This is a genomic window from Ignavibacteria bacterium, assembly GCA_041649015.1.
Taxonomy (GTDB): Bacteria; Bacteroidota; Ignavibacteria; order Tepidaquicellales; family Tepidaquicellaceae; genus CAIKZJ01.
The window spans coordinates 115,344-173,014 of sequence record JBAZNU010000004.1 but is presented as its reverse complement, the minus strand read 5'-3'; the positions used below and the strand labels follow the sequence as shown (position 1 = coordinate 173,014).

Here is a 57,671-nt window from a genome sequence, read left to right as displayed (position 1 = left end):
TACCCTCAAAACCAAACGGCTTTGTTACTATTGCAACCACAAGAATATCAAGACTCTTCGCAAGTTTTGCAATCAACGGAGATGCTCCTGTTCCTGTACCGCCGCCCATTCCGGCAGTTAAAAAAACCATATCACTGCCCGCTAATGCTCTGCCTATTTCTTCCCGGCTTTCTTCTGCTGCCTTGTCACCAAGCGCTGTGTTGGCACCTGTACCAAGTCCTTTTGTTATAGTCTTGCCAATTTGTATCTTCACATCTGCCTTGCTAATGTCCAGTGCCTGTGAATCAGTATTTATTGCAATGAATTCTACTCCCTCAATTCCTCTGTCCACCATCGAGTTTAATATGTTGCCGCCGCCACCCCCTATGCCGACTACTTTTATCCTTGCGCCATTTAGCTCGTGTGGTAATAATTGAATGCTCATTAATTTACCCTTTCATTTATTTTGTATTATTAAAATTCTTTAATTTCTTGTTTTAAAGTTCATCAAACCAGTTCCTCACTGTATTGAATATTGATTTTGCAGTTAATTTCGGTCTCCCTGTTGTTCTGCTCTTTTTTAATATTTTATCGTACGTGTTCAATTGTTTTGCCCTGTGTAATATCAGTCCAACTCCTGTTGCATATATCGGGCTTTCAACTTCTTTTGATAGTCCGCTTGATAATCCTCTCGGTGACCCAAGATTGACCTCAAGTCCTAATATTTGCTCAGCAAGTTCTTTGGTGCCTTTAATTAATGAACCACCACCGGTTATTATTACACCCGCAGGTAATTCATCATATATTTGTGAGTTTTTCAGTTCAATTGCCGCAAGTTCAAATATATCCTGCATCCTTGCCTGAATTATTCTGGCTAAAATGCTCTTTCTTGTTTTCTTAGGGATCTTTCTGCTTATTGATTCTATCATTATCTCATCATCGTTTAATATTTCCGATACAGAAGCGAACCCGTACTCTCTTTTTATTCTTTCTGCTTCATCTTCGGATATTCCCAGCGTTTCATATATATCCTTCGTGACAAGGCTGCCTGCTATTCCAATACCGGCAGTATATTTCAATGCTCCTCTTTTAAATACTGCAATGTCCGTCGTGCCGCCTCCTATATCTATCATTGCAACACCTACTTTTTTCTCACCCTCTTCAAGAACTGCATGTGATGATGCTATCGGCTCTAATACAATATCATCTATACCAACACCGCAGTTATTAACACAACTTGATAAATCATCTATAGACGAAACTAAACATGTTATTATGTTCATTTTTGCCTCAAGTCTTACGCCATACATTCCAATAGGTGACTCAAAAATGCCGTCTTTACCATCTATATTATATTCCTGCGGTATCACAGAAATTATCTGTGTATCACTGGGGATTTTCAATAAACTCGCCTGTTCAACAAGTCTTTGTATATCGCTTTCCTGTATTACTCTATCTGGATTCTGTATCCCAATAATTGTATTTGTCTGTATGCATCTTATATGATGTCCTGCAATACCAACAGAAACTGACTTTATTGGAATACCAGAATTGAGCTCTGCTTCATCCAGTGCCATCTTAATTGAATCTATGGTCTTCTGCGGACTTACAACTATCCCTCTGTTTAAACCGTTAGACGGTGCTTTCCCAATTCCAATAATATCTACAGCTCCGTTAGGTTTTTTATGTGCTACAATGACACATATCTTTGTCGTACCTACATCGAGCCCAACAATAATCTCGTCATCCGATTTTTTACTTCTTTTTGATACCATATTTGTTTAGTTTATTTTTGCAATTATCTGATTAGAAAATCTCATATCAACATATTCACAATTCAAGTTTCTTAAAGTTATTTCCGAATCCATAAATCTTTTAAAAAGCTCCAGCTTAGGTTTGTAATATTCGTTCGTGTTCTTATCAACTCTTTTAAAATAAAATGATGTTAATTTATCGTTTGTTTTTACGACTATCTTAGAACTGTCCTTCATATTCACTTCAGATATAAGATTCTGTATGTATTTTCCCTTTTCATAAGCCGCTTTAAGAAAATTCATTGCTGCATTTATATCGGTTTTATTTTTCCTGTCATCAGTCCCAAGTCCGTTTATTATTGGCAAATCAAATGCTTTATCGTAATTCTTTATTGGAAATATTTCTTGTTCTTCATCTATTAAATATATTTCATTGCTTTTAATAACAATAGCAATTGGTTTTTTCTCAATTACCTCAATAATAAGTTCAGAAGGAGGCTCCTTGCTCACAACTACTTTCTTTATCTCCGGATGTTTTGCAACTCTGTCTCGTATGAACATTTCATTTAATTCATCAAGGTTTATTGTTGAATCCACCTTCAATCCTGCTGCCGTCAGTATTTCACTCTCGCTGATGGTTATGTTTCCTTTTATCGTAATCTTGCTTATATAAATTTTATTTCTCCAGTTATTAGCAAGAATGATGATTAATAATGTAATTGCTGATAAAGCAGCAATAAATAATATTATTCTGCCTTTACTCATTTGACCGTAATCTTTTTTATGAATTCATCACAGTAATTCGATATTGTTCCTGCTCCCTGAAATACAACCCTGTCGTTTCTCTTTAAAGATTTTTTCAGATGTCTGAAAAGAGCAATCTTATTCTCAAACAGATAACTTTCACATCCTTTTATTTCTAATATTCTTAAAATCAGTCTCGAGTTCACGCCCTTTATTGTTTTTTCTCTCGCTGGATATATCGGTAAAAGATAAACCACATCGGCAATATTCAATGATTCAGCAAATTCCTTGTAGAACATATTTGTTCGTGTAAATGTATGCGGTTGAAACACTACTAATATTCTTCCCCCATCATTATCCTTTAAAGCTTGTAATGTTGCTTTTATTTCTGAAGGATGATGTGCATAGTCATCAAAGATCTTGTACTGTCTGCTGCTCTTCAATTCAAGCCTTCTTTTTACACCTTTAAAATTGCTTATGCTTTTAAAAATACCTTTTGTATCATCGCATACAACGCTGGATACTTTTATTGCTGCTAATGCATTATAAACATTGTGCTCTCCAAGCACCTTTAGATTAATCTTCTTGTTTTTATAAGTGAATTCTGTTTTAAAATTGTTGTTCCTTACCTTCGTAACTAATCCCGTAGATTTTATTCCAAATTTCAAAACGTTCTTCTTCTTGCTCGATTTGAATAGACTTCTTATATTTCTGTCATCCCAGTTAATTACAAATGTGCCATTAGATTTTATTTTAAGTACAAAATTAGCAAATGATTTTAATAATGCATCTTCATTCCTGTATATGTCAACATGATCCAATTCAATATTATTAATAATTATCACATTAGGATTTAAAGTTAAAAAACTTCTATCATACTCATCTGCTTCTACTATTGCAAATCCACTTTCACCTTTCCTGTATGAAGCACCACCCAAAACATCTAAATTCCCGCCCACAAATACAGTCGGATCAAATCCGGTATCTATAAGTATTTTTGCAATCATTGATGTCGTTGTTGTCTTTCCGTGAGTCCCGGATACAGCTATAAGGTACTTGCTGTTTACTATATCGCCCAGTAATGCCGCTCTTTTTATAGTCTTTATTTCATTAATTTTTGCCTTCCTATATTCTGGATTATCTTTTTTTAAAGCAGATGTATAAACAACTAAATCAGTCTTATTATTTATATTACCCGCTTTATGAACATAATAAATCTTTGCTCCTTTTTTTACTAATCTGTCCGTAATAAATGTCTTAGCTATGTCACTTCCTGTCACTTTATATCCCTTTTCTATTAGATATTCAGCCAGCCCGCACATACCTATTCCACCAATACCAATGAAGTGTATTTGTTTTACTTTCTTTTTCAAATATTTATACTTATAGGGCATTATGAATGCTTAATAAGTTTATAAAACTCTTCATAAAGTTTCTTTTCATCGTTGAACTCACTTAATCTTATTCTTAATAATTTCTTTCTATTCACTAATTTTATTCTGACTCTTTTTACACTGCTTTTTCCTGCTTTGTATTTTCTTCTTTCTCTTGAGAATTTTACATAGACAATATCTTTATAAAATATTTCCCTCTTTCCGAACCTGTTTTTTATTTCAAATCTAATGTCATAAAAGTGTAATTCCTTAGATTTTATTACACTTATCAGATATGCAAGAAATGTATAAACAACAAAAAATGCAGTAATGTATAGTATTGGATCATGCAGAACTATTGTAAACTCTTTTGCAATAATAGTACCTCTTAACATCGCATAAGCAATCAGGAAAGAAAAGTATATTACTAGAAGCTTATAATAATAATCTAATCTTGCTTTAAATATTTTTACTTGCTCTGTCATTTTAGTATACTTTTAATTTCTTTGTAAATTTTTGAAGGTGATTCAGTATCGTATATTTTTGATATGTTATTACTCAGCATTCTCAGCTTATCCTCATCAAACAACAAAGATTTGATTTTCTCAATCAATGTTTCCCTTATTTCATCCTCTCTTATCATTACCGCCGAACTCCTTTCAACTAATGACTTTGCGTTTAGTTCTTGATGATTTTCCGCAGCGTATGGATATGGTATAAGTATTGCCGGTTTAGAAGTAAGACTAAGCTCCATTATACTGCTTATTCCGGCCCTGCAAATCACTAAATCTGATGCTGCATAGGCTTTATCCATATCATTTATAAATCCATATATTTTAATCCTATCACTTATATTTTTAAACTTATTTGAAATTCTTTCATAATTGGCTTTTCCGGTCTGCCATATAATATTTATACTTTCGTTAGATAACTTTTCTATTTTCGATTCCAACACTTCATTAATGGCTTTTGCACCCTGACTACCTCCAAAAACAAAAATTGTTTTATACCTATTTGTTATTTCGAAGAATTTCAATGCATCTTCTTTATTTATTGATTTTATTTTATTCCTAACGGGATAGGATATTTGTACAACATTGTCTTTCCTTTTTAGATAATCCCTTGTTTCTTCAAAATTCACTATAACTTTATTTACTTTTGGTGCAAGATATTTTATTACTTTACCTGGATACGAGTTACCTTCTTGAATAATACTGGGAACACCAAGATTTACGGCTGACGACACAACCGGACCTGTTACGTATCCGCCCGTTCCAATAACTACATCAGGTTTAAAGTCTTTAATTATTTTCTTGCACTTTCTTAATGAAGTATAATATCTCAGTATAAAATTAATATTCTTAAGCATATTCTTTCTATTAAGCCCGACTACTTCAATTAGTGCTATCTCATAATTATTCTCCGGTACTATTACTTCCTCCATCTTACCTTTTGCACCGATAAACTTGATACATGAATCTGATTCTCTATTCTTTAACTCGTCTGCAATCGCCAATGCCGGGAATATATGTCCACCTGTTCCCCCTCCTGTCATTATAACTCTCATATTCTTACCTCATTCATCTGAACTGAGTTAATATTTCTATCACGAAATGAAGATATATTCACTAAGACACCCGCCGCTATCGAATTAAATATCAAAGCAGTACCGCCAAAACTGACAAACGGTATAGGGACTCCTGTTGTAGGAAATATTCCGCTTGCAACTGACATGTTTACAACCGCATAAAGTAATATTATTGTAGTAATTCCAAATGCAAGATACTTTCCAAATGGATCTGTTACTTCTTTTGAGGTCTTGTATCCTCTTATAAGAAATAACATGAAAAGTAACACAACAAATAATGTACCGATGAAACCATATTCTTCACCCATAATGGCAAAAATAAAATCTCCGTATGACTCTGGAAGAAAAAACTCTTTCTGAACAGAGTTGCCCATACCTACTCCAAGCAATCCCCCATTTCCAAGTCCTATTATTGCCTGATTTAACTGATGTTGGGCTGTCCCTTTTGAACTGAATTCTGCGAAGTTCTCAATACGGGCAAGCATGTAAGATTTTGATAGCACAAACAATATAGCAAACGGTATTAACGATACTATTGTAACTGCTATATGTTTGAACTTTATTTTTGATGTAAGCATTAGCAGAATGGATGACATGAAAACAATTACCGAAGTAGAAAAATTTGGCTGGATTGCAATTAGACCGCATATCAACAAAACATAAAAAACTATTGGTAAATAACCTCTGTACAAATTACCTAAATATGTCTCCTTCTTTACTAGCAATGATGAGATGTGTAATATCAATGCATATTTGGCTATATCTGATGGTTGAATACTTAACGGACCTATGTACAACCATCTGTTAACATTATTTACTGATGAAGTAGTAAAAAGAACAATAATCAATAATATAATTGCACCAATAACCACAAACTTACTAGTATCTTGATATATCCTGTAATCTATTTTGACTGCAAAGAAGAATAAAACAAGCGATATTAAAACTTTGAACAAATGTGATTTTAATAAATAACTCGAGTCTGCGAATTTCGTAGAAGCATAATCAGAACTTGCACTATAAACAAGTGCTATACTGAAAAAAATCAGTAATAAAACCGGTATCAGGATGTATATATCTATTTTATAATTAACCTTTTTCATTTCAATGTACTCACTATACTTTTAAAAACTTCGCCTCTGTGTTCAAAATTATTGAACATATCAAAACTCTTATAACCAGGGGAGAAAAGTACATAATCCCCTCTCACAGAATTATTCTTTGCAAATTTGACCGCCTCTTCTAAAGTATCAAAATTATTTACGGTTTTAATATCCTTGTAGTGGTCGCTAATAGAAGAACAACTTTGACCTATTGCACAAATAAACTTAACCCTGTCTTTTATCAAGGCATCTACTGTCTCAAAATTTTCAGCTCCTTTTTTGCCTCCCATTATTAGTATAATATTTTTATCAAAACTCTCGAGTGCTACATAAAGTGAATCATAATTCGTTGCTTTCGAATCATTGTAATATCGTACTCCGTCAATTTCCCTCACGAATTCGATTCTGTGCTCCACTCCCTTAAAATTCCTAAGTACTTTCTTAATCACATCATTATTCACATTAAATTTCTTAACAGCAAGTATCGCTGCCATCGAGTTCATAATATTATGAGTCCCTCTTAATAAAATTTCATCCTTTCTTATTATGTTATTTATTGATTCCTCCATATATTTTATTTCACTATCCTCCAGAAAACATTTCACCGCAATTTTATCATTAATAATTTTATCCTTACTAAAAGCACCCATAGTAGATTTTAAATTCTTTATCTCGTTTTTCAGAATACTATCGTCATAATTAATAATTGTAAGGTCATCAGCACTTTGATTTCTACAAATTTTAAATTTAGCATTAACATAATTTTCAAAACTAAGATGCCAGTCTATATGATCCGGAGTTATGTTAAGTATCATCGCAACTCTTGGTTTAAAGTCTACCGTATATTCGAGTTGGAAACTACTCACTTCTATCACAACTACTGAATCGGAGCTAAGTTTCGGTATAATTTCTGAAAATGCCAGCCCTACATTACCGCAAATATATACATCATATCCCGCTTCTCTGAGTATTGCTCCGGTTAATTCTGTGGTTGTGGTTTTTCCGTTTGTACCTGTTATAGCAATTGTCGGTACTTCACAAAAATAGGACGAAACTTCAACCTCACTTAATATTTTAATATTCTTTTTTACAGCTTTCTTTAATACATCTGAATTTGGTGAAATTCCAGGGCTTACTACAAAAATTTCTGAATCATAGATTTTATCACTATTTCGACCTATTTCGTAATCTATAGAATAATTTTGGAAAACCTTTTCATCAAAGTACATAAGTTTTTCTTTTGGAGAAGAATCGCTCACAAAAACCGCAGCTTTATTTCTCGTAAGTAGTTTTGCTATACCAATACCACTTCGGCCTGCTCCTAAAACCGTAATCTTCTTATTTATTATATCATTTTTAATATTCATTACCTGATTTTAAATGTTGCTAAAGTCATCACTGCTAAAAGCACAGCAATTATATAGAACCTCAATACTATCTTTGGCTCGGGTATCCCCTTCATTTCGTAATGATGATGTAATGGTGCCATAAGAAATATTCGTTTTCCCTCGCCATATTTTTTCCTTGTATATTTAAAATAATATCTTTGCATTAGAACCGATACTGTCTCGGCAAAAAAAATTCCCCCAAGAAGTGGTAAAAGAAATTCTTTCTTAACAAGAATGCTCAGCATCCCTATTGCTCCTCCTAATGCTAACGATCCAGTGTCACCCATAAATATCTGTGCAGGGTAAGAATTGTACCACAAAAATCCTATTGCTGCCCCTGCAAACGCTGTACAAAAAACAACAAGCTCTCCGTTTCCTCTTAAGTATATGATGTTCAGGTATTTTGATAATTCTATATTTCCGGATATATACGCAATTATACCTAATGTAAAAAACACGATTCCGACTGTGCCTGTTGCAAGTCCATCTAATCCGTCAGTAAGATTTACCGCATTAGAGGTCGCTGTTATTATGAATATTATTATGGGGACGTATAAATATGCAAAATCAAATTCGTAATTCTTTAAAAATGGAATTGTAGTGATTGTGTTTATTCCTTCAAACTGAGGTGCAAAATATATTACTAAACCAACAATTAATCCGACAAATACCTGCCCTGCAAGCTTGTATTTTGCTACAAGTCCTTTTTTATACTTCTTCACTACTTTCAAATAATCATCTAAAAATCCAACCATCCCGAGGATTATGGTAGTAAACAGCACGAGTAAAATGTAGATATTCCGTAAGTCTCCCCATAACAAAACAGGTATCAAACCGGACATAAGTATTATCAATCCGCCCATTGTAGGGGTACCGGCTTTTGACCAGTGAAATTTCGGTCCGTCTTCCTTCTTTGCTTCTCCAATCTGCTTTTTCTTCAGTAACTTTAATACTTTGGGACCTACATAGAACGTTAGAAGTAATGCGGTAATGGCAGCTAATGCAGACCTGAATGTCAGATATTTAAAAATATTGAAACCTGGTGGACTAAAATGCGATTCTAAATATTCTGCTAATAGATATAACATTATTTGTTTATGATTTTAGTTTTAAATACCTTGCTAACAACTTCTTCCATGTTCATTCCCCTTGAGCCCTTAAAATATACAATATCATCCTTTGCTGTATTGAGTTTTACAAATTCAATTAAATCCTCCTTAGTCTCAAAATAAAAATTGTTTCTCATTCCTTTGCAGCCCTTAAATGTATGATATGACATTTTTCCGTATGTATACACAAAATCAAATTTATATCGATTGATTAATTTCCCTATTTCATAATGTTCATTTATCGAATTGCTTCCCATTTCAAGCATATCTGAAATCACAATATGTTTCTTTCCTTTTGTAAAAAATTCTTTAACCGTCTCCAGCCCCAGTTTTACTGAACATGGATTGCTGTTATACGTATCATTAATTACTTTTATTCCGGAACACTCAAAATACTCCATTCTTTTCTGGCTTATACTTTCTAAATTGTTGAGTGTAATCGAAATATGTTTTGGGTCAACTCCAAAGTATAGTCCCACCGCTATTGCAGCTAAACCATTAAAAAATGAGTGTTTACCGAATGTATTTACTCGAACATTATATTTTTTCCCTTTGTATTCATATTTAATTAGCGGACTAAATTTTTTGTCATAACCTAAATTATTTCCTTTTACATCCGAAGAGTATTTGTAAGAATATGTAAACGCATTGTAATTGTGTGTCTCCTTATAATTTTTTATTAGTGCATCATCTAAATTATAGAAGCATACAGAACCGTTATTACCGACATAATCGAATAGAGTAAATTCTTCCTTGGCGACTCCCTTTATATTCTTAAAAAATTCAAGATGTTCTTTACCAATGTTTGTTATTAATCCAAAATCTGGTTCAGCAATCTTACATAAATAATTAAGCTCCTTAAAATGATTGCTGCCAAGTTCTACAACACAAAAGTTATGTGTATCCTGTATCCTTAATAAGGTCAATGGTAAACCGATATGGTTATTAAAATTTCCCTCGGTTTTCAGTACTTCAAATTTACTCGATAAGACACTGCTTATAATATCTTTTGTCGTTGTTTTACCGTTGCTTCCCGCTACACCAAGTATTGGGATACCCATCCTGCTCTTGTGATAATGAGCTAACTCTCCTAAGGCAATTGTAGTATCTTTAACTACATAGAATACACTATTTGTGTATTCCTTCTTGTTTTTGCTATACCACTTATTGTTTACAAAAATTAATCCTGCTTTTCTTTTTATTACATCATCTATATATTTGTGTCCGTCATTCTTCTCACCTTTTATCGCAAAAAATATCTCACCCTTTTTAACGTCTAAAGAATTAATACTTACTCTTTTATACTTCTTGTTATAAGTATTCTTATAGTTCTTTAAACTGCCTTTTACTTTCAATATGTCATCTATTAATATCATATTTCCGCTGCACCTATATTTTGAATTATTATTTCCTGATCATCAAAATGACTTTTTACTCCGTTTATCTCTTGATAAGTTTCGTGTCCTTTCCCGCATACAAGGATGATATCACCTTTTTTTGACATACCGAGACCTTTTTTTATTGCTTTTTCTCTGTTTACTTCTACCAGAAAATTGTTTTTTCCTGTGATTCCGGTTAATATATCTTTTACAATATCTTCGGGATTTTCCGTACGTGGATTGTCAGAGGTAACTATAATTAAATCCGATAAATCCGCTGCTATCTTACCCATAATAGGTCTTTTTGTTTTATCTCTGTCTCCTCCGCACCCAAAAATTGTAATAATTCTTCCTTTCGAAAATCCTGCATTCCTTATCTCAACAGCTGCTTCAATAGCATTCTTTAATGAATCCGAAGTGTGGGAATAATCTACTATTGCACAGGCACCATTTGGAAGCATTGTACGGTTAAATCTGCCTTTTGCAGCTTGAAAAGTTTTTACAGAACTAAGAATTGTCTCAATTGGTATTTGTTTTTCCAAACCAAACAGTATTCCTGCCAGTAGATTATAGATGTTGAATCTGCCGGTAAGAGTCGATTCAACTAAATAGGTTTTTCCGTTATGTTTTATGCTGAATTCAAGCCCATCTAAATTGATTTTAAGATTGTGGGCTTGCAAATCAGAATCTTCGTTAATTGAATATAGTCTCTTCAATCCTTGACAATCTTCCAGTATCCTTATACCATATTTATCATCTGAGTTTGATATTGCCGGATTTCCATTCTTAAGATTATCAAAAAGTATCTTTTTAGCTTCAAAATAATTTTGCATGTTAATGTGTAAATCCATATGTTCACTCGTAAGATTAGTGAATATTGCAGTATCGAATTCAATATTATGTACTCTGTAATTCGTTAAAGCAATTGAAGATACCTCCATAATGCAATAATCCATTTTGTTTTCAGCCATTTCAGCGAGCATTTTATTCAATTCAATAGAATCTGGAGTTGTTAACCTTGCTGTTTCCGTTTTCGTATCCCCTGTTATATAACTTATAGTACCAAGCAGCCCGCATTTATAACCTGCTTTTTCTAAAATACTTTTTATAATGTATGATATAGTAGTCTTTCCGTTAGTACCTGTAATTCCTATTACTTTAACTTTCTTCGATGGATTACCATAGTATGCACTGCTCATCTCTGCCATTGCTATTCTTATCTTATCGACAAATATAATATTTTCAATCCCATCATATTCTTTTCTGTAATCTGATTCTGCTATAATAAATTCAGCTCCATTACTCACCGCCTGTTCAACAAATTGCCTGCCATTTGCTTTGCTTCCCTTAATCGAAAAGAAGATATACCCTTTTTGTACATTTCTTGAATCAAGACTTAGACCCTGAACTTCAAAATCTTTTATTGATTCAGATTTTCTTAAACCATTAATATTTAATAACTCACTTAATAACATCAGTTTTTCTCTTTGCAAAATAAAATTACTTTATTATTTGAAGCAACTTTCGTTCCTGTTTTTGGATATACATCAACAACTTCTCCACTTCCATCTACATCAATGATAAATCCTGCAGATACAAGTTTATTAATTGCTTTTCTAAGACTCATGTTCTTCACATCTGGTATAATAAAACTTGCTTCATTTAAATTATTCTTTTCTGATATAAATAACTTCACTACGGTTCCATCATGATATACACTGCCGTATGAAGGCTCTTGATTATAGACAACTTGCTCGTCAGACACACTTTTGCTTAATTCCTTATTCACAATAAATTCAATATTTCTTTCTTTAAGTATTTCTTGGGCATCTTTGATTCTCATATTCACGAGATTAGGTATTATCTTTGTATTTCCTGCAGCTTCTATGTTATTGTTTTGCATATTATTACTGACCATGTATTCATCTTTATATCCGTTTGATTTTCCAACATAATCAATCAATCTTGATGCAATTCTTTGAAATACCGGCGCTGCTACTTTTCCGCCATAATACCCATTCTTTGGTTCATCTATTATTACTGTTATAATAATTTCCGGGTTATCAGCCGGAAAATAACCTACAAAAGATGAAATGTGTGAACTGCTTGAATATTCACCATCAACCAATTTTTGTGTTGTGCCTGTCTTGCCCGCAATCGAGATTCTTTCTATCTTTGCATCAACTCCAGTTCCTCTTTCGACTACTCCTTTTAGTAGTCGGGTTAATTCCTTCGCTGTTTCAACGGATACTACTTGCCTTACTGGAGACGGCATGCCTTCCTGTAAAATCCTGCCGTCTGGACTAACAATCTTTTTTAAGATATATGGTTTCATCAGCATGCCGTTATTTGCTATAGCTGAATAAGCCATCGTTAACTGAAGTGCGTTTATCGCTACCTGATAACCTATTGACATGTATTCAAGAGAACCGTTTGTAAAATCTATTGGTCTCTTTAAATATCCTCTATTCTCACCGTTTAATTCGATACCGGTATATATACCAAATCCAAAATCTCTTGCATACTTAAAGAATCTTTCTGCACCGAGTTTCTGTGACATTTTAACAAATCCTATATTACTTGATTTTTCCACCGCCTCCTGAAAAGTCAGAGATGATGCTGAGTAAGAATCAACTATCTCCATACCGTAGACATTATAACGCCCACTTTCTGTATTTATAACACTGTTTGCATTACTCAACTTCTCTTCTATCGTTGCTGCCGCTGTTATTAATTTGAAAGTTGAACCCGGTTCATATATGTCTGAGATTACTGAATTTTTCATCCCTGCAGTATCTTCCCTCTTTATATTATTTGGATCAAAAGTTGGATATGTACACATACCCAATATTTCACCTGTTTTTATCGATACTATAACTGCTTTTCCTTTCGCCGCATTATATGAACTTATTCCACTTGCAAGTTCCTCTTCTGCAATTTGTTGAATGTTTTTATCAATCGTTAAAACAACGTTTGCACCCGATTCCGGTTCTTTTTGAATATAATTAATATCCTGTCTCTTATTCCCTCTTCCGTCTTTTCTTGATATCATATATCCATCTTTTCCGGTCATGTCTTTATTGAATGAAAGTTCTATTCCGCTCACTCCCTTGTTGTCTAAATCATTATATCCTATTATTTGTGATGCGGTTTGCCCCATATTGTAGTACCTTGAAGGATCTTTAAACACTTCGAAACCTTCTATTCTTACAGTATCGAGTCCCTTTAAATCATTCACCGCAGCTTTTCTCTCAATATAAAATGATGATTCGTTCTTGTTTAATAATTTTTCTAAATATTCTTGCTTTGTTTTTCCAAATACTCCTGAAAGTAATGTTGCAACAGTGTCAGGATTTTTCAACTTGTAAGGATCTACAATAACCGATACTTTATAAATATTTGAGACAAATGGATTCATATTCCTGTCAAATATTATACCTCTTAAAGGAGATATGATTTCCCTCGTCTGTGACTGTTTCTTTGCTATTATTGAGTATTTTTCAGAATCAACAATTTGCAGCGTAATAAGCCTTCCAATAACAATAAATAACATTAATAAAATTACTGCTAAAGTAAAATTAATTCTTTTTCTGAATCTGGCTGCGTCCTTATTTAAGTTTAAATATTTCAATCCTCTTTGCTCTGATTTCTAAAGTATCTGTCATTAACAAACGATTGTTCATTTACTTTAAGCCCAATTCTGTCTTCCGCTAATTTTCGTATTCTGTCAAAAGAACTCAACTTCTCAATTTCTATTTTTAGTGTGTTATTTATTTCTGTAGCTAAACTCAGCTCTTCTTTAACCGAACTAACATCTTGTATTAAATTATTTACTGAAATAATAGTATTAATCAGAATTACCGAGAGTGAAGATATAATCAGAAATGAGATTATTAGCATAAATATTGATATTTTCTTTTCTTTGTTTTGTCTCATTTCAAGACTACCTCAGCTGCTCTTAATTTTGCGCTTCGCGCACGACTATTATTTTTTACTTCGTTATATTCTGGCTTAATTACCTTTTTAGTTAGAATTTTAATCTCTCTGTCATCTCGCTTTTGATTCCTGAAAAAATTTTTAACGATTCTGTCCTCTAAAGAATGATATGAAACAACAACTATCCTGCCGCCGTCTTGCATCATATCTAATGCATCTTCAAGCACTTTTGATAAATCACTCAGTTCATTATTTACTTCGATTCTCAATGCTTGAAAAATCTTTGAGAAAAATTTAACAGGTATATCCTTTTTCATTTCATATTCTCTCTGCACTATCTTGACAAATTCTGTTGTAGCTGTTATACGATTTTTCCTTCTGCCTTCAACGATTGCCTTCGAAAGTCTTTTTGCATTCTTTATTTCTCCGTACGTTTCGAATATATTAGTCAGTTCTCTCTCGCTGTATTCGTTGACTATTTCTGAAGCAGTTTTCTCGGACTCTTTGTCGGCTCGCATATCCAGAGGGGTGTCTTTTAAAAAACTGAATCCATCCTCGCTGTTAAGTTGATATGTTGATAATCCTAAATCTAAAACCAATCCGGTTATTGAATTAAGATTAAGTTCAGTCGCAATACCTCGTACATTTGCAAAATTATCATTCAGTATATACAAATTTTTGTTTGTGTTCTTGAATCTTGCCTTTGAGTATTCAAGTGCATTTAAATCTTTGTCTATACTTATTACTTTCCCTTTGTCTGAAATTATATTCAGAATGGATTCAGTATAACCGCCGCCTCCTAAAGTCCCGTCTACAATAATTTCTTCTTTGATAAGAGGATTTATCAAATAATATATTGCTGTGTCCATAAGGACCGGTGTATGGTAAACCGAAATCAAAGAAATATGTAATTTAAATATTAATTATTGCTTTTATTTAAAAACTTCTCAGCTACCTTTTGAGCAACACTTTCAAATGTTTCCGGACTTCTATTATCAAGTTCTAACTTCAGTTCCGGATTCCATATTTCAATGTTCTGTAACATTCCAAGGAGAAGCACATCTTTTTTGATATGAGCAAACTCGATTAGTTGGGAGGGCAGTAAAAATCTGTTGTGAGAGTCCAAATCACATTCATGTACATACATCATGAATTGTCGCATAAAACTTCTCTCTTCTTCATCGAAGACGTTATATTTCATTAGACCTATTTTTACCCTTTCCCATTCATCAAGTGGATATAACATAAGACAGCCGTTTAGTCCTCTGGTAAGAACAATTTTATTATTCGATTCTGGAGACATTTTACTTCTGAACTTCGTAGGAAGTACAATCCTCGATTTCGAATCTAATACGACTATTGAATGTCCTTGAAACAATATTATGACTTTATTTTAAATTAAATTGGGAATTAAAGCCACTTTATCCCACTTTATCCCACTACAAAAATACATAAATTATATTTAAAGTCAAACAGATTTCTTTGAAATTTATAGAATTATTTTTTAATAAGAAGATTATTGATGATAAGCAGTTATATTTTTCTCCTAATATACAAAGGTACCCCTTTTTGATTCGCTATCAAAATTCCTTCCTGATAAACAATATTTATTGAGAATTTTGGAAATAGCGCATAATTAAAGAAAACTTCAAAATTTTGTTCCCTGCATTCTCAAAAAGTCGCTTTTTTATGTATGCCTGCGATATGTCTGCGATATGCCTGCGATATGCCTGCGATATAGATATATCCTATTCGAATACCCAAAATATACTACTTTCTCTTTCGGATTATCCTTAAGTATATAATATATCATATAATTAAAGTGGTAAGGTGTATATTCGCAAAGGAATGTGTCGATAAACCAAATCAATTCGAACTTTCAATAATTTATATAGCTATACCATTTATGTCTTTAATAAAATTGGTGTTTGAAACGAAAAGGAAGGATATTTATTTTTAAGATAAACATTGAAAGGGAAACGGTACTCTTAATTCTAATAGTTTTATTGAAAAACAAAAAGGGCTGTTCCCAGCCCCTTTTTATTCATATTCAAAATACTTTTATATCTCGTATTCTTTTTTGACTTTTTCTTTTTCTTCAACAACATCACTAAATTCTTCCATTGAGTGCTTATCAATATGCGAAACAATTAATTCTTTATATTTCCTTAAACCTGTACCGGCTGGAATTATCTGACCGATAATAACGTTTTCTTTTAGTCCAAGTAAATAATCGACCTTGCCTTTAATTGCTGCATCAGTCAGAACTCTTGTAGTCTCCTGGAATGAAGCTGCTGAAATGAAGCTGTCAGTAGATAACGATGTCTGTGTTATTCCCAACAATACCGCATCAGCCGTCGCAGGAACTGCATCTCTCGTTTTAATACCTGTTTTATTCTTTTTCTTTAACAATGAATTTAGTTCTTTAACAGCTTTTTTCGGCAAAAGCTCACCTATGGAAACCGCATCACTGTCACCCTTATCGGTTACAACCACCATTCCACGAATTCTTTCATTTCCTTCAGCAAAAGTATTCTTATGTATAACGTCGCCTTCAAGGAATGTTGTATCACCGGAGCTTGTAACTTTAACCTTTTGAAGCATTTGCCTTACAATAACCTCAATGTGTTTATCATTTATTTTTACGCCCTGTATTCTGTAAACCTCCTGAATTTCGTTAACAAGATATTCCTGAACTTCAGAAACACCTTTAATCTTCAAAATATCAACTGGGTCAAAAGCACCGCCGGTTAACGGTTCACCTGCAGATACATAATCACCACTTCTTACAAGAATATGCTTTGAAACAGGTATTCTGTAATCAATTTTCTTTGATCCATCCTGGCTTGATAACAGGACTTCTCTGCTTCCTCTTGATATCTTACCGATTTCAACTTTACCGTCAATCTCTGCAATCTTTGCAGGGTCGGCAGGACTTCTTGCTTCAAACAATTCTGTAACTCTGGGTAAACCGCCTGTAATATCTCGAGTCTTACCTGAATCTCTTGGAATTTTAGCAATTATAGTTCCTGCTTTTATTTCCTCACCATCAGCAAATGAAAGGTTTGCTTTTGCAGGAATAAGATACGAACTCAAAACTTTACCCTTATTACTCACAATCTGTAATGTAGGACTCTTTGTTTTGTCTTTACTTTCTATAACTGTTTTTTGAAGATTGCCTAAATCGTCAACTACCAACTCATACTGCTTGCCTTCTTCAAGGTCTTGATACTTAAGTGTTCCGTTATGTTCAGCAACAATTACAGAATTATAAGGATCCCACTCATAAAGTTTCTGATCTTTAGTTACTTTTTCGTTATGTTTTACTTTTAATTTTGAACCGTAAGGAACCTGATATTTAGTTAAAATATTCTTCTTGTCGTCTACAATATTTATAACACCATTCCTACTTAATGAAATATGCTGAACATCAGCAGGTGTTATGTATTCGACAATCTTGAAATTTTCAAATACTACCTTTCCTTCAAACTTTGAAGTAATTTCTGATTGTGTTACAATTTTACTTGCTGTACCGCCAATGTGGAATGTTCTAAGTGTTAGCTGAGTTCCCGGTTCGCCGATAGACTGTGCAGCAATAATACCGACAGCTTCACCTACATTCACCATTTTGCTTGTTGATAAATCCCTGCCGTAACATTTAGTGCAGACACCCCGTTTTGATTCACAGGTTAAAACTGAACGAATTTCAACACCCGTGATAGGTAACTCAGAAATAATTTTCACTTTATCTTCATCGATCTCATCACCCGTTTTTACTATTATTTCCTTTGTCAAAGGATTTATAACATCATGAGTTGTAACTCTTCCAAGAATTCTTTCAGTAAGTGGTTCCTTTATATCTTCACCCTCTTTAAGTGCTTCAGTATATACTCCTCTTATAGTACCACAATCTTTCTCAGTGATTATTACGTCTTGAGCAACATCGACAAGTCTTCTTGTAAGATAACCTGCGTCAGCAGTTTTTAATGCTGTATCCGCAAGACCTTTTCTGGCACCATGCGTTGAAATAAAATATTCAAGTATTGACAAACCTTCTTTAAAATTCGCAATAATCGGATTTTCAATAATTTCTCCAGCCTGTCCTGTTAAAGATTTTTGCGGTTTCTGCATAAGACCTCTCATACCCGCAAGCTGGCTCACCTGCTCAGCTGAACCTCTTGCACCGGAATCAATCATCATGTGCAAAGAATTAAATCCTTTCTTAGATTTGCGAAGATTATCCATAAGGTCGTTCTTAACCTGGTCACGAACGTGAGTCCAGTTATCAATAACCTTATTATACCTCTCATTTTCGGAGATTATACCTTTATTCTTTTGTCTTTCAATTGAATCTACTTTAGCTAATGCTTCTTCAATTATTCTTTTCTTCGTACTCGGAACTTCAATATCATCAATATTTACGGATAAACCGCCTTCTGTAGCATACTTAAATCCAAGTTCTTTAAGTTTGTCTAAGAATATAGCAGTTTTTTGATTTCCTACTTTTCTATATATCATTCCGATTATCGAAATGATTTTCTTCTTTCTCAGAAGTTCATTAATAAAAGGAATTTCTTCAGGTACTATTTCATTAAAGATTACACGTCCTGCAGTAGTTTCTATTAATTCACCCTTAATTCTTATCTTTATCCTTGCATGTAAACCAACTACTTTATTGTTTACTGCAACCAATAATTCCTTTGGCGAAGAAAATAATTTTCCTTCTCCTTTATCTCCCTTAAGGTCTTTTGTCAGATAATAGCATCCAAGAACCAATTCCTGATTAGGAACAATAATCGGATTACCATTCTGAGGCGACAGAATATTATGAGTTGATAACATCAAGATTGTTGCCTCAAGCTGTGCATCATAAGATAAAGGAACGTGAACTGCCATCTGGTCACCGTCAAAATCAGCGTTAAATGCTGTACAGACGAAAGGATGAAGTGTAATTGCTTTTCCTTCGATAAGTACCGGTTGAAATGCTTGTATACTTAGCCTGTGTAACGTTGGTGCACGGTTTAGCAATACAGGATGTCCGTCTATTACGTTCTCAAGAATATCCCATACTTCAGGAGTTCTTTTATCTATCAGTTTTTTAGCACTTTTTACTGTTTTTACGTAATCCCTGTCAATAAGCCTTCTTATTACAAAAGGCTTAAATAATTCAAGAGCCATATCCTTTGGAATACCACACTGATGCAGCTTTAAATCCGGACCGACAACAATAACTGAACGACCTGAATAGTCAACTCTTTTACCTAACAAATTCTGACGGAATCTTCCTTGCTTGCCTTTCAGAATATCCGATAAAGATTTCAAAGCTCTGTTTTCTGCCCTTACCGCTGTGACTCTTCTCGAATTGTCGAGTAACGCATCAACAGCCTCTTGAAGCATTCTCTTTTCATTTCTCAGAATTACTTCCGGTGCTTTTATATCTATTAATCTTTTTAATCTGTTGTTTCTGATAATTACTCTTCTGTACAAATCATTCAAATCACTTGTTGCAAACCTGCCGCCTTCTAAAGGTACTAAAGGTCTCAATTCCGGAGGTATTACAGGAATAACATCAAATACCATCCACTCAGGTTTATTTGGTTTACCATCCGGTTTCAGCTTAAAAGATTCAAGTACTCTTAGCCTCTTTATATTTTCAGCTTTCTTCACAGCTGAAGGTTCATCCTGTAATTCAGCTCGGAGTCTTGATATTTCTTCATTGATAATAACTCTTCTTAACATCTCTTTAACAGCTTTGCCACCCTGGTCAACCAAAAACTTGTTTTTATCATCGTCATCCAGAAACTGATTATCCTCTGGCATCTTCGCTAATTCTTCTAAATAATCCTCTTCCGATATCAATTCATTCTTTTTGAACCTTGACTTACCAGGATTAATTACAACGTATGACTCATAATATATAATCTTCTCCAGATCTTTTGATGTAATACCTAACACGTATCCAATCTTGGATGGTAATGACCTGAAATACCAAATATGTACAACGGGTACACATAAAGAAATATGCCCCATCCTTTCTCGTCTGACATTTTTCATGTTAATCTCAACACCACATCTGTCACACACAATACCTTTGTATCTTATGCCTCTGTATTTACCGCAGTGACATTCCCAGTCTTTTACAGGACCGAAAATCTTTTCACAGAATAAACCGTCTTTGTCTGGTTTAAAAGTTCTGTAATTTATAGTCTCAGGCTTAGTAACTTCACCATAAGAATTTGATATTATTGTATCCGTAGAGGCAACGTTTATCGTTATTTTTGAAAAGCGTTTCCTCTTTTGTTCGGGTTTAATTGGCATATATTTAAATAAATTTAATTTCTTTTACTGTTTGAATTAATCAATATTAATATCTAGACCAAGTCCTTGTAATTCCTTCATTATGACGTTGAAAGCTTCTGGTATATTAGGTTCAGGAAGATTTTCACCCTTAATAATTGCTTCATACACCTTGCTTCTACCGATCACATCATCACTCTTAACTGTCAGCATTTCCCTCAAGATATGAGAAGCTCCGTATCCTTGCAATGCCCAGCACTCCATCTCTCCGAATCTTTGTCCACCAAACTGAGCTTTACCACCAAGAGGCTGCTGAGTAATCAGTGAATAAGGTCCGATCGAACGAGCATGAATCTTATCATCAACAAGGTGAGATAACTTTAACATATAAATATATCCTATAGTAACCTGCTGATCAAACTTAATGCCGGTCATTCCATCGTATAAATCAGAACGAGAATTATTGGGTAAACCTGATTGTTCTAACGACTTAATTATTTCTTCAACAGAAGCACCATCAAATATGGGTGTTGCAAATTTAACCCCATTTAGTTTTCCTACCCAGCCCAATGCAGTTTCGTACAACTGACCGAGGTTCATACGTGAAGGAACACCGAGAGGATTGAGAACTATATCTACAGGTCTGCCATCAGGCATAAATGGCATATCTTCGGGAGATACAATTTTGGCAACCACTCCTTTGTTTCCGTGTCTGCCAGCCATTTTATCACCAACCGATAATTTTCTTTTCTTTGCGACGTAAACTTTTGCAAGTTTAACAACACCATTAGGTAGTTCATCTCCCAAAGTTACTTTAACTTTAAGTCTTTTGTATTTTTCTTCTATCTCAACATACTTGTACTGATAATTCTTGAAAATATCTATTATCATTGAATTGGCTCTCTTGCTATTAGACCAATCACTTTCTGTGTCAAGATCTCTTAAATCAATGTTATCATTAATTAAAAGGTTTGTGAATGTTTCCCTCTTAAATGTATAGTTTCTTCTGATTATAATATTTCCTTTTGTATCTCTTATCCCTTCAGAATCTTTACCATCGAGTAATATACCAAGTTTTTCTGCAAGTTTTAAGTTAAGCTCTTTAATCTCTTTCTTTCTCTCAGATTCAAATTTATCAATTCTTTTCTTTTCTTCTCTTTTGCCTTCTGAATCCTTGGTTTTTCTGGAGAATAATTTTCTATTAATAACAATTCCCTTCAATCCCGGAGGAGCTTTTAAAGAAGCATCCTTAACATCACCTGCTTTATCTCCGAATATAGCCCTAAGAAGTTTTTCCTCGGGTGTAGGTTCAGTCTCACCTTTAGGAGTTACTTTACCTATAAGTATATCACCTTCTTTAACTTCTGCGCCAATTCTGACAATTCCGTTCTCATCAAGATCTTTTGTTGCTTCTTCACTAACGTTTGGAATTTCTTTTGTTAATTCTTCTTCACCTCTCTTTGTATCTCTTACTTCGAGACTGAATTCTTCAATATGAACCGAAGTGAATATATCTTTTGATACTACTTTTTCACTAATAACTATAGCGTCCTCAAAATTAAATCCTCTCCACGGCATGAATGCTACAAGAATATTCCTGCCAAGCGCTAATTCACCATTCTCGGTTGAGGAACCGTCAGCAAGAATATCACCTTTTTTAACTCTTTGACCTTCTCTAACAATAGGTCTCTGATTAATTGAAGTATCCTGATTAGTTCTCAAAAACTTAACAAGTTTATATTCTACTGTTCTCTTATCTTCAAAACTTAATAAACTTTCTTCCGAATCTTCTCTTATGTTATATTTAACAATAATCTTATCTGAGGAAATGTATTCGATTACACCATCTGCTTCAGCAACTATCATTGAGCGTGAATCACGTGCAACAATTTCCTCAAATCCTGTTCCTACTATAGGAGACTGAGGTCTTAATAAAGGTACTGCCTGACGCTGCATATTGCTTCCCATCAGTGCTCTGTTAGCATCGTCATGTTCCAAAAACGGTATTAACGCCGCAGCAGCACTTACAATCTGGTTTGTTGCAACATCCATATAGTCAACGTGCTTTCCTTCTTCTAACGGAAAATCACCTTTAAATCTTGATTTAACTTTCTTATTCAAGAAATTTCCTTTTGCGTCCAGAGGTTCATTAGCCTGTGCAATTTTGTAATCATCTTCTATATCCGCAGAAATAAATTCGATATCGGTAGATACTTTTCCGTCTTCAACTTTCCTGTAAGGTGTTTCAATGAAACCGAGTTCATTAACCCTCGAGTGAATACACAAAGAAGATATAAGACCAATATTTGGACCTTCAGGAGTTTCGATTGGACATAATCTTCCGTAATGTGTATAATGTACGTCTCTTACTTCGAAGCCGGCTCTTTCTCTTGAAAGACCACCCGGACCAAGAGCAGAGATTCTTCTCTTGTGAGTCATCTCTGATAATGGATTGGTCTGATCCATAAACTGTGAAAGCTGGCTTGTTCCGAAGAAGGAAGATAAAGCACTGGTAATAGGTCTTGAACTGACAAGCCTTAAAGGAGTTAAATTTTCTTCGTCATGAATACTCATTTTTTCTCTAATAGTTCTAATCATTCTCGAAAGACCGAGTCCGAACTGCTGAGATAACTGTTCATTAACGGTACGAACTCTACGATTTCCTAAATGGTCAATATCATCAACTTCTTTCCTCCCGTCAACAAGGTCCCTTATATATTCAATGATTTTCTTAATATCTTCTAATGTGAGAATGGTTGTATTCTCATCAATATTAAGTTCCAGTTTTCTGTTTATTTTATAACGTCCAACTTCGCCTAAATCATATTTTTTAGGATTAAAGAATTGCTTTTCGATATAACTTCTAGCACTTTCGCCTTCTGCTTCAGCAATGAGCTGAGCAGCTTTCTTTTCTTTTGCCGTCATCGGCTCAGCTGGTTTCTCTGCTAATTCTTCTTCTTCGTCTTCAATAATCGTATTAAATATTACCCTTTCACCGTCAGTACAATCAGCTTTAAGTAAATTAAGTGATTTCAGTTTCCCGTTTAAAATGGAGATTAAATGTTCCTCGGTTAGAATAGTACCGGTATCAATACCAAATTCTTCACCGGTTTCTTTATCAATTACAGGCTCAACAGTTATCCGGCCAACAAAGTCAAGATACGATCTGTCGTTAATCGTTACCTCTTCTATAAGATTGAACAATTCCATCATCTTAACCTTGTCGTTAATAGATAATGCTCTTAACAAAGTAGAGAAATAGAATTTTTTCTTTCTATCTACATACGCATAAAGAAGGTCATTTATATCTGTTGTAAATTCCACCCAAGAACCTTTATAAGGAATTACACGAGCTGAAAATAATTCTGTTCCGTTAGCGTGAGTAGATTCATTGAATACAACGCCCGGTGACCTGTGAAGCTGACTTACAATAACTCGTTCGGCACCGTTTATGATAAAACTGCCTCTCGGGGTCATGTAAGGTAACTGACCTAAGTACACATCCTGTTCGAGAACATAGTTGTATTCTTTTGCAGCTGAGTTAGGTTTTGTAGATAATCTTAATTTAACCTTAACAGGTACCGAATAAGTAAGTCCCTGTTCCTGACACTCTATTATAGTGTAAGGTGGTTTTTCAATAAAATATTCTACAAATTCTAATAATGCAGTTTCCCTTGAATCCGTTATTGGGAAATTGTCCTCAAATACTTTTTGAAGTCCAATAGCTTTTCTCTTGCTGATAGGAACATCTTCCTGTAAGAAATCCTTATAAGACTGCAGCTGCACGTTAAGGAGATCCGGTGGATCTTTATGAATGTCAGATTTTGAGAACGTTAATCTGTTGTTTTTTGCGTTGAGGGGTTTTAAGCCTGATAAAACACCTTTTAATTCCATTTATTTTTAAATTAGATTATTTGCGAATATAAATACAATAAAAAGTAATAATGTTTAAGGAAAATTTCTTTTCCTTAAACACATTACTTCAGATAAATTTTATTTATGAGAACTATTTAATCTCAACTTTTGCGCCGACTGCTTCCAATTCTGCTTTTAATTTTTCGGCATCCGCTTTAGGCATATTTTCTTTAATTGGTTTTGGTGCACTTTCAACGAGAGCTTTTGCTTCAGTGAGACCTAATCCGGTCGCTGTTTTTACAGCTTTAATTACTTTAATTTTATCTGCACCAATTTCATTTAAGAAGACCGTAAACTCAGTTTTTTCTTCTTCTGCAGCTGCTGTCGGAGCGGCTGCAACACCTGCCATCATAACCGGTGCGGCTGCTGTAACGCCGAATTTATCTTCCAAAGCTTTCTTTAATTCTGAAGCTTCAGTTAAAGTTAAGTTTGAGATTTTTTCTAATAATTCTTCAACTACTGACATTTTTTATTTCCTTTAAATTAAATTTAATTTTTAAAATTGTTTAAACTAAGCTGCCTTTTTCTTGGCAACTTCCTCAATGATACTTGCAAGGTCTCTGACGACAGCATTAATAGAGCCGACAATACCCGAAATGGGTGAATCGAGACTTGAGAGTATACCTGCAATAATTTCTTCTTTTGATAACAGTGAAGCGAGTAAATCCATTTTTCCGCTGCCGTAGTACTGACCATCGACGATAGCTGATTTGAATTTTGGCTTATCGCTTTTTTCCGTAACCTTTTTAAGAATTTTCGCAGGAGCAACCGGATCATCACCCGAGAAAATTACACCTGTATTACCTTTTAAATGATTTTTTATATCATCTGCAAACTGTTTGTAATTTTCACTTTCATTTAAAGCACGCAAAATGAGAGTGTTTTTTACAACCTTGTATTTGATGTTTGCCTTAAAGAATTCACCGCGGAGTTTGTCATCATCCGCAACAGTCAATCCGGCGAAATCGATAAAATATAATGCAGGCGAATTGTTCATCAAGACTTTAACTTCAGCAATGACCTCATTCTTTTTAATTTTTTCCATTCGATATTTATATATTTAATAAAACATTTGAAGCTGCTCACCGGTTATCACAATCCCGATGATAAATGTTTTGAGTGCGTAAACTTTTTTAAACAGCAGAGTGTAAATCCGTTAGTGATTTATCTATTCTTACACCCGGACCCATAGTACTAGACATTGTAATCCCTTTTATGTATGTACCCTTTGATGCTGCAGGTTTCAGCTTAATAATCATATTAATAAAAGCTGTAACATTTTCAACCAATTTATTTTCTTCAAAAGATGCCTTTCCAATAGCTGAGTGAACTGTGCCATTTTTATCAACTCTGAAATCAATTTTACCTGCCTTAACTTCTTTAACTGCCTGTCCGACATTAGGTGTTACCGTACCGCTTTTGGGATTAGGCATAAGTCCGCGAGGACCAAGAATCTTACCTAATTTACCAAGTTCAACCATAGAATCTGGTGTTGCGATGATAACGTCAACATCTGTCCAACCTTCCTGAATTTTTTTCAAATAATCTTCAAAGCCAACATGGTCTGCACCGGCATCAACAGCTTCCTGCTGTTTTTCCGGTTTTGCAATAACGAGTACCCGGACGGTTTTTCCCGTACCGTTAGGTAATGAGACAGTACCTCTTACAACCTGGTCGGCATGTTTTGGGTCAACGCCTAAGTTCATTGCGATATCGACAGACTCATCGAATTTAGCTTTCGCATACTGCTTAACGATAGCAACAGCATCTTTTATTTTATATTCTTTCTTTGAATCGAAAGACTTATTAATTTCTTTTTGCTTTTTTGTTAGTTTCATTTTCTAAAAACAATTTAAGTTCAATAATTATTCTACGGTTATTCCCATGCTTCTTGCAGTACCTTTAACCATACTCATTGCATGTTCAACATCTCTTGCGTTTAAATCAACCATTTTAGTTTCAGCAATTTCTTTCACTTGTTTAACAGAAACTTTGCCTACTTTTGTCTTATTCGGGATACCTGAACCTTTTTCCAGACCGGCTGCTTTGAGTAATAATACTGCTGCTGGCGGAGTTTTGGTGATGAAGGTAAATGATTTGTCCGAAAAGACGGTAATAACAACCGGAATTATTAAACCCTTTTTGCCCTGGGTTCTGGCATTGAATTGTTTACAGAACTCCATTCCGTTAACGCCTCTTTGTCCTAATGCCGGTCCAACGGGAGGGGCCATTGTTGCCTGCCCTGCCGGAATTTGTAACTTAATGAAACCTACTACTTTTTTGGCCATAATATATTTATATTTTAAAAATGTTTATTTTAATTTTTCTATTTGATTAAATTCGAGTTCAATAGGAGTCTTTCTGCCGAAAATACTGACCATAACTTTAACTTTCATTTTTTCGGTATTAATTTCAAGCACAACACCGCTGAAATTGTTGAAAGGACCGCTAGTAACTTTAACAGAGTCTCCCTCAAGAAGTTTCAGGTCAATTTTCTCGGAAGCGTTCTCATCATTTAAAATAGCTTTTATTCTTTTAATTTCAGATTCTCTTAAAGGTACGGGTTCAAGTCTTTGCCCTTTAATATTTTTTGAGCCCACAACACCCATTAGACTTGGTACCTGAGACAGCATTCTTTTAATGTTGTCATCAAGGTCAACTTCAAGGAGAATGTAACCGGGGAAAAAGTTTTTATACTTAATTCTCTTTTTCCCGTTTTTAACTTCGAATACTTTTTCAAGAGGAATCATAACAGTTTTAATCTTGTGTTCAAGACCTTCCTCTTTTATTTGGTTATCAATGTATAATTTTACTTTATTTTCATGACCGGAAACAATTCGTACAGCATACCAACTGAACCTGCCGTTATCAGAATCGATAGAACTATCTGACATAGGAGTTTCAGAAATTTCTTCGCCCGTATTTTCCTGGATTATATCTTCTTCGTTATCTATCATCTTAAACTGATTGTGTTAAAATAGAATTTTAAGCAGTTCACTGATACCCTTATCGACAATGTACACAAAAATAGCAAAAATGAACATAGTAACAACGACTACTTTAGTATAGTCTCTCAATTCTTCTTTTTTGGGCCAGGAGACTTTTTTCATTTCTTTAAATATATCCGTAAAAAAACCTAATATTTTTTCTCTCATGTGAATTTGATTTTCTTAAAAGCACGAGTGGAGGGACTCGAACCCCCAACCGACGGTTTTGGAGACCGCTACTCTACCAATTGAGCTACACTCGTATAAAAATTATATTTTCAAAAACCGAAAAACCAATCTGCATAAGCACAGCAGCAGTCAAAATAGTTTCAAGTCAGAGCTGATGACCGGGATTGAACCGGTGACCTCTTCCTTACCAAGGAAGTGCTCTACCAACTGAGCTACATCAGCAACTCTTGCTTTAAGAAATAAAACAGAGCGGGAGACGGGACTCGAACCCGCGACCAACAGCTTGGAAGGCTGTGACTCTACCAACTGAGTTACTCCCGCGTGTGGGTAGGGAAGGATTCGAACCTCCGAAGACATCAGTCGTCAGATTTACAGTCTGATGCGTTTAACCACTTCGCTACCTACCCATTTTACCGAGAACATTAAATTTATGTAATTAATACGAATAAATCAACATATTATTAATATCTTTTAGAGAAAATATTTCGATAGGATTTTAACCTCAGATACCCAGTTTTAGCAGACTATCGATTTTACCTTTCTCATTTTTAAGGTAGTTTAATCTTTGCAGAATACTTTCTGTACTAAATCCACCTTTCTCGAATTGTGACCCGGAAATTTCGAATATTACGGGCAGTATCATAGTATTAGAAGCATCGTCAGAAATCTCTGTTTTTCCATTTTTAATGGCACTAATTACCAATTCTTCTCCGATTTCGTAGTTTTCTGATGGTTTTTTAAGTGCATAGAGCTTTTTATCATCATAAGATTTAATAATAGTAAATTCCCCGCTTTTTTTCATAACTTTACCTTCAATCTGGATAATATTCTCGTTTTCGAGGTCGGGGTCAGAATTTTTCAGCTCTGTTGTTTTTGCAGAAATCTCTTTTTCTATTTCCTTAGATTTAATTAGAAGACTTATCTTTTTATTAATCAGGTTTTTATTGTCATACAATGTCTGCCGGATTTTTCCGAATTCTCTATCGGAAAAATGTTCTGTTATGGCTAATGATTTTTCAATTTTATCTTTCGCTTCGGCATATTTTTTTCGGGAGTTTAAGTCTTTTGCTTCAGATTTAAGAGCGCTTAATTCATTATTGGCATTTTTTACAATACTTTCATAAATATTTTTGTAAGTAATCGGTATTTCTTTTGAGTCGAGTTTTTTAAGATAAACAAGTGCAGAGCGCCAGTCGTGGTCGCAGATTTTTGAAGCAATTTCTGCTGCCAGCAATCTGATTTTATCAGCAGCGTTTTCTTTTAGTTTACCATCGTTATATTTTATGATGAACTTCTCATACCTGCTAATCTGTGCCTCCATTTGCTTTATGTCCGAAAAATCATCATGCCTTTCAATTTCTGCAAACTCGGTATCTTCTTTCAAATAGATGAATTGATAAGCAAGAAATCCGGCTGAAAATAGAATTATCATAACAATGAAAACATACAGGACATTCAGAATAACATTTTTTCGTTTTAGTTTTGGAAGGAGTTCATCTAAATATTTTATTTTAGATTTAATAAAGTCCCCTTCTTCTTCATCGCAATACCTAAGATAATCGTTGTAGAACATTGAAGCTGCTTTGTATTCTTTTCTTTTGAAGCTATCTTCGGCACTATCGAATATTTTCATTTTTACATTCAATGCGGAGACAGCTCTGTTGTAATAGACTTTAGCTTCCATGTTTGACTTTTCGGCGTAGAGTATTCTGTTACATTCGTTAATTGCTTCCGTGTATTTTTTCAGATTAAGCAGGTACTCAATATGAACAAGGAGTTCTTTTACGGGAACGGAGGATTGGAACAAAGGATTAAGGAGAATGTTTTTCTGTGAGCAGCTGAGAACCGCACAGCCATTACCTTTTTCCCAGCAAGTGATATGATAAATCATGCCGCAAGCGGAACAGCAATATCTGCTCTCGTCGTCATTTACGCGCTCCATACAGTACTGGCAGATCGGAAAGTTTTCTTTTGAGTCAGGATTTATCATAATAGTATAGTAATACTACGCAAGAGAAAAATCAATTACTTTATACAATAAAAACAAGCTTAGCAGAAGTAGAATTATACCGATAGTAAGGTTAATTTTATTGAGTGCTTCTGGACTTACTCTGTGTGTATTTTTAGAAATAACATTCGCAAGTGTCCAGAACCAGAAAGTTGTACCCGCTAAGACACCTATAGAATAAATAAAGCCTGTTATGAACCTTGAATCAATGATACCGTAATTTTTCATATAACCTGTTAGTGCAAACCAAGATGCAGGTATAGTTACGGAAGAAACACAGAGGAAGGCACCTTTTAAAAATCCGCCAACGAGGCTGTTTTCCTTTTTCTTAAGAAGGTTTGTGTGCAAGATACGCGATATGTCTTCATTGGTCTGTTCAAGCTTTGAAGTAACAACTGATAGTTTATTTTCAATGTGGATATCATTTGCAGGTGTTGTTATATCAGCTTCAACTTTTGACTTCATAAGTTTATAGCCGGAAAGCCCGACAACAATACATCCAACAAGCGTAAGCAGGACCATAAAGAACTTTTCATTATCTGAGAAGAAATCATTTATACTATCCGGAATGAATCCTTTGATGAGGGCGTAGCCGCCATAAGAAATAATGATATAAACCATATCCATAAAACCAGCACCGGCACCGACAGCAACACCATACTTGACTTCTTTTCTAAGACCGAGAGAAATCACGAGTATATTTGTCGGACCCATTGGGGGCATGGACAATAAGTATCCAGTTATTAATCCTACAACTAAACCAATAATCAATGATTTGCGAATAATTTCAGAGTAAATTAAAGAATTATGGAGGCATTTTCAATTCATTGGGAAGATAAAATGGGAAAATTATAAGTGTGTTATTTGAGTTTTTTGTGGAGAAAAATAAATGTCAAACTATCTAGAAATCGTTTCGAAATCTGAATTAAAGGCACATATAAGCTGTATATAAGCTATATACAAGGACTATATAAGAGTTGTGTAAACAATGTGTACTCAGAGTGTTGGAAGAGTGTTAGGAAAGTGTAGAAACAGGTTGTATTTGAGGTTTTTGTCATTTATTTACAGAGCTAATATTTAATTATCTCATCAAATAAATAACCTTCAAGGAGTTTCGCCTATTAGTTAAATATACAAAAAACATGTATCAATTTCAAGAGTAAAATATAGAATCAGAATAAAAAAATGAATTCCCCGATGATTGGTTTCGGTGAAGACATTGAATTAAATTGATACTAAAGTAGTAAGCATTGAATAAATAAATATAACACTACTATGCAGAGAGAGAGGGATTCGAACCCCCGGTAACCGTAAGGCTACAACGGTTTTCAAGACCGCCGCTTTCAACCACTCAGCCATCTCTCTGTATATAAGAGGATAATATATTAATTCTAATGAATTTTTTCAATGTATTCCATGATTTGAGCATTAAATTAATGTAAACAGATAGGATTAGGAAAAATAATGCCATTCATAATGGACAACAGAAGAATTATTTTAGACAATGGAAATCTCAGATATACAAGAAAAATATGATAATAAGGTAATTCTGGTGGATAAGCCGTTATACTGGACTTCAGCAAAAGTAACAAATAAAATTAAAAAGACATTTAAACTGAAGAAAGTAGGACATTCGGGAACACTTGATCCTAAAGCAACAGGACTATTGGTTATTTGCACGGGAAAGAAAACTAAGACGATTACAGAAATGATTGGTGCTGACAAGGATTATGAAGGAACTATAAGAATAGGGGCTGTAACGCCAACTTACGATACAGAATCAGATGAGCAGGATATAATGGATGCGTCAAATATAACTGAAGAACAAATCATTGATGTAAGAAACAAATTTCGTGGTGAGATAGAACAGATACCTCCAATGCATTCGGCAATCAAGCATAAAGGTAAGCCAATTTACAAACTTGCCCGAAAGGGAAAGACGCTGGAACTGATGCCAAGAAGAGTTTTTATAAAAGAATTTCAAATTGAGAGAATCAGTGAGACGGAAATCAAGTTCTTTGTGTCGGTTTCGAAGGGAACTTACATACGTTCACTTGCGAATGATTTTGGTGCTGAGCTTGGAATAGGCGGATATTTAAAAACTTTAAGAAGATTAAGGGTTGGTGATTTTGATATTAGAATGATTGATGAAAAGTCAGAAGAGCTTGATGAAATGAGATTTCTGGTAATAGAAGAAAGTTTGTAATTTACATCTCTTCATCCTTTTCATGTTCTTCGTTTTTTTCTTTTGATTCGTTTTTCTTGACTTCGTTTAAGAGTTTATTAATCTTATCGGCATATTCCATGGAATCATCGTAGAAAAATATTAAGTCTGGAGTGTATTTAAGGGTAAGCTGTTTACCGAGAAGAAATCTAATGTGACTTTTTCTGTTGTTAATTCTTTCGACTAACTTTTCTGCGGGTTCTTTGTTACCGAGGAAAGAGACGTACACCTTTGCAATTTTCAGGTCGGGAGACATTATAACACGAGAAACCGTAACAAGTCCTGCATGAATCTCCATCAGGTCTTTCGACATAGCTGAGTTCATTCGGTGCTTTATTTCTTCGCTAACTCTTTCTGTTCTTATTGACATCTGTTATACAGATTCTAATTTTCTCTTAGTTTCGATTAATTTATAACCTTCGATAATATCACCAACTTTAATATCGCTGAAGTTTTCGAGTCCGATACCGCATTCATATCCTGATTCAACTTCGCGAACATCATCTTTAATTCTTTTCAAAGAAGAAATGGTACCGTTGAAAATTTCAAGGCCTTCTCTGAGAAGGCGAACTTTATGGTTTCTGACAATCTTACCGTCCTGAACGTAGCAACCTGCAATGTTTCCAATTTTCGGAACTTTGAAAACCTGTCTTACTTCAATCGTAGCGGTAATCTCTTCGTTAATTTCAGGAGCCAGCAGACCTTCGAGCACCTGTTTCACCTCATCGAGAACATTATAAATGATATTATGAATTCTTATTTCGACGCTGCTCTTTTCGGCAAGTTTTCTTGCATTAAGATTCGGTCTAACGTTGAAACCGATAATAACAGCTCTTGATGCCTCTGCAAGAAGAACGTCCGACTCTGTTATTTGTCCGACGGCTTTATGTATTACCTTTACTGTAGCAGTACCCGGTTTTGAAAGTTTGTGCAATGAATCAGCGAGGGCTTCTCCTGAACCGTCCACGTCTGACTTAAGAATAATATTAAGTTCAACTTCTTTACCTTCTTTTATCTGATTTGTGATATCTTCTAATGTTGTATGCTTAATTCTTCTGATATCCTGTTCACGTTTCAACTGCTGTCTTTTGTTGGCAATAATTCTTGCTTCAACGTCAGACTTCATAACAACGACTAAGTCACCAGCCTGAGGAAGACCTTCGAAACCTGTAATCAGTACAGGAGTAGAAGGACCGGCAGTTTCAATTCTGTTATCTCTTTCATCGTACATTGCCCTGACTCTACCGGAATAAATACCGGCAACAAAATCATCGCCGATTTTCAGTGTACCTTTCTGGACGAGAACTGTTGCAACGGAGCCTCTACCCTTATCGAGCTTTGATTCAAGAACGACGCCCTTTGCAGTCCTATCGGGATTCGCTTTAAGTTCAAGAAGTTCAGCTTCAAGAAGTATTTTCTCAAGAAGTTTATCTATATTCAATCCTTTTTTTGCTGATATTTCAACCGATTGATATTTACCTCCCCACTCTTCGACGAGTATGTTTCTTTCAGCAAGCTGCGATTTAATTCTTTCGATGTTAGCTTCCGGTTTATCGACTTTATTAATTGCAATAACAATAGGAACTCCTGCAGCAAGTGCGTGATTTATAGCTTCAACAGTCTGCGGCATTACGCTATCGTCAGCGGCAACGACGAGAACAACAATATCTGCTGCCTGACCGCCTCTTGCACGCATTGCCGTGAATGCTTCGTGTCCGGGTGTATCGAGGAATGAGATATATTTACCGTTATCTAGTTTAACTTTATATGCACCAATATGCTGAGTAATACCGCCAGCTTCACCGGCGACAACGTTTGCTTTTCTGATATAATCGAGCAGAGAAGTCTTTCCGTGGTCAACGTGACCCATAACAGTGACAACCGGAGGTCTGCTCTTAAGTGTTTCAGGAGCGTCATCTGCTTCTACCATCAAGGTTTCTTCAAACTCATTCTGGAACTCTATAGTATAACCAAACTCTTCTGCCATTAACTGAAGAATATCTTTTTCAAGTCTCTGGTTAATAGAGACCATCATACCAAGGTCCATGCACTTCTTGATAATGTCGGTAACAGGGACACCCATAATAGATGCGAGTTCAACAGTAGAGACAAATTCGGTAACGCTTATAACATTTTTTCTTGATTCGTTAATTTCCTGAATTTTCTTTTCCTGTTCAGCTCTTTCTTTCTTTTTCTTCCTTCTTGCAATACTTCTTGCAGATGCACCTGCATCATCATCAATCTTAGCCATTGTATCTCTGATTGCATCATCGATTTCTTTCTGTGAGATATCTTTTCCTTTAATGCTTTTGCCGAACTTTTTCTTCTTCTTATCATAGTCCAATTCATTCTTAGACTTTTTATCTTTATCTTTATCTTTACTACCGGTTTTTTTTGCATCCTTACCCGAGGGCATTACCGGAGGAACTCCGGAAGAAGGTTTAAAGAATCCGGGCTTTTTATCCTTAAATCTATTTGCGGGTTTAGTTTCGTTTATAGTTACTCTCTCAAACTTTCCTTTTTTATTCGGGTCCTGACTGTCCTTTTTATGTTCAAACCTGCCCTTTTTAGAGTCGGATTTGTTGTACTGTTTTGAATAACCGGGCTTAGAAGCATCTTTGTTATAAGGCTTTTTACTCCATTGTTTTTCACTTTTATCCTTTCCTGCAAAAGTGCCAGTTTTATTAACAACCGGTTTTTTATCGGCAACAGGTTTTTTATCCTGTAACGGTTTTGAATCATGGTCGGCCTTTTTATCTGTTTCATGTTTAACTAAAGCATCGGGTTTAACTTCTGATGCAGTCTTAGCAGGTACATGCTTTGGCTCGTGCTTAGGTTCATGTTTAGGTTGTTTAACCTTTGGGACATACTTATCCTCAGGCTTTTGTTCTGCAATAAGTTTAGCAGCCTCTTCGAGACCTTTAATGGAAGATTCTTTTCTTGCTCTTTTCTGATGAGCCTCTTCAGACCTTTCGCGTGCTGATTTCTTCTTATTTTCATAAATCTTGTCTAATTCAGCTTTTCTTTTCTTAGCAAGTTCTTCCTCATCTTTTTTCCTCTTTTCGTGCTCCAAGAAAGCCTGAAGTTCCTGACGTTTCCTTTCTTCTTCTTCTCTTTTCTTTTGCTCTTCGAGATTTCTTCTTAATCTTTCTGCTTCCGCTTTTTTTCTCTTCGACTCTTCTTCTTTTCTTATAGCTTCATTGGCTTCCGAAATTTCAACCTTGTTTGACTTAGCAAAGTCAACAATCTTCTTCAGCTGTTTTTCGTGTTCGGCAACATCAAGCTTGAACTTATTAAGAACTTTTCCGACTATATCTGATTCCAGAGTAGTATTAATAGTAACTTTTTCAATACCAATATGTTTCAAATATTCAATGATATCCTCTTTAGACCTGTTAACTTCTTTAACAAGCTTAACCAGTTTCATTTTTTGTGGTGTATCAGACATAAATTGTTTTGTTATTCTTAAACTTTTAAAATTTCTAAAATGCCATTACTATTTCTCTTCTTTTTCCACTTCTTCGTTCTTATTTTGAGTCTCTTCATCGGATACATCATCCACTTTTGATACTTCTTCAGGTTCTGCATCATTTACTACTTCTTTTGTTTCATCAGCAGATTCAGCCTCAGTACCATTTTCTTCTTCGTCATCTTTTTCATCTTCCTTATCCCTGATAACGTCAATCTGATAGCCAGTAAGCTTGGATGCGAGTTTAATATTCTGACCATTCTTTCCTATTATCAGACTCACCTGATCTTCACTTGCATAGATGTTAGCAATTTTATTTTCCTTGTCAAGATATATATCCTGAAGCTTTGCAGGGGACAATGACCTTGCAATGTAGAGAGCATCATCCTGAGTGAAATTAACGACATCAATATTTTCGTTACTTAGTTCTCTAACGATAGAGTGAATACGCATACCCTTCATACCGACGCATGCTCCAACTGCGTCAATCTTATCGTCGTTAGAAAGTACTGCTATCTTAGCTCTTTCGCCCGGGTCTCTTGCGATACCTTTAATCTCAAGAATACCGTCGTATATTTCAGGAATTTCGTTTTCAAATAATTTATATAAAAACTTTTCATCAGCCCGAGAAACTACTATAAGCGGGGGACCCGAGGGTTTTTTGTCAATCCTTTTAATAATGACTCTAATGTTATCGCCCTTCTTGTATCTTTCTTTAGCAATTTGTTCTTCTTTTGGGAAAAAAAGTTCGCAGCCGTTATGCATAAGCAAAATTGAACTCGGTTTTATCTGGTAAACTTCACCGACGAGAATTTCACCGAGCTGTTCCTTATAAAAATTGTATGTAACTTCTTTATCTATTTCTTTAAGCTTCTGGTTCAGGTTCTGTTTAAGGTTAAGAACAGACCTTCTACCGAACTCATCAATCGGAACTTCTTCAACATAATCATCGCCGACTTCGAACTCCTCACCAGTTTTTTCCATAGCTGATTCAACGTCGATTTCAGTAGCAGGGTCTGTAACTTCCTCAACTACAGTTTTATAGAGAAATATTTCGATATTACCCTTTTCCATGTTAACGATTATATCAAAATTAGCAGTCGGACCGTGCTTCTTTTCCATCATCTTTCGGAAAGAATCCTTAATGACGCTTTCAAGAATATCCCTATCGATACTCTTCATTTTTGCCATTTGAACAAACGCTTCTACTATATCTGACTTCATAATATAAATAAATAAATTTTTGTTTCTAAAAAGGTAATTTAACGATTAAATTTTCTAGTTCGCTGAATATAAACCTTAATTCTATAACTTCTTTCTTACTCTTGATTATCTCGAATACGAGTTCCTCTGAATCACTGATAACGTCAACCAGTTTTCCTTCGAGCGCTTCACCTTTCGAAGAAAAGCTCAGTACCCTGCCGACGTGCTTCTTAAGCTGCCAGGAGTATTTGAACGGATTCTCTACACCGGGTGAAGAAACGACTACCTTCAGTAACTCATCAGCGATAGCATCTGAATCGATAGCATCATTCACATCGCAACTAATTTTAGACAGTTCGTCAAGGTCAATACTATGTTCCGAATCAACGTAAATTTCAGCGATTTTATTCTTCCTTTCGCCTCTGATAACGACATCAATTAAATGATAGTCTTTTCCGTAAAATAACGGAGCCAATATATTTCTGATTTTTTCTTCCATATTACAAACCATACTAAAATAAAAAAGTGGGTCACCAACCCACTCGTTATAAAATACACCAAAATCATATAAATATAGATTTTTAATTAATTACAATCAAGATATAAATGCATATAATTCGACAGGTTTATACACATCTATTATAATTGGGATGTAACTGACTGTTAATTAGAGTTCCCAATTTAATTTAGACAACTGCGGGAATAAAGACACATACTGACAGGGTTGATAGTAAATGATATTATAAAGGTCCAAAGGTTGATGAATTGAAAATAAGAATATCCGGATTATATTTATATTGACAGCCCAAATTACAAAAATGATGTTAAAAAAAGAAGAAACGTTGGGGCACTATGGAACGCGAAACGCACGGATTAGACGGATTTACGCGGATAATAAAACGAATAGTTATATGTTTTGATATTTGATTCCAAATAATATAAATGGAATGCTTGACGGCATTCATTTAAGTTTGATTGTTTTGCTACCGATTTTAATTTAACACAATGTTAATGAAACAAGCATTTATTTAAGTTTCTTAGAAGAAAAGTTGAATTGCTATCATAAGATTAAGTATAGAATCATTATTTATAAATAAAAAAAGCTGCCTCAAAAGAACTTGAGGCAGCTAATATTTTAAAGTCTATATTTTTATTTAATAACTACCATACGTTTAATATCAGCAAAGTAACCGGCCTGCATTCTGTAAAAATAAACACCAGAACTTAGGAAAGTCGAGTTGAAATCAATCTCGTATATCCCAGGACTCTTTTGTTCATTGACTAAAGCAGCAACTTCTTTACCGAGAATATCATAAACCCTTATGCTAATCATCTCGTTTTTAGGAACAGCAAAGCGAATCTTAGTAACAGGGTTAAAAGGATTCGGGTAGTTCTGGGACAAGCTGAAAACTTTTGGAACTTCGGTGGTTATTGTCTGAATACCGACGGTTCCGTATTTCACGATTGCCTGAGAGTTTTTTGTAATGAGGTCAGCAACAGATTCTGCGCTCAAAATAGCAAAGCCGATGGTTTCGACCTGATTTGCAGCAAGATTAAAAGGTCCGACACCGAGTACGAAAGCATTTCCACCCGGTCCGAGTGAATCATTTGAAACGCCATTGCTTAAAGCATCCCATTTTTCCTGAGTTGTGAATCCATTTAACAATTCAGTTGATGAAAAAATCTTAAAATTCAACGGTTGATTTGTCATGATACCGACACCAAGATATCTATTAGCAACAGTATTGTTATACGTATAAGCAAGCTTATTTGCATTGACTAATCTTGAGATGTTTCCAGTGTTAATAATACCATTAGGCGTCATCCATGTGTATAAACCTGCATAAACGTTATTAAGAGCAACACCGCTGGTATTTTTGATATTATAACTTAGGAGAATATAATCAGCGTCGGGTGCGGTATTGAATGCGTATGAAAATGCTTCAACTTCAACTCCAATCTTATTAGAGCCAGCACCGTCATCATTGAATTTTCCCGAGCCGTCCTGTGCTGAATGCACACCAGGAGTGTTAATTGTATAAGCTTTTAATCCAACAAAATCTGTATCTGAGACATTAGCCGGAACCGAACCGCGTCTTACAACGTCAGAAACTTTAGTATTGCTTAAGCCGATCATAAGTCCGCCTTCATAAAGCTGATTCTGTGTACTTGTTCCAATTTGAAGACCAGTTCCGTAAGATTGTGCTTTTTTACCAACATTACCGTCTTTAGTAAGACATAATTTCAAGTTATTAATATTATGTAATGCAAAACCTGTTCTAAATCTAACAGTAAATGTATTTGCGTTATCATCTGTATAACACGAAGCAGAACTCTTTACTTTAAATGTGATATCTTTATCGAACGGGCAAGAAGAAAGAGCTTTAACTTTGAATGTATTTGCTAAAGTTGTGCTGAAGTTACCGTATGCAGGAATACTTCCGATAAAGACAGAATCCTGTACTAATTCAACATCAGTGCTTGTTGTTGAAAGTCTAATGGAGGCGTTAGTACCCGCGAAATGAGTATTTTTCAAATCAACCTGAAAAGCGATTACTTCATCTACGTCAAAGACTTTATCATTATTACCGTAGATAGAATCATTTGCCGAGAAAGAAACCAGCTTAGCAATCGGGAAATCAGTTAAGCACTTAAATGCATTTATTCTGCCGGTGCCTAAAAGCCCAATGTATGATGGATTGAGGTTATAGATACTGTCAACACCAAGTTTCAATCTGTCAACTACCTGCTGGGGAGTCCATGCAGGATATTGTCCCTTGATTAACGCTACTGTACCCGCAGTAATCGGAGAAGACATTGAAGTACCATCCCAAGTGGCATAACTATTATTGTAAACTGTGCTTAAAATTCCCTGACCCGGTGAAGTAACATCAACCGTAGAATGGAAATTTGAGAAAGTAGTTTTCACGTCACCTGTGGTTGAAGCGGCAACTGAAACGACATTTTCATAAGAAGCTGGATACCTTGCCCAATTCTGTCCGATTCCATTTGCATCGCCGTTACCTGCTGAGGCGCAAATAACTGTTCCGTTTGCCCAAGCACTATTCATTATTGCTTGAGAAGTAGAACTATAATAAGATGAACCGAAACTACAATTAATAACTTTTGCGCCATTGGAATAACAATAATAAACTCCCTGGTCTGTATTATATAAAGATGATTGGGGATCTGTATCATCTGTGTGTTTAGAGATTCTTATTTTGGTCTTAAAACCTATACCACCACCATGAACCGAATTATCCGTTACCTGAGAGGCACAACCCGAAACGTGGGAACCGTGGTCATTGCCGGTTGGCTGTATCTGCGGGTCGCCATCGTTGTAATAGAAATCCCATCCTTTTAAGTCATCAATATAACCATTATTATCATCATCAATACCGTTAATTGGGTCGGCGTAATTGTATTTAATGTTAGCCGCGAGGTCAGGATGGTCAAAGTCGGTGCCTGAATCGATAATGCCAATGACAACATTTGTATCACCTTTGAAAATATCCCAAGCCTGATAAGAGTTAATTTTAGCTATATGCCATTGACCACTTAGGGACGGGTCATTGGGAATATAATCACGCTCATATACGAAAGATGGCTCTGCCCATTCAATAATATCCTTATTATCTTTCATTATCATACTTGCTGCGTCAAATGGATCCACAGCGCTGTTATAATTAATACGAATTATTTTAGCAAGGTCTTCATCGCCAATCATTCGCTTTTTAATTTCACTTTTAAGCGGAAATAGCGGAAAGATATCGCTGGATCTTAAATCGATAAGAACTTTATCGACTTGTTCTATTCCTGTTGCTGTTTTTGTAAAACCTGTTACATTATTTCTAAATTTGACATTTATCTTCCCGACTTCATACATCTTTCCGGGACCTCTTTTAATTACTTTTCCGTCATTCGAATAGTTTCCACTATCGTTGAAAGCGAAGAAAGAAAACGAGACTGCGAGGAGAGTTAAAATACTCATTGTTATTTTAACTTTAATGTGTAATTTTTTCATGAGTTATATGTTAAAATTATTATTGAAATATACTTTGTATAATTATTAAGATAAAGATTGAATATCGAAATAACCTATTAAATTATAAATACTGAATAGAAAAGACAATGATAAACACAGGAATCAAAAAACGGAGAATAAAAGTCAGAGCAAAGAAAAATAACTGAACATTGAATTGACTTTAATATTCCAGCATAAAATGCGACTTTGAAAAGTGGATACTATTCTATTAGAGAAAAAGCTGTATATGAAGGATACAATAACGGTGGCACAGAAACTGCTTGGATGCCTTATTACGAAAGAAACGCCTAACTATACACTTAGCGCAAGAATAGTTGAGACGGAGGCATATCTGGGAAATAATGACCCTGCCTGTCATGCATACAGAAAATTAACGGACAGAAACCGACCTATGTTTGAATATGGAGGAATATCTTACGTTTATTTTGTTTACGGGAATTACTTCTGCTTTAATGTTGTAACAGAGAATAAGGGTACGGGTTCGGCTGTGTTAATAAGGGCAGTAGAGCCGATAGAAGGAATACATGAAATGAGAAAGAACAGGAATTATCCAATTGGAGATGTAAACCTTACGAACGGACCAGCCAAGTTCTGCATGGCATTTGATATAGGTAGAAAAGATAACTCACTTGATCTAACAGAAGACAGGATTAAGATTTTCAGGAAAAAAAGAAGGGACAGTTTTACAATAGCGGTAACTACAAGAATCGGAATAAAAGAAGGGGCAGAGCTTCCTTACAGATTTTTCATAAAGGACAATGCATACGTAACAAAACATAGACTAAACAAAGAAATCATAAAGGAGATAAAATAATGAGGATAAAATTTTGCGGAGCGGCGGGGACTGTGACAGGTTCTCAACACTTACTTGAAATAAACGGAAAGAAAATAATATTAGATTGCGGGATGTTTCAGGGCAAGAGAGAAGAATCGTTTCAGATGAACAGAAAATTTCTTTATGATCCTACGGAGATTCATGCGGTAGTACTTTCGCATGCACACATTGACCATGCCGGTAATCTTCCTACTTTATCGAGAAAGGGGTTTACAGGCGATGTATACACAACTCCAGCAACACGCGACTTATGCTCAATTATGCTGCTTGACAGTGCATTCATTCAGGAGAAGGATGTTGAGTTTGTTAACAAGAGACGTGCAAAGAAGAATCAGGAGTTATTTAATCCCTTATACACGGTTGAGAATGCAAGGCAGATAATAACACAGTTTAAAACTATACCATATAACAAAACATTTCGCATAGACGGACTTGGAGATGAAGTAAAGGTAACATTTGTTGATGCGGGACATATATTGGGTTCGGCGTCTGTGGTATTAGAAATCACAGAAAACGGGAGGACGTACAAGTTAGGATTTACGGGAGACTTAGGACGGAGGGACCTCCCAATTTTAAAAGACCCTGAATTTATGGGTGATGTTGATTATCTGATAACGGAATCAACGTACGGAGGTTTATACCATGAACCTGCGAGCAAGATAGAGCAGGGGCTTCTTGACACTATAACAGAAGCGTTATCTACAAACGGTAAAATAATTGTGCCTTCGTTTAGTGTCGGGAGGACACAAGAATTAGTATATGAAATATCAAAAATGAAAGCAGCGGGCAAACTACCGGACTTCCCTGTTTATGTTGACAGTCCCCTATCAGTAAATGCCACTGAAATATTCAAACTGCATCCTGAGTGTTTTGATGAAGAAACATACAAGCTGCTTGCCTCGGGAGTTCAAGTATTCGGATCAGATACTGTAAATTATATAACTAAAGTTGAGGACTCGAAGAAACTTAACTCTATTAAAGGCACGGTAATGATAATCTCAGCGTCGGGGATGTGCGAAGCGGGCAGGATACTTCATCATCTTGCTAACAATATTGGCAATCCAAAGAATTCGATTATGATAATCGGTTATATGGGTGAGCACACACTTGGAAGACAGCTTATAAAAGCATCTGACAAGCCAGGATACGTTGTAAAAATATTCGGCGAGGAACACGTAGTAAAGGCAAGGGTACGGATACTAAACTCATTCAGTGCGCATGCAGACAGTAATGAGCTGCTTGAGTACATAAAGAAGTTTGACAAGAACAGACTTAAGAAAATATTTCTTGTTCACGGTGAATCTCTTCAGCAGAACAATCTAAATACGATACTGAACTCAAACGGGTTTAAGAATATTGTTATACCAGAAAGAGGAAACGAGTTTGAAATATAAAAATGAAGGCGAGATGACAAATCAGATAATATTTGAATTAAGGCCATCTTCGATACATGGAGTCGGGGTTTTTTCAACGGGGAAAATAAAGAAAGGAACAAAGCTGCCATTATTCGAGGAGGAAGACCATACATTTCTTCATGAATCGAATGTTATACATACTAATATACCCTCAAGAGTTCTTGCAAAATACTCAATACATTTTCCTGAGGATAAGGGATACAGCACGCCGAAGAACTTCAACAGGATGTCAGTTGGATGGTTTCTGAATCATTCGGATAAGCCCAATGCGGTAAACGATGAGAATTATGATTACTATGCGTTAAAGGATATACCGAAAGGGAAAGAGATAACGATAGATTATAATAAGTTGTAGAGCAAATCTTCTTCCCGTATATTACGGGAAGAAGATTTAAAAATTATTTAAGCAAGACCATACGTTTAGTATCTGAATAGACACCCCATTGCAATCTGTAGAAATAGAATCCACTTGCAAGTTTACTTCCGTCGAAAGTGACTTCATAAATTCCCGGACTGAGCATGTCATTAACGAGAACTGAGACTTCCCTGCCAAGCATATCGAATACTTTTAAAGTAGTGACGTTACTGTAAAGATTTTGAATTGCGGGGATAGTAAACTTGATTTTTGTTTCGGGGTTGAAGGGATTCGGATAATTCTGAGACAAAACGAAATTACTTGGTACGGTTGTGCCAATCTGATTAATACCAACAGTGTAGTTTGCAACAACGTCGGCAAGCTGTTTAAGTTTTGTAACTGAATTCAGGTTGCTTGTACCTCGTGCAATAAACTGAGCAACAATAATAGTTTGTGAATCGCCCGGGTTCATCGTAAAATTATCTTTGCCCATACTGAGGACAAACCTTCTATCGCCTGGCTGATTAGTCGGCTGATAGGCACCTATATCACCGCCGCAGTTACGAATCATTCCTTTAAGTTCAGTCCAACCGTAATTTGTTTCAGGGTCGCCTGAGTATAAGAACTTCACAGGACTTGGCGGAGTAAACATCGGACTCATCCATCTTGAGCCGTCTTTTTTGAAACCTTTCATAAGCAAGTATGCGCCGTTAGGGTCACCGCTTGGGTCCCATTCACAAACAGGGTCACTGCATCCTCCGCAAGATGTTTTTACACCAACGCTTGGTTTCAGAGTATCATAAGGTGCAACGGTTTTATTAACAGGAAATTTCAAAACTCTCATACCTACCGCAGGCGGGTTTACTCCATAAGTCGGCGGGGAACCTGTACCGTCATTATTATCACCGTTATACCCTATCCACATATTCCTTGTTGAATCCATACATAAAAAATCGTCCTCTGAAACGCCGAGATCATAATCACCCACTAAAGCCATATATAGATTATTCCAGGCAGAATTGCCTCTGTTTATGATATCATATTTTATGAACTGAACATTTGAAAGATTAGTATCGCCGTAAGTGTAAGCAGTAATTTTCAAATCACAATTTAGAGGAAGCGTACCTCCCCCAAATCCTTCTCCCGGACGGTGTGAATTAGGATATCCATCAGTAAGAATCATAAATAAAGTCTGACTTGCATTTCTCATTCCCGGAATATCGGTGCATGGGTCATACTGACCGTTATTGTTTACATCGCGGTATGGTGCACCGTAAGGAACAATCATCCCCCAGTTAGCCCAGTCAATGCTTGTAGAACAGTTTTCGCCCGCGCTTACTTTCCAGATTTTATTCATGTAAGGAGTAGTTTCCGGTACACCGTTGATAATTTGCCCTGTCTTGTACTCGCCTCCATATGAACACATAGCCTGACGAAGATTTCCGTTTACCATAGCAGAAATGCTTAGCCCGGAAGTAAACATTGCATATTTTCCCGAACCTTTTGGCCATTCAAAACCCGGGGAATTACCTAATGTAGTATTCTGATTGAAAATGCCGGATGTTTGAAAATAACTGCTGATATTATTTCCGTCGAGTTTAAGTCTCTTTAAAGTAGAATCGCTTACAGGATTTGGAAGATTAGTTTCAAGAATAGTACCGCCACTGCCGACAGCCAAAGCTTTTAAATTTGACGTTTGCAGCATGGAATATATATTTGCGGAAGAATTAACGACCTGCGGAAACCAGTTGGTACCGCCATTCGTTGTACGGAGTATAGTTCCGTTATCGCCGCCAGTCCAGATTTCATTCGCGTTAACAGCATATACAAACCTGAGAGTGTTTGTTGTTCCGCTAGTCTGCTGGACCCACGTACCGCCTGACTCGGTTGACTTTAGAATCATACCGCCGGAACCTACAACCATTATTTTAGAAGTATCTCCGAGAGCTGTAACGCCGTATAGATTATTCGAAACTCCGGTATTTATGGGAATGACTGTGGTTGAAACAGGTAGAGGCAACAAGTAAATCAGCTTTAAGAAAGTGCCATTATCACCACAGATATAATTTCTGAACTGAGAAATCGAAGCATCATAGTAAATAGACCTCAATGAGTTAGTAGTACCGGAAGGAATTTCTGTCCAGTTAACACCATTGTTTGTAGTGGTAAAAATCTTGCCGCCATCTGCGCCAATAATTCTGTAAGACGGGCTGACAAAAGCTGAAACAGAGTTAATATTATTTACTGTTGGCGAAGTAACACTGCTCCAGTTAATTCCATTATCAGTGCTTTTAAGGATAACACCTGAAGCTCCGACTGAATACAGTATTGGCGAACCATATAAAGAAATGAGATTAGTGGATACACCGGAAACTGTAACATTCCAGTTTGGTTCCAGAATATTCCTGTATAAAAGCTTTCCGTCATTACCGGCAACTACGTAATTGGACGGAGTTGGATAAATAATGTTAAGATTATTAGTTACAGGACTACTAACAGGATTCCATTGATAGTATATTAATTGAGATTTAGCTGAAGAGCTAAGGAAAATAAAAATTGCGAGAAACAGTAATAACTTTTTCATGGTTTTCCCCAATAAATTTAAATTAAGGTACTAATCAATATTGAAATTATCAAGTCTTTTTTTAGGGGGGGGGGACAGAAAAAAACAATTATTTGGCGTGATTATTTCATACCGATGATACCGAGCATTCTTCCCGATTTATCTTTGTCGCGTCTGAAGGAATGGAACTTATCGCTATCACCATAAGTGCAGTATTTTGAGGCCTGGAGGTTTTCTTTTGGGACACCATGTTTAATCAGACCTGCATAGATATCTTTTTTGAGGTCAACATAAAACTTTCCATTTCTGGTTTCTTTGAATTCATCTGCAAAAAGTTCAAATACCTCTTTGCTAACTTCAAAATTCTTCACACTGATACCCGGACCGATATAGACAAAAACTTTTTCCGGTTTAGTACCGAATTTATCGATAAGAGTAGAGAGGGTAAGCGAAACAATTTTCAAATGAGTACCTTTCCAGCCTGAATGAATAGCAGCGACGATATGATTTTGGGAATCATACATGAAGACGGGAATGCAGTCGGCAACGTTAACAGCAAGGAATAGATTTCTGCGGTCTGTATAGAGTCCATCGGAGCCGCGAAAGAAAGCTGTTTCAGAAACGTAGTTATGGATATTCGAGTGCACCTGAAACTGAAAGGTTACTTTTCTGCCGTCGATACCAAGCATATTGAAGAACCTTTTTCTGTTTTGCTTTACGGAATCGGCATCATCGCCGATTTTCAAGCTCATATTAAAGTCGTAAGGAGGACGTGGAGATTCAGAGTATCTCATGCTCATACCGCAGACGATATTATCGAACTGTTCAAAAATCTTGGGTCTTAAGACCATGTTATTCTGAATCATAATATTTTTTAGCTCTTAATGATTTCTTTTCCGAAACAATCTTTTTTGAAGCGAGTCTTTCTTCTTTAGAGACTGAACCTGGTTTTGTTTTAACTCTTTTCTTTCTTTTTACGAATGCAGAAGCAATCAACTCATTAAATTTTTTTAATGCAAGAGTTTTATTCAAGAACTGAGAGCGTTCAGATTGAGAGGAGATTTTTATGACGCCTTTTCTATCGACTTTATTAAGAAGTTTTGTAAGGAGTAGAGTCTTTTCCACATCGGACAAAACCATAGACCTCGGTATATCGAAATATAGCTCAACTTTAGTAGAAACTTTATTGACATTCTGACCGCCTTTACCGCCGCTTCTAACGGCTTTAAAGACGAGTTCGCTATGAAGTAAATTGCTATCCATATATGCAATATAAAGCATTAAATTATCAGATGTAACTAAGAAATTTAATGTTGAATGAATTGCAAAAAGTATACATTTTTCACAGGACTGTTAAAGAGGAATTGAAAACGGCTTTCCATGTAAAGAAATTATTTTATACGGAAATTGAAGAATGGTTCCGACTGCTTAGGTTCATCTTTTTCTGTGATGCCAGCAGAACCGTGATCGTACTCGAATCCCCTGACAGGGACGGCGTTTCCAGTTGTGAACAAAGGTTTACCATTATAACTTTGAGGTGAAATAAAAGCAGTATAAGCCATTATATTTTTATAAAAATCAATAAACCAGAGCGAATCTTTTTTAATGTTGTATGAGTAATTGTTCACGTCTTCATAGTCGGGTTGAAAATCAAGTACTTCAGATTCGAGAGTAACAAAGAGAAGGTTTTTCATGGATTGCTCACTGCCTGACGGAAGTAGGTCTTTAAAGAAAATAATTGTTACTGCGATAAAAGGATTATTGAAGATTTCAGATGAATTCTTTTTGATATAAAAGTTAATATCAATTGAATCTTTAGTCAGATTAACAGAGGAAAAATCAATATTAATATTATGAGGTGTTATAAGAGACAACCGCCAAGTACCCAGACCTTTAGTAAACGGATAATTGTATCCAAGGCATTTTGTATAGGGTGATTTACCGCGAAGATTTTTAACATTCCAGAGCGGCTTAAGGTAGGCGGAATGGTTTACAGCAGAAGCAAACTGAGATGCAACACCAAACCGAGAACGGTTATTAATGGCATCAATGCAATTGGTAACTTTATATTTCCTTGGCATCGGGGCTAGGTAGCTTTTGCCTTTACGATTTTTAAAGAGCAGGTCACCAACCTTGCCTCTTGGAACTCCGAGCAGCTGCTTTTTTATTGTAGCCATGTTTTAAGGAATAAAAGAATATTAATTAAGATTAATAAACAAATATATTAAAGATATGTTAAAAGAGATAGTACTTTAGACGTGATTTACTTTAGACTGAAAGAAATACGCATTTGACACGGGTTTTAAACGCGTTTTTTACGCATTTGACACGGGTTGGTGGTTAAATTTTGGACGGAGAATGTGCAGGAATGAATTGAAAAAAACTACTAATTTTTGAGTAATTTTGATTTAAATGATTGATTTTTCCTGAAATACATTCAAAATTACTGTAGAAATAAAATATTTTGTAAAAATCAATCATCAGAAACTTTCCTTGGTTTAGTTTTCTTAAACCTATTAATAATTTTTTCAATTTGTTTCTGAAATTTGCTTTTATTACGGCCAACATGATGTACGATATAATCACCATCTTCGGGTTTCCATCCGAACTGCTGATATACATCTTCTTTATTTAGTTTGCTTCTTTTCAATGATTAATTTTTCCTATCGCTGTTTTAGTGTATGATATTACCAAGTAATGCACTATACAAATTTAACGGTATACTGCATGTATTTGTTCCCGAAAAAAATACTCTTTAATAGAATAATTTATTGATGTAAGATACAAACTTTTTATGGGGGTCTGTAACTTATGCTTGACAAATATGCAAAAAATAGAGAAGAGAATCAATATATATTGCGAAGGGTAATTTGGAAGTTGTGAAATGAAAGAGAGATAGCGTTCAGCGGACAGCCGACAGCTGACAGCGGACAGTAAGAACTGGTAGATAGATCTACAAGATCACGGCGAAGCCATAGGCTACAAACTAAATATCGAAAAACAAAATATAAAAATTATCTACCCATGGATCGCAGTGAAAAACAAAGGTCGTTCGCCACGTCGAATCTTCGACAAAGAACGCGTATTTCGGGATGACAAATTCTTGAGACTTTTCTCTTGGTAATATTAATGATAAGATCCCCGCTTAAGATCATCGCGGGGATGACAAATATTTATGATGATATCCCCTGCCTGCGGCAGGCAGGCCGATAGGATCATTCGGGGATGAAAAGTATTTATAATGAGATCCCCTGCTTAAGAACATCGCGGGGATGAAAAGTATTTATAATGAGATCCCCTGAATGCGGCAGGCAGGCCGATAAGATCATTCGGGATGACAAGAATTTATAATGAGATCCCCGCTTAAGAACATTGCGGGGATGAAAAGTATTTATAATGAGATCCCCGAAAAGAACATTCGGGGATGACAAATTTTCAGTGGATGATAAGTATTTATTTTTATCAGTTAACTTTTTTAAGAATATCGACTGCTTTTTCGGGTGTAAGTTTAGTATAGATTTTATCATTGACCATCATTGCAGGACCCTGGTCACACATACCGAGGCAGTTAGTATGTTCAAAAGTTATTCTATTATCTTTAGTTGTACCGCCGACTTTAATTTTAAGTTCACGCAAGACAGCTTTTTCAACTTCTTCTTTACCAGCCATATCGCAAACGATAGTCCTGCAGAGTCTAACGATATTTCTACCCTGCGGTTCGCTATGCAAGAAAGAGTAGAAAGAAATAACGCTAAAAACTTCGACAGGATGAATATCGAGTAGCCGAGCAATTTCCTGCTGAGCAAAATCGGGAATGTATCTATGTTTAGCCTGAACCTCCTGCAGGATGGGCATCAACGAAGCCCTTTTTGCTCCGTGCTTATTAACGAGTGCTTCAAGCTCTTCAGTAATTGAATTCTTTTCTAATACCAGCATATAGTTCTACTTTTTGTTTAAAAATGATTCGACTTTCTGGATTAATACTTCAGGAGTAATCGGTTTTTCAACGAAGTCATCGACAGGTACGAGTTCACCAGCACCGAAATCGAGACCGATTGCTTTTGAAATAGAGGTGTACATAATAATAGGTGTCTTGATGTTATTCTTGCGTATTTTCTGAGCAAGGAAGAAGCCGTCGTCGGGTTCATCCATCATAACATCGAGAATAATCAGTTCCGGTTTATTTTTCATAATAATATCGAAACCGTCTTTAGGATTTGTTGCGGTGATGACTTTATGGCCTTTAGAAGTGAGAACTAATTCACTCGCCTCTCTGATATCCAAGTCATCATCGATTACTGCTATGAGTGCCATTTATTCCTCCGGGAAAATTTTGATTTAAGGATAAAATAGCCAAAGGCAAATTGATTATCTATTCAAAAAATTTTCCCTAAAATAAGAATTAATATTATCATTGAAAGAGAGAATTAAAGTAAGTAGTTTTGTAAAAGAAAAGTAAATGAATTCCCTAAAACAATTACTAATATCTGTACTCAACAAAAGACGAATATTAAATATTGTTTCCCCGAAAGCCCTGTTGGCTTTCGCTCTTAAATAAAAAAATTTATGCACAAACACATTTTTAAAAAGTACCCTGCAAACGAAAAGAGCAATCTAATAGCATTGCTACAAGAGGTGCAGGAGGTATACGGCTATCTACCAGAGGGCGCACTTCAGGAAGTATCTGATTTTGTAGGATTCCCTCTGAGCAGAGTTTACGGAGTTGCGACATTTTACAATCAGTTCAGATTAACACCTTTAGGCGAGAATGTAATAAGAGTATGCAGGGGAACTGCATGCCATGTATGCAATTCTGCAAATATATTATTTACGCTTGAAACGAGCCTAAACATAAAAGCGGGACAGACTACCCGCGACAAAAAGTTTACGCTTGAAACCGTAGCATGTATAGGTGCGTGCAGCATAGCGCCTGTAATAACGGTAAACGACGAATATTATGGAAAGATAACGGTTAAAGAGATTCCGGGTATATTGAAAAAATTCAACGTACAGAAACCGGCTACAACAGTGAAGAAGGAGGGTGTGAAATGAATACATTCTTAGAATTCTGCTGCGACAAATGCTGGCATTCACAAGAGAAACCATGCGACCAGTTTATCAGGTGCTGCACCGAGGGACCACTTTGCCATCACAGTCCCGAATGCGAGAAGAAGATTAAAAGCTACAACAGGCAGTTAAGGTACGAAGAGCATGATGTGCCGATAATCATAATCGGAAAAGGAACATGCGGACTTGCTGCAGGTGCACAGAATGTTGAAGATGCTATAAGGGCAGAGCTAAGCAAGCTGAACATTGAGGCAAAGATTGAAGCTACGGGATGTGTGGGAGCCTGTGCATCCGAGCCTATAGTTGACATAAAACTTCCCGGCGGCGACAGAGTATCATACTGCAGAGTGACACCGAAGATAGTATCGAAGCTGATAAAGAAAACACTTGTTGATAAGGGTGTGTTTCAAGATAACCTACTTGGAACGTATGGTAAGACAAACGGAGAAGTGGTAAACATAAATGAGATACCATTTTTCAGGCATCAGTTAAAGATAGTGCTTGAGAACTGCGGAGTAATAAATCCTACATCTATAGATTCATACATAGCGAACGGCGGGTTTAAGTCACTTGACAAAGTACTTTGCCACATGACACCGGAAGAAGTTGTGAAAGACATACTTGCAAGCGGCCTGAGAGGACGAGGTGGTGGCGGTTTCCCGACGGGTAAGAAATGGGAATTTGCACTGAAACAAAAATCTGATACTAAATATATAATATGCAATGCAGATGAGGGAGACCCGGGAGCATTTATGGACAGGTCTGTACTTGAAAGCGACCCATACAAATTAGTAGAGGGCATGATAATAGGCGGTTATGCAATAGGAGCATCTCTCGGATACATATACTGCAGAGCAGAATATCCGCTTGCTATATCAAGGCTTGAGAACACTATTAACAACTGCAAAAAATACGGATTGCTGGGCGAGAACATATTAGGCAGCGGGTTTACGTTTAATTTGAAAATAAAGAAGGGTGCCGGAGCGTTTGTCTGCGGAGAAGAAACGGCATTAATAGCATCTATAGAGGGCAAGAGAGGGATGCCAAAGCCAAGACCTCCTTATCCAGCGGTATCGGGATTATGGAACAAGCCAACGATAATTAACAACGTTGAGACTTTTGCAAATGTGCCTCAGGTATTTAAACGGGGTGCGGATAAATTCGCATCGGTAGGAACAAAGACAAGTAAAGGAACGAAAGTATTTGCATTAAGCGGCAAGATAATAAACACCGGATTAGTGGAAATACCAATGGGTGTTACGCTCCGCGATATAGTGTTTAAAATCGGAGGCGGAATTCCAAATAATAAGAAGTTCAAAGCTGTACAGATAGGCGGACCTTCGGGGGGATGTTTACCTGACGAGGTACTCGACACTGAAGTTGATTATGAATCACTGAAGACGGTAGGAGCGATGATGGGATCGGGGGGATTTGTTGTTATGGATGAAACGACATGCATAGTAGACGTGGCGAAATTCTTTATGACGTTTATACAGAACGAATCATGCGGGAAGTGTGTACCCTGCCGTGAAGGTACGAAAAGAATGCTTGAAATAATAGAAAAGATACCTCACAGTTACAAAAACACATCAAACAAGTTAGACCAGCTTCAGAGGTTTAAAGGAATAATACATCTGAACAGACTTGCAGATGTAATAAAGGATACTTCGCTTTGCGGACTCGGACAAACAGCGCCTAATCCAATACTTTCGGGACTGAGATACTTCAGGGATGAATACGAAGAACATTTATACGACAGAAAGTGCAAGGCAGGAGTATGTAAAGAACTACTGACATTTACGATTAACAATGATGACTGCGAAGGATGCGGACTATGTGCGAGGAAATGTCCGGTAGAGGCGATAGCGGGTGAAAAAGGAAAAGCACATTACATAATAGAAGACAAGTGCATCAAGTGCGGGATGTGTGTTGATAACTGCAAATTTGAAGCAGTGCTCGTTTCATAATATTTTAAACAATAATTTTGATAAAGTATATGGTAGAACTAACAATAAATAACATAAAGGTAAATGCTGAAGAAGGAATGACAATTCTGGACGCGGCAAAATCAGCAGGTATAGCAGTTCCGACGCTTTGTAACATGAAGGACCTATTTCCAACGGGCGCATGCAGAATATGTTCGGTTGAGGTTGAAGGACAGAGAGGGCTGATTCCAAGCTGTGCTTATCCCGTGTCGGACGGAATGGTTGTAGAGACAAATTCACCCCGGGTAAGAAGGGCGAGAAAGACGATAGTAGAGCTTCTTGTAGAAAACCATCCACAGGATTGTTTGATATGCGTAAGGAACAAGAACTGCGAATTACAGGATTTGGCAGCACAATACGGACTGCGCGAGCACCGTTTTGCAGGAGAATCGAAAGACCATGCAATTGATATATCGAGTCCTTCAATGGAGCGCGACCCTGCAAAATGCATACTTTGCGGAAGATGCGTAAGGGTATGCAACGAAGTTCAGCAAGTCGGAGCGATAGACTTTACAAAACGCGGATTTAAAAGCATTGTAACGACTCCTTACAATAAAGGTTTAAACATAAGCGACTGCATACTTTGTGGACAGTGCATACTTGTATGTCCGACGGCAGCTTTGAGGGAAAAGAGCCACATGAAAGAAATAGTCACTGCGCTTGCAAATAAGAAGAAGTTTGTAGTTGCACAAATAGCTCCTGCGGTAAGAGCATCACTTGGTGAAGAATATAACATGCCGCTTGGAACGGATGTAACGGGAAAGCTTGTGACCGGACTTAAAAGACTTGGTTTCAAAAAAGTATTTGATACAAACTTTGCAGCTGACCTTACGATAATGGAAGAAACCGCAGAGTTAGTGAACAGGGTAACAAACAAAAAACCATTACCAATGTTTACGAGCTGCTGTCCGGGATGGGTAAAATACATCGAGCACAGAAGACCTGAACTGCTTCACCATGTCTCAACATGCAAATCACCTCATGAGATGGAAGGTGCAGTACTGAAGACATACTATGCAAAAAAGATGGGGCTTGACCCAAAGGATATATATGTGGTTTCAATAATGCCCTGCACGGTAAAGAAGTTTGAATCGAGCAGGCCTGAGCTTACGGAAGAGAGAATGCCTGATGTGGATTCGGTATTAACAACGAGAGAACTTGTAAGATATTTTAATACAGCAGGAATAGATTTCTGTGATTTACCAGAGACACAATTTGACAATCCGCTTGGAGAATCAACGGGTGCGGCTGTAATATTCGGAACGACAGGAGGTGTGATGGAAGCAGCGATAAGAACTGCTTACAACATGCTGACCGGGAATGAACTACAGAAGCTTGAGTTTGAACAAATACGCGGGTTTGACGGAATTAAGGAGCTGACGATAAACATAAACGGAATGGATTTAAACTTTGCGGTTGTGAACGGTATAGGAAATGTTGCTAAAGTACTTGATGAAGTTGAGAACGGCACAAGCAAATATCATTTTGTAGAAGTAATGGCTTGCCCGGGAGGCTGTATAAACGGCGGCGGTCAGCCTATACATCAGAAACCCGAAAAAGTAGTAAAACGCGTGAGGGCGTTGTACGAAATAGACTCAAAGATGATACACAGAAAATCGCACGAAAATGAAGCAGTAATGAATTTGTACAAGGAATTCTTTGGAGAGCCGAACAGTCACAAATCGCATGAAATACTGCACACAAATTATAAAAGCAGAAAGAAATAGTGCACGGCATTGTTGAGACAATACCAGATTTATGCAAAAGATGTTATTCCTGCATAAGGGAATGCCCTGCTATTGCTATAAGGGTACAGAACGGACAGGCAGTAGTAATGACAGAACGGTGTATTTCTTGCGGACACTGCGTAACTGTATGTTCTCAAAATGCAAAGGCGACTCTAAGCGATGTTAACAGAGTAATGAATGACATACTACCAAAAGGAAACGTGATAGCTCTGGTGGCACCGTCATTTCCAGCGTCGTTTCCAGATAGCTATGACAAGATTCCAGCTGCGTTGAAGAAGGTTGGATTTGAAGAAGTATGCGAGGTGGCATTTGGAGCAGATATGATTAGTCCTATGTATCTGCAAGAGATAGAGAACGGAGACAGCAAGACGATAATCAGTTCTGCATGTCCAGCGGTTTACAACTACGTAGAGATGTACTATTCACAGTTAATTCCGAATCTTGCGACTGTTGTTTCGCCTATGATAGCAATGGGCAGGTACATTAAAGACAATTTTGGAGAAGACAAGAAAATTGTATTCATCGGTCCATGCATTGCAAAGAAGAGCGAATACAAAGATGAAGAGGTAGAAGGAGTGATAGATGCGGTTTTGACATTTGCCGAACTTAAAGAAATATTTGAAAAGAACAGCATAGTAATTTCAGAACTGGAAGATATTGACTTCGACCCACCTCAGGGACTGACGGGAAAATCATTTCCACTTGCGGGAGGCCTCATAAAGACTGCGGATATATCCGACGATATACTTGAAAAAGAAATAATTGTTGTAGAGGGACGCGAGAAGGTTGAAGAAATACTGAATGAAATTGTACACGGGAACATAAATGCAAAGTTTATAGATATACTATTCTGCGAAGGGTGCATAAAGGGACCGGCAATTGACAGCGAGTTGAATTATTATTCAAGAAAAGAGAAAGTTGTAGATTACATAAACGACAGAATAAAAGCAGCAGACAAACAGGTTTGGAAGAGCAGTTTATACAACAGCAGGAATGTTAATCTGAAGCGTGAGTTTACGAACAGAAACATGCGGATTGAAAATCCATCAGAAGAAAGGATAAGAGAGATACTTGCAGAGACGAACAAATTTACGAAACAGGATGAGTTAAACTGCCATTCCTGCGGATATTCGACATGCAGGGATTACGCGATAGCAATAGCTAAAGGACTCGCAGAAAACGATATGTGTCTGCCGTACCTGATAGAGAAACTCGAGAGAGCTTACAAAGAGCTTTCAGAAACTCAGGACCAGCTGCAATCTGCGGAGAAGCTTGCCTCGATTGGACAGCTTGCTGCAGGAGTTGCGCATGAAATTAACAATCCGCTAGGTACGATATTGCTTTACACTTCATTACTGAAGAAGGAAGTAGAGAAGAACTCAGCGGACCCAGATAAGCAGTCGATTGAAGACCTTGAACTTATCGCACAGGAAACCAACAGATGCAAAAACATCGTCTCAAATTTACTGAACTTTGCAAGACAGGGAAAGCTGCATGCAACAGAGTTTGACATATCAGATCTTATAAATTCTGTCTTGAAGACGATTAGGATTAAGCCTGAATACAAAGGGATTTTGTTTTCTACGGAATGTACGGCGTTTGACACGACGATTGAGGGAGATGCCGACCAGTTAAAGCAGGTATTTATAAACGTGATTAACAATGCCTGCGAAGCACTGACAGAAGCAGAAACAAAGAAGATAAACATTAAAATAGGCAGTACGGAATCAGAAATTACGATTGAAATAAGCGATACAGGTTCAGGAATTCCGAAAGAGAATATGAGCAAATTATTTACTCCGTTTTTTACTACGAAGAAGATGGGAAAAGGAACAGGGCTTGGACTGGCGATTGTTTACGGAATAATAAAAATGCACAGGGGAGAGATAAGGGCTAAAAGCGAACCGGGACAGGGTTCGACATTTTTAATTAAACTGCCCGCAAAAATAACAAACAAATAAACAAAGGAATACTAATAAAAGGAGAAATCATGACAGAAGTAAAAAAGAAGATATTGCTTGTTGACGACGATCCTGACCTAATTGAACAGAACAGTACGCTGCTTATTTCAAAAGGTTACGATGTAGTATCAGCAGACAATGTACCAGATGCATGGGAGATGTTTAAACGCGAGAAACCGGACGCAGCAGTACTGGACCTTATAATGGAGGAGCATGATTCGGGATTCGTATTATCTCACAGGATAAAAAGAGATTCGTACGGAAAAACGATTCCGGTATTTTTGCTAACATCGGCAACATACGTAACAGGAATGAAGTTTGGTATAACAACATCAGATGAGCAGGAATGGATACACTGCGATGCCTGGTTCAATAAACCGATAAACATAGACGAGCTTTCAAACAAGCTTGAAGAATGTTTTGAGAAACAAAAGAAACAGTGACAACAAATAACGAAAACGTGGAAGAATACAGACCAAAGGTACTGATAGTCGACGACGAGAAAGGGCTGCGTATTGGTACGCAAAGGCTATTACAGAGCGAGAATTACGACGTAGAAACAGCGGACTGCGGAATGATGGGGATAAAGATGGGTACGGAAAAGGAGTACGACCTTGCACTACTTGATCTAAAAATGCCCGACATAGACGGAATATCAGTACTGAAAGAGATTAAAAAGGTGAGACCGAATACAGTATGCTTTATAGCTACTGCATACGCGAGTTACGAAACGGCAATAGAAGCGACAAAGCTTGGTGCATTCACATACATACCGAAACCATTTTCTCCTGATGAACTACTTCAGAATTTAAGAGCAGGACTTGAGAGAAGGATGCTAATACTTGAAGCAGAAAGACTGAAGAGAGAAAGAGAAGAAAGACTTCTGGAACTTGCAACGGAGAAATCGAGACTTAACACTATAGTCAGTTCACTTGCGGACGGTGTTTTTGTTGTAAACAAAGACGGAGAATTAGTTCTATTTAATCCTGCATCAGTAAAATATCTTGAGCTTAACGATATTATTCTCGGAGAAAAGATACTGAGCATACTTC

General features: G+C 36.2%; 47 protein-coding genes and 5 tRNA genes (2 of these 52 cut by a window edge). 10 read left to right on the top strand and 42 right to left on the bottom strand.

Features of this window, described 5'->3' with window-relative positions; genetic code table 11:
- The 30 genes from ftsZ to WC644_08385 form a co-directional block, all read right to left on the bottom strand.
- Positions 1 to 424, bottom strand: partial view of a cell division protein FtsZ gene (gene ftsZ / locus WC644_08530; GenBank protein ID MFA5011988.1) — the beginning only. Its footprint begins 827 nt before the window's first position; the window shows 424 of its 1,251 coding nt (coding positions 1–424); the start codon lies at positions 422 to 424; the stop codon falls past the left edge of the window.
- 52 nt (positions 425 to 476) lie between these two features.
- Positions 477 to 1,754: a cell division protein FtsA gene (gene ftsA / locus WC644_08525; protein MFA5011987.1), complete on the bottom strand. Its 1,278-nt coding sequence runs from the start codon at positions 1,752 to 1,754 to the stop codon at positions 477 to 479.
- A 6-nt stretch (positions 1,755 to 1,760) separates the two neighbouring features.
- Complete coding sequence (locus WC644_08520; GenBank protein ID MFA5011986.1) at positions 1,761 to 2,498, bottom strand: FtsQ-type POTRA domain-containing protein; 738 nt, start codon at positions 2,496 to 2,498, stop codon at positions 1,761 to 1,763.
- Complete coding sequence (gene murC / locus WC644_08515) at positions 2,495 to 3,850, bottom strand: UDP-N-acetylmuramate--L-alanine ligase (protein ID MFA5011985.1); 1,356 nt, start codon at positions 3,848 to 3,850, stop codon at positions 2,495 to 2,497. Before murC ends, WC644_08520 begins: the two co-directional genes overlap by 4 nt.
- Before the next feature lie 20 nt (positions 3,851 to 3,870).
- Positions 3,871 to 4,335 carry a hypothetical protein gene (locus WC644_08510; protein ID MFA5011984.1) on the bottom strand — a complete coding sequence of 155 codons (465 nt, stop codon included), beginning with the start codon at positions 4,333 to 4,335 and terminating at the stop codon, positions 3,871 to 3,873.
- The gene (gene murG / locus WC644_08505; protein ID MFA5011983.1) at positions 4,332 to 5,417 is read right to left on the bottom strand and encodes an undecaprenyldiphospho-muramoylpentapeptide beta-N-acetylglucosaminyltransferase; all 1,086 of its coding nucleotides are present in this window, start codon (positions 5,415 to 5,417) and stop codon (positions 4,332 to 4,334) included. Before murG ends, WC644_08510 begins: the two co-directional genes overlap by 4 nt.
- Positions 5,414 to 6,541, bottom strand: coding sequence for a putative peptidoglycan glycosyltransferase FtsW (locus WC644_08500; protein MFA5011982.1), 1,128 nt, complete (start codon positions 6,539 to 6,541; stop codon positions 5,414 to 5,416). Before WC644_08500 ends, murG begins: the two co-directional genes overlap by 4 nt.
- Positions 6,538 to 7,908, bottom strand: a complete 1,371-nt coding sequence (gene murD / locus WC644_08495) for a UDP-N-acetylmuramoyl-L-alanine--D-glutamate ligase (GenBank protein MFA5011981.1) — start codon at positions 7,906 to 7,908, stop codon at positions 6,538 to 6,540. The genes WC644_08500 and murD overlap by 4 nt, the downstream gene beginning before the upstream one ends.
- Positions 7,908 to 9,017: a phospho-N-acetylmuramoyl-pentapeptide-transferase gene (gene mraY, locus WC644_08490; GenBank protein MFA5011980.1), complete on the bottom strand. Its 1,110-nt coding sequence runs from the start codon at positions 9,015 to 9,017 to the stop codon at positions 7,908 to 7,910. The genes murD and mraY overlap by 1 nt, the downstream gene beginning before the upstream one ends.
- Positions 9,017 to 10,414, bottom strand: coding sequence for a UDP-N-acetylmuramoyl-tripeptide--D-alanyl-D-alanine ligase (murF, locus tag WC644_08485; GenBank protein ID MFA5011979.1), 1,398 nt, complete (start codon positions 10,412 to 10,414; stop codon positions 9,017 to 9,019). Before murF ends, mraY begins: the two co-directional genes overlap by 1 nt.
- Positions 10,411 to 11,892, bottom strand: coding sequence for a UDP-N-acetylmuramoyl-L-alanyl-D-glutamate--2,6-diaminopimelate ligase (locus WC644_08480; GenBank protein ID MFA5011978.1), 1,482 nt, complete (start codon positions 11,890 to 11,892; stop codon positions 10,411 to 10,413). Before WC644_08480 ends, murF begins: the two co-directional genes overlap by 4 nt.
- Entirely contained in the window at positions 11,892 to 14,048 is a 2,157-nt protein-coding gene (locus WC644_08475; protein MFA5011977.1) for a penicillin-binding transpeptidase domain-containing protein, read from the bottom strand. Before WC644_08475 ends, WC644_08480 begins: the two co-directional genes overlap by 1 nt.
- Complete coding sequence (locus tag WC644_08470) at positions 14,045 to 14,353, bottom strand: hypothetical protein (GenBank protein MFA5011976.1); 309 nt, start codon at positions 14,351 to 14,353, stop codon at positions 14,045 to 14,047. Before WC644_08470 ends, WC644_08475 begins: the two co-directional genes overlap by 4 nt.
- Entirely contained in the window at positions 14,350 to 15,252 is a 903-nt protein-coding gene (gene rsmH / locus WC644_08465; GenBank protein MFA5011975.1) for a 16S rRNA (cytosine(1402)-N(4))-methyltransferase RsmH, read from the bottom strand. The genes WC644_08470 and rsmH overlap by 4 nt, the downstream gene beginning before the upstream one ends.
- 20 nt (positions 15,253 to 15,272) lie before the next feature.
- Complete coding sequence (gene mraZ, locus WC644_08460) at positions 15,273 to 15,731, bottom strand: division/cell wall cluster transcriptional repressor MraZ (GenBank protein ID MFA5011974.1); 459 nt, start codon at positions 15,729 to 15,731, stop codon at positions 15,273 to 15,275.
- A gap of 683 nt (positions 15,732 to 16,414) precedes the next feature.
- Positions 16,415 to 20,671, bottom strand: a complete 4,257-nt coding sequence (gene rpoC / locus WC644_08455; protein MFA5011973.1) for a DNA-directed RNA polymerase subunit beta' — start codon at positions 20,669 to 20,671, stop codon at positions 16,415 to 16,417.
- A 36-nt stretch (positions 20,672 to 20,707) separates the two neighbouring features.
- A complete protein-coding gene (gene rpoB, locus WC644_08450) occupies positions 20,708 to 24,544 on the bottom strand; it encodes a DNA-directed RNA polymerase subunit beta (GenBank protein ID MFA5011972.1) in 3,837 nt (1,278 codons plus the stop codon).
- A gap of 112 nt (positions 24,545 to 24,656) precedes the next feature.
- The gene (rplL, locus tag WC644_08445; protein MFA5011971.1) at positions 24,657 to 25,031 is read right to left on the bottom strand and encodes a 50S ribosomal protein L7/L12; all 375 of its coding nucleotides are present in this window, start codon (positions 25,029 to 25,031) and stop codon (positions 24,657 to 24,659) included.
- Between the two features lie 45 nt (positions 25,032 to 25,076).
- Positions 25,077 to 25,610 carry a 50S ribosomal protein L10 gene (gene rplJ / locus WC644_08440; GenBank protein MFA5011970.1) on the bottom strand — a complete coding sequence of 178 codons (534 nt, stop codon included), beginning with the start codon at positions 25,608 to 25,610 and terminating at the stop codon, positions 25,077 to 25,079.
- 88 nt (positions 25,611 to 25,698) lie between these two features.
- Positions 25,699 to 26,403, bottom strand: coding sequence for a 50S ribosomal protein L1 (rplA, locus tag WC644_08435; protein MFA5011969.1), 705 nt, complete (start codon positions 26,401 to 26,403; stop codon positions 25,699 to 25,701).
- Between the two features lie 27 nt (positions 26,404 to 26,430).
- The gene (rplK, locus tag WC644_08430; protein MFA5011968.1) at positions 26,431 to 26,853 is read right to left on the bottom strand and encodes a 50S ribosomal protein L11; all 423 of its coding nucleotides are present in this window, start codon (positions 26,851 to 26,853) and stop codon (positions 26,431 to 26,433) included.
- A gap of 24 nt (positions 26,854 to 26,877) precedes the next feature.
- Positions 26,878 to 27,522 (bottom strand): transcription termination/antitermination protein NusG, encoded by a 645-nt coding sequence (nusG, locus tag WC644_08425; protein ID MFA5011967.1) that lies wholly within the window; start codon positions 27,520 to 27,522, stop codon positions 26,878 to 26,880.
- Positions 27,523 to 27,537: 15 nt separating this feature from the next.
- A complete protein-coding gene (gene secE, locus WC644_08420) occupies positions 27,538 to 27,720 on the bottom strand; it encodes a preprotein translocase subunit SecE (GenBank protein MFA5011966.1) in 183 nt (60 codons plus the stop codon).
- Between the two features lie 22 nt (positions 27,721 to 27,742).
- Positions 27,743 to 27,815 (bottom strand) — tRNA-Trp (locus WC644_08415).
- Between the two features lie 75 nt (positions 27,816 to 27,890).
- Positions 27,891 to 27,963: transfer RNA gene (locus WC644_08410), tRNA-Thr, on the bottom strand.
- Positions 27,964 to 27,989: 26 nt separating this feature from the next.
- Positions 27,990 to 28,062 (bottom strand) — tRNA-Gly (locus WC644_08405).
- A gap of 3 nt (positions 28,063 to 28,065) precedes the next feature.
- Positions 28,066 to 28,148 (bottom strand) — tRNA-Tyr (locus tag WC644_08400).
- Positions 28,149 to 28,243: 95 nt separating this feature from the next.
- Positions 28,244 to 29,731, bottom strand: coding sequence for a hypothetical protein (locus WC644_08395; protein MFA5011965.1), 1,488 nt, complete (start codon positions 29,729 to 29,731; stop codon positions 28,244 to 28,246).
- A 15-nt stretch (positions 29,732 to 29,746) separates the two neighbouring features.
- Complete coding sequence (locus tag WC644_08390; GenBank protein ID MFA5011964.1) at positions 29,747 to 30,520, bottom strand: LysE family transporter; 774 nt, start codon at positions 30,518 to 30,520, stop codon at positions 29,747 to 29,749.
- A 507-nt stretch (positions 30,521 to 31,027) separates the two neighbouring features.
- Positions 31,028 to 31,114 (bottom strand) — tRNA-Ser (locus WC644_08385).
- Positions 31,115 to 31,253: 139 nt separating this feature from the next.
- Between WC644_08385 and truB the strand changes: the two genes are divergently transcribed.
- Positions 31,254 to 31,955 (top strand): tRNA pseudouridine(55) synthase TruB, encoded by a 702-nt coding sequence (gene truB, locus WC644_08380; GenBank protein ID MFA5011963.1) that lies wholly within the window; start codon positions 31,254 to 31,256, stop codon positions 31,953 to 31,955.
- 1 nt (position 31,956) lies between these two features.
- Here the strand turns inward: truB and rbfA are convergent, their stop codons facing one another.
- From rbfA to WC644_08355, 5 genes are all read right to left on the bottom strand, one after another.
- Positions 31,957 to 32,343 carry a 30S ribosome-binding factor RbfA gene (gene rbfA, locus WC644_08375; GenBank protein ID MFA5011962.1) on the bottom strand — a complete coding sequence of 129 codons (387 nt, stop codon included), beginning with the start codon at positions 32,341 to 32,343 and terminating at the stop codon, positions 31,957 to 31,959.
- A 3-nt stretch (positions 32,344 to 32,346) separates the two neighbouring features.
- Positions 32,347 to 35,400, bottom strand: a complete 3,054-nt coding sequence (gene infB, locus WC644_08370) for a translation initiation factor IF-2 (protein ID MFA5011961.1) — start codon at positions 35,398 to 35,400, stop codon at positions 32,347 to 32,349.
- A 69-nt stretch (positions 35,401 to 35,469) separates the two neighbouring features.
- A complete protein-coding gene (gene nusA / locus WC644_08365; GenBank protein MFA5011960.1) occupies positions 35,470 to 36,666 on the bottom strand; it encodes a transcription termination factor NusA in 1,197 nt (398 codons plus the stop codon).
- A 25-nt stretch (positions 36,667 to 36,691) separates the two neighbouring features.
- Entirely contained in the window at positions 36,692 to 37,144 is a 453-nt protein-coding gene (locus WC644_08360) for a hypothetical protein (GenBank protein MFA5011959.1), read from the bottom strand.
- A 651-nt stretch (positions 37,145 to 37,795) separates the two neighbouring features.
- Positions 37,796 to 40,669 carry a S8 family serine peptidase gene (locus WC644_08355; protein ID MFA5011958.1) on the bottom strand — a complete coding sequence of 958 codons (2,874 nt, stop codon included), beginning with the start codon at positions 40,667 to 40,669 and terminating at the stop codon, positions 37,796 to 37,798.
- A 214-nt stretch (positions 40,670 to 40,883) separates the two neighbouring features.
- Here WC644_08355 and WC644_08350 point away from each other — a divergent pair, with 214 nt between their 5' ends.
- Genes WC644_08350 through WC644_08340 form a run of 3 tightly spaced genes read left to right on the top strand, consistent with a single transcriptional unit; the run spans position 40,884 to position 43,295 of the window.
- On the top strand, positions 40,884 to 41,504 hold the full coding sequence (locus tag WC644_08350; protein MFA5011957.1) for a DNA-3-methyladenine glycosylase: 621 nt from the start codon (positions 40,884 to 40,886) through the stop codon (positions 41,502 to 41,504).
- Complete coding sequence (locus tag WC644_08345; GenBank protein ID MFA5011956.1) at positions 41,504 to 42,919, top strand: MBL fold metallo-hydrolase; 1,416 nt, start codon at positions 41,504 to 41,506, stop codon at positions 42,917 to 42,919. Before WC644_08350 ends, WC644_08345 begins: the two co-directional genes overlap by 1 nt.
- A complete protein-coding gene (locus WC644_08340; GenBank protein ID MFA5011955.1) occupies positions 42,909 to 43,295 on the top strand; it encodes an SET domain-containing protein in 387 nt (128 codons plus the stop codon). The genes WC644_08345 and WC644_08340 overlap by 11 nt, the downstream gene beginning before the upstream one ends.
- 43 nt (positions 43,296 to 43,338) lie before the next feature.
- Here WC644_08340 and WC644_08335 read toward each other — a convergent pair whose 3' ends face one another.
- From WC644_08335 to WC644_08305, 7 genes are all read right to left on the bottom strand, one after another.
- On the bottom strand, positions 43,339 to 45,879 hold the full coding sequence (locus WC644_08335) for a YCF48-related protein (protein ID MFA5011954.1): 2,541 nt from the start codon (positions 45,877 to 45,879) through the stop codon (positions 43,339 to 43,341).
- Between the two features lie 101 nt (positions 45,880 to 45,980).
- Positions 45,981 to 46,724 carry a peptidoglycan editing factor PgeF gene (pgeF, locus tag WC644_08330; protein ID MFA5011953.1) on the bottom strand — a complete coding sequence of 248 codons (744 nt, stop codon included), beginning with the start codon at positions 46,722 to 46,724 and terminating at the stop codon, positions 45,981 to 45,983.
- Positions 46,711 to 47,121, bottom strand: coding sequence for an alternative ribosome rescue aminoacyl-tRNA hydrolase ArfB (gene arfB / locus WC644_08325; GenBank protein ID MFA5011952.1), 411 nt, complete (start codon positions 47,119 to 47,121; stop codon positions 46,711 to 46,713). The genes pgeF and arfB overlap by 14 nt, the downstream gene beginning before the upstream one ends.
- A 128-nt stretch (positions 47,122 to 47,249) precedes the next feature.
- A complete protein-coding gene (locus WC644_08320) occupies positions 47,250 to 48,035 on the bottom strand; it encodes a hypothetical protein (GenBank protein ID MFA5011951.1) in 786 nt (261 codons plus the stop codon).
- 296 nt (positions 48,036 to 48,331) lie between these two features.
- Positions 48,332 to 48,508, bottom strand: a complete 177-nt coding sequence (locus tag WC644_08315) for a hypothetical protein (GenBank protein MFA5011950.1) — start codon at positions 48,506 to 48,508, stop codon at positions 48,332 to 48,334.
- An 812-nt stretch (positions 48,509 to 49,320) separates the two neighbouring features.
- A complete protein-coding gene (nuoE, locus tag WC644_08310) occupies positions 49,321 to 49,794 on the bottom strand; it encodes an NADH-quinone oxidoreductase subunit NuoE (GenBank protein MFA5011949.1) in 474 nt (157 codons plus the stop codon).
- A 6-nt stretch (positions 49,795 to 49,800) separates the two neighbouring features.
- The gene (locus tag WC644_08305) at positions 49,801 to 50,172 is read right to left on the bottom strand and encodes a response regulator (protein MFA5011948.1); all 372 of its coding nucleotides are present in this window, start codon (positions 50,170 to 50,172) and stop codon (positions 49,801 to 49,803) included.
- Between the two features lie 252 nt (positions 50,173 to 50,424).
- Here WC644_08305 and nuoE (WC644_08300) point away from each other — a divergent pair, with 252 nt between their 5' ends.
- The 6 genes in view from nuoE (WC644_08300) to WC644_08275 are tightly spaced (at most 29 nt apart) and all read left to right on the top strand, a layout consistent with a single transcriptional unit that may run on beyond the window.
- Complete coding sequence (gene nuoE / locus WC644_08300; protein MFA5011947.1) at positions 50,425 to 50,910, top strand: NADH-quinone oxidoreductase subunit NuoE; 486 nt, start codon at positions 50,425 to 50,427, stop codon at positions 50,908 to 50,910.
- Positions 50,907 to 52,892 (top strand): NADH-quinone oxidoreductase subunit NuoF, encoded by a 1,986-nt coding sequence (locus WC644_08295; GenBank protein MFA5011946.1) that lies wholly within the window; start codon positions 50,907 to 50,909, stop codon positions 52,890 to 52,892. Before nuoE (WC644_08300) ends, WC644_08295 begins: the two co-directional genes overlap by 4 nt.
- 29 nt (positions 52,893 to 52,921) lie before the next feature.
- On the top strand, positions 52,922 to 54,637 hold the full coding sequence (locus WC644_08290; protein ID MFA5011945.1) for an NADH-dependent [FeFe] hydrogenase, group A6: 1,716 nt from the start codon (positions 52,922 to 52,924) through the stop codon (positions 54,635 to 54,637).
- On the top strand, positions 54,637 to 56,619 hold the full coding sequence (locus WC644_08285; protein MFA5011944.1) for a [Fe-Fe] hydrogenase large subunit C-terminal domain-containing protein: 1,983 nt from the start codon (positions 54,637 to 54,639) through the stop codon (positions 56,617 to 56,619). Before WC644_08290 ends, WC644_08285 begins: the two co-directional genes overlap by 1 nt.
- Before the next feature lie 29 nt (positions 56,620 to 56,648).
- Complete coding sequence (locus tag WC644_08280; protein MFA5011943.1) at positions 56,649 to 57,062, top strand: response regulator; 414 nt, start codon at positions 56,649 to 56,651, stop codon at positions 57,060 to 57,062.
- Positions 57,059 to 57,671: the 5' end (the start) of a response regulator gene (locus WC644_08275; GenBank protein ID MFA5011942.1), read on the top strand. 887 nt of this gene lie beyond the right edge of the window; only the first 613 of its 1,500 coding nucleotides appear in the window; its start codon is at positions 57,059 to 57,061; its stop codon lies off the right edge, out of view. The genes WC644_08280 and WC644_08275 overlap by 4 nt, the downstream gene beginning before the upstream one ends.

Bases quoted from the DNA above. Each gene is read 5' to 3' on its own strand.
- ftsA (MFA5011987.1), bottom strand. From the start codon at position 1,754: ATGGTATCAAAAAGAAGTAAAAAATCGGATGACGAGATTATTGTTGGG.
- WC644_08520 (MFA5011986.1), bottom strand. From the start codon at position 2,498: ATGAGTAAAGGCAGAATAATATTATTTATTGCTGCTTTATCAGCAATT.
- WC644_08510 (MFA5011984.1), bottom strand. From the start codon at position 4,335: ATGACAGAGCAAGTAAAAATATTTAAAGCAAGATTAGATTATTATTAT.
- murG (MFA5011983.1), bottom strand. From the start codon at position 5,417: ATGAGAGTTATAATGACAGGAGGGGGAACAGGTGGACATATATTCCCG.
- WC644_08500 (MFA5011982.1), bottom strand. From the start codon at position 6,541: ATGAAAAAGGTTAATTATAAAATAGATATATACATCCTGATACCGGTT.
- murD (MFA5011981.1), bottom strand. From the start codon at position 7,908: ATGAATATTAAAAATGATATAATAAATAAGAAGATTACGGTTTTAGGA.
- mraY (MFA5011980.1), bottom strand. From the start codon at position 9,017: ATGTTATATCTATTAGCAGAATATTTAGAATCGCATTTTAGTCCACCA.
- murF (MFA5011979.1), bottom strand. From the start codon at position 10,414: ATGATATTAATAGATGACATATTGAAAGTAAAAGGCAGTTTAAAGAAC.
- WC644_08480 (MFA5011978.1), bottom strand. From the start codon at position 11,892: ATGTTATTAAGTGAGTTATTAAATATTAATGGTTTAAGAAAATCTGAA.
- WC644_08470 (MFA5011976.1), bottom strand. From the start codon at position 14,353: ATGAGACAAAACAAAGAAAAGAAAATATCAATATTTATGCTAATAATC.
- rpoC (MFA5011973.1), bottom strand. From the start codon at position 20,671: ATGCCAATTAAACCCGAACAAAAGAGGAAACGCTTTTCAAAAATAACG.
- rpoB (MFA5011972.1), bottom strand. From the start codon at position 24,544: ATGGAATTAAAAGGTGTTTTATCAGGCTTAAAACCCCTCAACGCAAAA.
- rplL (MFA5011971.1), bottom strand. From the start codon at position 25,031: ATGTCAGTAGTTGAAGAATTATTAGAAAAAATCTCAAACTTAACTTTA.
- rplJ (MFA5011970.1), bottom strand. From the start codon at position 25,610: ATGGAAAAAATTAAAAAGAATGAGGTCATTGCTGAAGTTAAAGTCTTG.
- rplA (MFA5011969.1), bottom strand. From the start codon at position 26,403: ATGAAACTAACAAAAAAGCAAAAAGAAATTAATAAGTCTTTCGATTCA.
- rplK (MFA5011968.1), bottom strand. From the start codon at position 26,853: ATGGCCAAAAAAGTAGTAGGTTTCATTAAGTTACAAATTCCGGCAGGG.
- nusG (MFA5011967.1), bottom strand. From the start codon at position 27,522: ATGATAGATAACGAAGAAGATATAATCCAGGAAAATACGGGCGAAGAA.
- secE (MFA5011966.1), bottom strand. From the start codon at position 27,720: ATGAGAGAAAAAATATTAGGTTTTTTTACGGATATATTTAAAGAAATG.
- WC644_08395 (MFA5011965.1), bottom strand. From the start codon at position 29,731: ATGATAAATCCTGACTCAAAAGAAAACTTTCCGATCTGCCAGTACTGT.
- truB (MFA5011963.1), top strand. From the start codon at position 31,254: ATGGAAATCTCAGATATACAAGAAAAATATGATAATAAGGTAATTCTG.
- rbfA (MFA5011962.1), bottom strand. From the start codon at position 32,343: ATGTCAATAAGAACAGAAAGAGTTAGCGAAGAAATAAAGCACCGAATG.
- infB (MFA5011961.1), bottom strand. From the start codon at position 35,400: ATGAAACTGGTTAAGCTTGTTAAAGAAGTTAACAGGTCTAAAGAGGAT.
- nusA (MFA5011960.1), bottom strand. From the start codon at position 36,666: ATGAAGTCAGATATAGTAGAAGCGTTTGTTCAAATGGCAAAAATGAAG.
- WC644_08360 (MFA5011959.1), bottom strand. From the start codon at position 37,144: ATGGAAGAAAAAATCAGAAATATATTGGCTCCGTTATTTTACGGAAAA.
- WC644_08355 (MFA5011958.1), bottom strand. From the start codon at position 40,669: ATGAAAAAATTACACATTAAAGTTAAAATAACAATGAGTATTTTAACT.
- WC644_08345 (MFA5011956.1), top strand. From the start codon at position 41,504: ATGAGGATAAAATTTTGCGGAGCGGCGGGGACTGTGACAGGTTCTCAA.
- WC644_08335 (MFA5011954.1), bottom strand. From the start codon at position 45,879: ATGAAAAAGTTATTACTGTTTCTCGCAATTTTTATTTTCCTTAGCTCT.
- pgeF (MFA5011953.1), bottom strand. From the start codon at position 46,724: ATGATTCAGAATAACATGGTCTTAAGACCCAAGATTTTTGAACAGTTC.
- arfB (MFA5011952.1), bottom strand. From the start codon at position 47,121: ATGGATAGCAATTTACTTCATAGCGAACTCGTCTTTAAAGCCGTTAGA.
- WC644_08320 (MFA5011951.1), bottom strand. From the start codon at position 48,035: ATGGCTACAATAAAAAAGCAGCTGCTCGGAGTTCCAAGAGGCAAGGTT.
- nuoE (MFA5011949.1), bottom strand. From the start codon at position 49,794: ATGCTGGTATTAGAAAAGAATTCAATTACTGAAGAGCTTGAAGCACTC.
- WC644_08305 (MFA5011948.1), bottom strand. From the start codon at position 50,172: ATGGCACTCATAGCAGTAATCGATGATGACTTGGATATCAGAGAGGCG.
- nuoE (MFA5011947.1), top strand. From the start codon at position 50,425: ATGCACAAACACATTTTTAAAAAGTACCCTGCAAACGAAAAGAGCAAT.
- WC644_08295 (MFA5011946.1), top strand. From the start codon at position 50,907: ATGAATACATTCTTAGAATTCTGCTGCGACAAATGCTGGCATTCACAA.
- WC644_08290 (MFA5011945.1), top strand. From the start codon at position 52,922: ATGGTAGAACTAACAATAAATAACATAAAGGTAAATGCTGAAGAAGGA.
- WC644_08280 (MFA5011943.1), top strand. From the start codon at position 56,649: ATGACAGAAGTAAAAAAGAAGATATTGCTTGTTGACGACGATCCTGAC.